Below are 57,671 nucleotides of genomic sequence, written 5' to 3' on the forward strand. Positions count from 1 at the left end.
ATCAGCAGGGTGGTGAATCATGGTCAACGAAGGAAGAGGAAGGCTTTTCAGAAGAAAAGACGGCAAATACTTGGTCTATTTACCAAAAGACTTAGCAGAGGACAGCATGTTCCCCTTTAAAGAAGCCGACTCCATATTTGTAAAAGTAAGTTTTAAACTTGGAGACAACAAGCTTATCGTGGAAAAATGGGCAGACCCCGAATGACAGCTGCCCTAAAGCAAAACTATAAGCGTTGTTTCACTTCTATTTTTAATTAAACCATTCTGAGTTGAAAACTTGTCCCTCAAAAGCTTACTCCAAGAAATCAAACAAGAACTCATGCAGGAAGAAGAAGCATGGGAAGAAGCCCGCGAAAACATGCGGAAAGCAACCAGCCTCTCCAAACAAACAATACTGCTCAGCCACCAAAAAAGGCTTCCCGAAGCCAAAAAACAACTCGAAAAAGCCCAAGAACTCCTCACAAACCTCAAAGCGCAGGCAGAGCGGCATCCAGCCATGATTTATGGAGGCATGTTTAGTGCGGCGATGCAGGAGTACTCAGAAGCCTGCATCTTTCTGGAATTACTTGAGAATGCAAGATACATAAAGCCCCAAGAAATTGGTGCGCCGCCGGTGGACTTTGTGTTGGGGTTAGCGGACGTTATTGGCGAGTTCAGGCGTCGAGCGTTGGATGCACTACGTGAAGGGGACGTAGCTAAAGGCGAGCAGTGCCTGCAGACCATGGACGAAATTTATGTTGAGCTGGAAGCCCTTGACGAGGCATACATGCTGGTTCCGGGGCTGAGAAGAAAAAATGATGTTGCTCGCAGAGTCATCGAATCCACCCGTGGCGACTTAACCCAAGAAGTTCGGCGCAAAGCCTTGGAGGATTACCTGCGGGGTTTCGAGGAGCGACAGGAGAAAAGGAGTCAACCCAGCAAGGGATGAGGCGATGGAAAGCAGCGTGGCTGTTGTTGAGTTTTCAATCCAAAAAGCCCGCAAAGCCCAAACGTTAATGGCGCAAAAAGTCATCACCCAAAACCGTTTGCCCAGAAAAATCCGTTTTGTGGCGGGTGTTGACGTTGCGTACGCGGCTGGTTTAGCCTTTGGTGCTGCTTCTGTTCTGGATTATGATTCGCTGGAGATTCTGGAAACCCAAACGGTTACTCAGCATGTCAAGTTTCCGTATATTCCCACGTTGCTTTCTTTCCGGGAACTTCCAGCCTGCATGTCGTGCATCAAGAAGCTGAAGCGTCAGCCCGACATCGTTTTGGTGGATGCCCAGGGGTTAGCACACCCTTACAAGTTGGGGTTAGCTAGTCACCTTGGCGTAGTGCTGGATATGCCGACGGCTGGTGTGGCAAAGGATAGATTAGTCGGCGAGGTCAGGCGAAGGGGCGAAGAGCAAGTTCTGGTTTTTGAAGGGGAAGTCATCGGCGCCGTCGTGCATACCCAGAAGGATGCTAAGCCAGTTTATGTAAGCGTTGGGCACAAGGTTTCGTTAACGACAGCTGTTGAAATCGTCAAACACTGCATCCGTTATGCCCGCGTACCCGAGCCGATTCTGGCAGCGCACAAGTTGGCGTCGGCGGAGCGGAAAGCCAAAATTGAAGCGGCGACAACTACAGGTGCAGGCGAACACCATGTTGAATGCGCAACTCAAAGAAATAGCCGACAAAATCCAAGACGGCAACCTGCGAAGCCAAGTGGCTGATTTTTTGGAGAACCCAACCTTCAGTTTAGACGGCAAAGTCTACGTGGGTCCTTCTTTTGATGCGTGTCCCGGCGGACTTTCCCATCACCACACATACACGGGAGGCTACATGGAGCATGTGGTGGCTACATGGAAAATAGCCGTTGCCCTCTGCGATGTGGTGGAGCAGGTTTACGGGGGCAAAGTAGACCGAGACCTTGTGACGGCGGGTGTTTTGCTGCACGACATTTTCAAGCCAGTCACGTACATGGTTGATGAGCAGGGCAACTTTGTATCGTCGCCGCTTGCGGACAGACTTGACCACATTTCGTTGGCGACGGCGGAGATGGTTCGCAGAGAGTTTTCCGCGGAGCTGATTCATATTGTTGCGTCGCATTACGGCAACTACGGTCCCATCAAGCCCCGTACGGTTGAGGCGTTGGTGGTGCATTTGGCTGACAACGTGGACTCGCAGCTAAACGGGCAGATTCTGGATGCGGCTTGGTACTTGACGCGGAAAGCCACCAGCGAAGGTGTGCCCAAGTTGAACGCGAAGGAGGCGTTTGAGGTGGTCCAAGCGAAGGCGTCGGAAGGCTGGAGCGGCGTGGAAGAGGTCGTGAAGAAAATCAAAGAGCAAAGGGCTGCACAGAAAACTTAATACTTCAATTGACCGTGAAAGGCAGTGGCGAAACGCATGGAACCAGAAAAGGCACCAGAAAAAACCCAACAAAAAGAAGCGTCCCCCGAGGCAGCAGAGGCAGTTCCTGAAATAACGTTTGACGATTTTTTGAAGCTGGATTTGCGAGTGGGCAAAATCCTTGAAGTTCTTCCTGTGGAGAAATCCAAAAAACTCATTCGGGTTATGGCGGACTTTGGCACCGAGAAACGGCAGGCAGTTGCGGGGCTCATGCAGTACTACAAGCCTGAAGAGTTGGTGGGCAAGAAATGCGTGTTCCTGCTGAACCTGAAGCGACGCATGATGGCAGGGTTTGAGTCGCAGTGCATGATTTTGGCGGCAGAAGACGAGGCGGGCGTGGTTTCGGTGTTGCAGCCGGACAGGGACGTGGCGGAAGGCAGCAAAATCGGATAAGCACACCTTTTACTTTCAGAGGCTGATACCTCTACCCCTCTATAGGTTCTGCATCGATATGCTATTAGCATCCAAATAGGCGCCAAATAGGCGTGTAGAAGTTTATGCGGACTATGTTAAACAAGTGTTAAGAGTTCTTCTTGCGGTTTTGTCTTTAGAGTGGGAGATTGGAAAGGTAAATTAGGAAAGCAGATTACGTTAACTTGCTTTATTTGAGGGTTATTAATGGCATCTAATGAAGAAGCGTTGATGTGGGTCGAGAAGTACCGACCAAAAAGTCTAGACGAAGTTGTCGACCTAAAGGACATCGTGGAAAGCTTAAAGGCGTTCATGAGAAACCCCAAAACCATGCCCCACCTGCTCTTCGCAGGTATCCCAGGCACAGGCAAAACCACCATGGCTCTTTGCATTGCGCGGGAACTGTTTGGGGAGAACTGGAAAACCTTCACTTTGGAGTTAAACGCCTCCGACGAGAGAGGCATTGATACCGTTAGGGAAAGAGTCAAAGACTTCTCCCGCTACAGCCGAGCCGCATTTGGAAACGTACCCTTCGCGCTGATTATTCTTGACGAAAGCGACCAAATGACTGGCCCTGCACAAACCGCGCTAAGAAGAATTATGGAAACGAGCTCACGCACATCAAGGTTCATACTTATCTGCAATTACTCGGGCAAAATAATTGAGCCTATCCAAAGCCGGTGTGCCGTGTTCCGCTTCTCTAAACTGGATCCCAAAGCCATGGCTGAACATCTAAAGTGGATTGCCAAAAAGGAAAACGTCACCATGGCGCCAGGAACCGCTGAACGCATTGTGGATTACGGTGAAGGTGACCTTAGGCACGCCATCAACGCCTTGCAGACCGCAGCGGTTTACAATGACGGCGTTATTGACGATAAAACGGTGCAGAACGTTGTTGGGGAGGTTAGCAGCGTTAAGGTGCAGGTGATGATTAACAAAGCCCTCAGCGGGAACTTTATTGACGCCCGAAAGAAGATGTATGAACTTATGGGCGAGTTTGGGTTTTCGGGTTCAGAAATTGTCCACCAAATGCAGCGGGAACTGTTCAAGATGTCGTTTGTTACGCCTGAACAGAAAGCCGAACTGTCAAACATCATCGGCGAATATGATTACCGCCTGACGCAGGGAGCCAACAGCGACATCCAACTCAGTGCGTTGCTTGCACAGTTTGTTAAAGTCGGCAACACGCAAGGGGAGACTCCGTGAGCGAAAACCTGCTCTGGGTAGAAAAATATCGCCCAACCAAAGTGGCTGACGTTGTTGGCAACGAAGAAGCCAAAGCCGCCTTCGTCGAATGGCTAAGGGCAAAGCGGCGCACAAAAAAGGCGGTGCTGCTTTATGGACCCCCCGGAGTAGGCAAAACCACACTGGTTAACGCTGCGGCCAAAGAGTTCGGCTTCATCGTTATCGAGATGAACGCCAGTGACACCCGCACCGAAAAAGCCGTCAAAGCCATAGCGGGACCCGCAACCTCCTTTGTCGCATTAGACACGTTTTCAAGGGAAACGAAAGGAAACATGCTTTTCATGGATGAGGTAGACGGCATCGCGGGTAACGAGGACCGCGGCGGAGTAAGCGCCATAATAAAAATTGTGGAGAAATCCCGTGTCCCCGTCATCATGGCTGCAAACGACCCCGACCTGCAGAAGCTACGCCCACTCAAAAAAGTGTGCAAGCTGGTCAGATTTCAACAGGTGCACATTCCCCTGATAATTGGGGCACTGCAAAAAATCTGCCAAAAAGAGCACATCGAAGCAGAGTTTGAAGCGCTGGAAAAAATCGCCCAAAACAGCCGCGGCGACATGCGTTCTGCCATCAACGACCTACAAAGCCTTGCCGAAAGAAGTGACAAGCTCACCCTCCAAGACACAATGGTGCTGAGTGCACGAAACAAAGATATCAGCATGGATGATTTGCTCAGAGAATACTTTTCCGTGAAATCCTTAGAGGAGGCATCTTCGTTGCTTTTCAGATCCAACGTCGAATACGACGACCTGCTCATGGCAGTAAGTGACAACCTGCCGCTAAGGTACCCCAACCCGTTGGAGCTTGCCAAGGCGTATGATTTTGTTTCACAAGCGGACATGTTCAGGGGCAGAATAGGCATCGAACACTGGAATCTGCTCAGGTACTTCTTTAATAGTTTAGCTCAAGCCGCAGCCGTTTCACCGAAAACCTACAAGCCGTTCACGTTGATTTCGCCGCCCATCAGAGTCATGACGCTGTTCTGGACTAAAGGCAAACGAACAATGCTTAACAGTATCTGCGCAAAAATCGGCGCCCAATGCCACGTTAGCAAATATGAAGCGAAAACGATTTTCGTACCCTACCTCAAGATTATGCTGCAGCAAAAGAAGGCAGATTCACTGATTGATTGGCTAAAGCTTACACCTGAAGAAGTGACTTTCTTAATTGGCTTAAAAACGGCGGGGGCAAATGAAAAGAGGGCTGGTTTAAACACGACGGTTGTTTTAAACAAGAATGGCTTTAAGCTTCCACACGTCGAAAAAGACAAATTCGTTTTGCTACTCCGATTGGGACTGGATTACAGCCGTGAAAAGGGTCTTTACAGCATAAGAAACTACAACAACATGGACAAACTACGCGACACGCTGCAGGACATTTTGAAGGCAGAAGTATCCTTTACCCAAACCTGAGTTGTTTGCGGTACAATTTTGTTGTGCCCTTGCAACTATGGAGTTGCGCAACGAAGGAGTTACGGGTTAGCTGTGTATGCCTCAAGTGTACATGACTGGAAATCCGTGCCAGAGACAACTTGAAAAGGTTTCTACATCATTTTGTGTTCAGATACAAACAGAAAAATTTAATGGCACAAAAACCCATAAAGTAACATATGTCCAGCGAGTTTGCTAATTACCTTGCTGACTACCTAAAAAAAAGGTCAATCAACTACAAAAGATACCTTTTAACTGCACTCGAAAACAAAGACCACTGCATTTCAATATTGGCTTCACGTGAAGGAGTCATTAACGAGTCCAAGGACATTCGAAACTTGGAACTTTTATGTGACGCAAAAATTTTCGGGGAAAGATTGCAGTTCTCAAGGTCAGGTCGAAATGAATACAAAATCTTCTGTCTGACACAGTTAGGCTTAAAACTAGCAGAGGACCTCAAAAAAGACCGCATAGTAACAGCTAAGCAGACATAACAGAAACAGAGACCAAAAAGTGCCAACTAAAGGGGTCTTCGCTTCTGCTCGTTTGGTCTAACGTTCATTGCCTGAGCTTTTCTGCAAAGTCCTGCCCTTTTTTCGTCAACCGAAAAACCCTACACCGGTTGTCTCCATTGCACACAAACGTTGTTTCTTCAGAAAATATTTCTGCGTCTTTTAAGAATTCGCAATTTTTAATGTCTTGATCGGAAGCAGATTCGTTAAGGGAATCGGGGCACAAAAACTGCTTTTCTTCGTTGTCGAATGCGTTGAGAACATATTTCTCAAGGAGAAGGGCACGTTCAGCAATGTATCTTGTTAGGTACTCGTCTAATCCTGACATTTATGACCCTTAATATTATTCATTATTTTGTAAGAATTTAAATTTGTTTATGAATTGTTCATAATTTTTTATGAAAGCTATAGGTCCTTTCACAAACAAATCATAATGATGAATAAAGAAGGTAATTTGCGGCTGTTTTCCAACAGCCACTAACATACGTCGCCAATTTTAAATGAAAAATTGGATAATTACGGGCAGAAAGACAAGCGTTGTCACTGACATGAGCTTGATGAATATGTTCTGCCCGGGCCCCGCGGCGTCTTTCATGGGGTCGCCAACAGTATCGCCTATGACTGCTGCTGCATGTGCTGCACTGCCTTTTCCTCCGAAGTGCCCACTTTCAACGTGTTTCTTTGCGTTGTCCCATGTGTTTCCTACGTTACCCATGAAGAGACCCAACATCAACCCAACGATGATAGCGCCAGCCACCATACCAATCATGGCTGATGGCCCCAACGTTATACCCACAATAATAGGCGCCAATATAGCGACTGCCCCCGGAATGATTAGCTGCTTAAGGGCGTTATCAGCGGTGATTTTGACACATTGGGCGTAGTCGGGTTTGGCGGTTCCCTCAATTATGCCTGGAATGTGGCGGAATTGTCTGCGGATTTCTTTGACCATTCTGTCCGCGCCGTTGCTTACGCCTAAAACGACAACTGCAGTGAAGAAAGGCGGCATTGCTGCGCCGATTAGAATTCCCGCGAAGGTTCTAGGGTTAAGCAGGCTCAATACAGCGTCTTGTCCACCCGCGAACGTGGCGGCGTATGAGGTGAAAGCGGGCAACTGTGTGATAGTGACAAAGAAGGCGATTGCCGTTAAAGCTGCTGAGCCGTCGGCGAAGCCTTTACAGATTGATTTCATTGTGTTTCCGACTGAATCCAGCTTGTCGGTGATGTCTCGTACTTCAGGGGCTAGTTTTGCCTGTTCAGCTATACCAGCTGCGTTGTCAGTAATTGGTCCATAAGCGTCAGCAGCCACTACGACGCCTATGATTGAGAGCATGCCCACGGCTGAAATTGCTACGCCGTATACTCCGCCAAGCAAAAAGGCGGTCATTTCGGCGATGGCGATGAATATTATGGGAATAACTACGCTGTAGTGGCCCATTGAGAAGCCTTTAAGGATTGTCAATGCGGGTCCTTGTTCACATGCGGCAGCAGTGATTTTTGTAGGTTTAAAGCTGCTTGAAGTGAAATAATTGGATGTTTGACCAATGATTACGCCAACAACTAAGCCGCTTAATAGTGAAATGAACACTCCTGAGGATAGAGTTTCATACCAGCCCCAACCAAGAACACCCATTAGCACAAAGAAAGTTGCCACGGCAGTAACGATTGTAGCTATGACGGAGGCGCGGGTTAAGGCTTTTTCTGGGGAACCTCTAACGGTGAAGGTTGTACATATTGATGAGATAATGCCGACTCCAGCGATGACTAAGGGAAGCAAGACCCACTCCATGTTTGGGATTCCCGGCGAAGACTGAAATTCTGGAAGCACTGCACCAAGAATCATTGTTGCAATAATTGCGCCAACATACGACTCGAACAAGTCAGCGCCCATTCCTGCAACATCCCCAACGTTGTCGCCGACGTTGTCTGCGATTACGCCGGGGTTTCTAGCGTCATCTTCAGGAATGTGTTCTTCGACTTTGCCTACAAGGTCGGCACCTATGTCGGCGGCTTTAGTGAATATGCCCCCGCCAACGCGGGCAAATAATGCGACAGTGCTGGCGCCGAAACTGAAACCTATAACTTCATTTACAACTGTTGGTGCAGTGACAGCATCTAAGCCGCCGAATAATGTAAAGACACCCATTACCCCTAAAAGGCCGATGCCCATAATGCCAAAACTAAGAACGGTTCCGCCTCTGAAGGCGATGTCTAAAGCTTTTGATAACCCTTTGGTTCTTGCAGCGTTCGCAGTTCTTGAGTTGGATCGAACTGCAATGTTTAAGCCTATGAAACCGGTTGAGGCTGAACAGACTGCACCAATCACGTAAGAGATTGCCATCAGGGGTGTCACAAAGAGGGCGATGCATATGGTGAGGACTACTACGATTACGGCTATAACTGTGTATTGTCGTTTTAGGTAAGTGGAGGCGCCTTCTCTGATGTATGCAGAGATTTCTTTCATTTTGTCGGTGCCTTCATCTTGCTTGAGAATTTTCCAAGAAGTAAAAATTACAAATAGTATTGAAAGAAGACCAGCTAGTGTTATAAACAAAGATAGACCAAAGGTGCCTACCATTATGTTCCCCCTTGCTTGCAATAGTTCTGCGTAGTGTCCGCTCGTCCAATATAAACTTATTTAATAAATGTCTACAGCATTCACGAAAAAACAAATAACTTTGAATAAAAACATCTCGGTTATGAAAAACTGTCGCGGATACAGCGTTTATAGACACAGAAACGCAATGTCCTTCGGACAGCAAGACAGAAAAAAAGACACCCGTTCAGCATCTTTGTTAATGAGTACGTCAAAGTTGTTTCTTCGCATATTTAATCTCCTAAGTAAGTACTGCTTTTTTACGTTTGTTCAGTTCTTATGGCTCTGGAATAGCAGAGAAGTGAACAAAGGAAGAAAAAGCACATAAAACGGTTTCGTACTTAACAAAAAATCAACCGTACGAACAACAACCCGCATAAAGGATACATACGGAAAACGGTATTCCGGACAGCGTAGTTTTGGCATAACATTATATAGTTGAATGTTTGTACAGAAATCCATTGAAAATAAGCGTTAAAATGTACAAACATACAAAAAAGTGATTATGATGAGCGAACGTGTACAAAAAAACAGCTCCTACTTAAATGGCAAATCAACCGTCGGAACAAACACCCGCCTCAAAGACACAAACACCCTAAGCGGAATGTGTCCAATATGCATCCGCGACTGCCCAGTTCTCTGCGAAATCAGCCTCTCCGCGTTTCGAGGACATGAAGCCCTCTACCCAGAACCTATTCAATTCGGTTCAAGCACCGCCGGCGCACTCAAAAACTTCGGCTTAGACTGGAGCCACTTCAGCATCCAAGCCGGCTTATTCGAAGCTCAAGGCATCAGAGAAAGCAGCGAAGACGCAATATTCCCCAAAGTCAACGTGGAAACTCAAGTTGGCGGCATGCCGCTTAAGCTTCCAGTCTTGACAGGCGCTTTCGGTTCGACCGAAGTTGCTCGAGTCAACTGGGAAGGCTTAGCGACAGGCGCAGCTTTGGCAGGCGTATCCATAACTATCGGCGAAAACGTCGTAGGCATGGACACTGAATCAAAGCTTGCAAGCGGCAAGGTGATGGCCTCCCCAGAACTAAAACGTAGAGTGGACCTGTTCCGCAAGTTCTGGGATGGAAAATATGGCGATGTCATCGTCCAGACAAACGTGGAAGACCAAGAATTAGGCATAGACGTTTATGCGTTGTCTCAGCTTGAAGTCAACATAATCGAGCGCAAATGGGGGCAGGGAGCAAAAGCTATAGGTGGCGAAGTACGCATCAAAGACCTACAGAAGGCCATCCTGCTCAAGAAACGCGGCTACATCGTCATTCCTGACCCTGAAGACCTTACAGTCCAAGAAGCCTTCAGAAACGGGGTATTCAACACCTTCGAACGACACAGCAGAGTAGGCATACCTAAAGAGAAAAACTTTATCGAAGACATCGAATGGCTACGCAAACTAGGCGCCAAAAAAGTGTTTTTGAAAACCGGCGCATATCGCCCCTCTGCAGTGGCTTACACGATGAAGTTTGCTTCAGAAGCTAAAATTGACGCATTAAGCTTCGACGGTGCAGGCGGAGGCACAGGCATGAGTCCAGTTCCCATGATGGACGAGATGAGCATACCTACCGTTTATCTACAAGCCATAGTTCTCAAATGCGCGCAGATACTTAAAAAGAAAGGGAAACATGTTCCCGACTTAGTTATGGCTGGAGGATTCATCGAAGAAACCAGCATCTTCAAGACAATAGCCCTAAGCAACTTTGGAGAGGGATCATTAGTGAAAGCTGTTCTGATGGGACGTTCGCCGATTACGGCTGCGATGAAATCCAGCTACTTTAAGCAGCTTGCAGCTGAAGGCAGACTACCTAAACAGTTCGCAGACCGCTTTGGCACCACACCAGACAAGTTCTTCATCACCACACCTGAACTAAAAGCAAAGTACGGGGCACGGTTTGGCGAAATCCCCTTGGAAGCCATAGGCGTCTACACATACTTAACGGACCGCGTGGGGGTTGGTTTGAAGCAGTTGATGGCGGGTAACCGCAAGTGGAAACTAAACTTGCTTGGCAGAGGCGACTTGATGAGCCTTTCCGAGTTAGCGACCAAGGTCACGGGTATCCCGTTGGCAAGTGAAGTTGAGAAGGATGCTGTCGAGGCAATCCTCGAATAAGCACTATCCACCTTCTTCTTTTTTCCAGCGTACTGTTAAGCGGCTTGTTTTAGTTTTTCAAGGTCTTTGAAAAGTGTTAAGTGGTCCTTTAAGTGCCCCACAACCAAAAAGTTCTTACGCACATGTTCCTTGCCGTTGGCACCCATCTGCTTGGCTTCAGCAGGATGCTTAAGAAGGTAGAGCGTTTTCTCCGCTGCCTGGTCCACCGTGTCAACCAAATAACCCGTTTTGCAGTCTAAAATTTGAAGCGGAATCCCACCAACTTTCCGACCAACAACGGGCACCTTTTTCCACAACGCTTCCGCCACAGTCAACCCAAAGCCTTCCCGTGTGGAAAGCTGCAGAGCAACCTGGGAGGCTCGTTGGAAAGCGTTTACTTCCAAATCGTTAACTCCTTTCAGGTCGGTGAGCAAGTGAACGTCGGGGTCTTCGCCGATGTGCCGAGCCGTCTTTTCCAGATACAGCCAGCCTTCAGGGTCGTCAGTTGCCATTCCTGCAATTAGGAGAAGCTGAACCTGCGGCATTTCCTTTTTCACCATGCGGTACACATCAACCGCCCCCAACGGGTCTTTCCATGGGTCAAAGCGGGCAACCTGAGTGATAATTGGCCTGTCAGGATGTACACCAAACTTCTCCAAAATACCTCTTACGGTGTCGTCAGAGAGGTCTTTGTTTTTTTCATTTAGAGGATTAATTGAAGGGGGGCTGACCTGAATTTCGGGAACGTTAAGGCTAGGCATAACGTATTCTTTAGCCGTGAAAATCGCGCCCTCATAACGCCTGATGTACTGTTCCAGAAACGCCCAGACAGATAAATTAGGGGTGGAAAGGTCAATGTGGCAGCGCCAAATCCATTCACTATTTTGCTTTTTCTGAAAATTGATCAAAGCAGCGGGCTGATTATCATGAACCACAACAAAGTCAGTGTCCAGAACAATAGACTCAGCGTTTGCCTTGTTGTAGTCAAGGTAAATTCTTTCTTCCTCTTCAGTTAAAGGCACATTCATGCCTTGCAGGGCGTTGTGGATTTTTTTGGTCACGTTAAAAAAGTCAAAAGCACCCTGAAGCACTTCCCAACGAACATCTAACCCGATGTCCTTCATAAGGGGAACCATGCTGTTTAGAATCTCTGCCACTCCGCCCCCGAAAGCTGTGGAGTTCACGTGAGTTACGGATTTCTGCTTCAAGGATTCAGCCAAGGCTTTTACCGAATTGATTTCTTCTTTGCCAACGATTTTGGTGTAATCATCCAGTTTTATGGGTTTTACAAGTTCTACACGCATAGTCTTGTGCCTTCAAACATCCAAAGAAGCCGACAAAGCTAATATTAAACAATCGACACTAATAAGTTTGTCACAGTTTTGCACGCTGACAACAGCACACCCTAACAGATATTTTAACGGTTACGTCAAATGAGGAACGCAGATGAAAATTGGAGCTAACTGCCAAAAAGAAAACTGCGAATTCACTGTCTGGGCACCCTACCACAACAAAGTCAGCTTAGTTGTAAATCAAGAGCAGCCAATACCAATGAACAAAGACCTAAAGGGCTACTGGAAGCTAACCCTCAAAGGCATCAGATCTAACACACAGTACCGCTACAAGATAGACCAAAAAGGCATGAAGCCTGACCCTGCCTCACATTTTCAGCCACAAGGCGTTTTTGGCGCCTCCGCTGTTGTTGACCACCACGCCTTCAATTGGAACGACAAAACTTGGAGTGCCCCAAACCTTGCCGACATGGTTCTTTATGAGCTGCATGTGGGAACCTTCACCAAAGAAGGCACCCTAAGCGCAATCGTACCGCGCATAAAGCAGCTTTCCGAGTTAGGCGTGAACGCGTTGGAGCTTATGCCCGTGACGCAGTTTTCAGGGGAACGCAACTGGGGCTATGACAGCGTCTTCCCCTTCGCCGTGCAAAACACCTATGGCGGTCCCTTGGAGCTCAAAAGGCTCGTTCAAGCCTGCCACGCAAGCGGGGTTGCAGTGGTTTTGGATGTTATTTATAATCATGTTGGTCCTGAAGGTAGCTGTCTGGCGGATTTTGGCCCCTACTTTCTTGAAAGCCGCATAACGCCGTGGGGGTCAAGCATAAATTTTGACGGAAAAGACTGCAGGGAGGTTCGTAACTACTTTTTGGAGAACGCCCTTTTCTGGTTTGAAAACTACCATGTCGACGCTTTGCGGTTGGATGCTGTTCACGCCATCATGGATGTCAGCCCCAAGCACATTCTAAAGGAAATGTCAGAAACAGTCGATGCCTACTTGAAACAGCGACATAAAAAAGGGTACCTTATTGCGGAAACAAACCAAAACGACCAAATACTCATCCAGCCCCGAAGCGCGGGGGGTTTTGGGTTAGATGCACAGTGGCTAGACGATTTCCATCACGCCCTGCACGCATTGGTCACAGGGGAAAAAGCAGGGTACTATGTGGATTTTGGCCACGTAAGCGACCTAGCGAAAGCCTTGCATAAAGGGCTTGCTTATTCGGGGCAGTTTAGCCCGTTCTTTGAAACCAAACAAAGCACCTCATCAAAGCAGGTTTTGCCTGAACGATTGGTGGTTTTCTCGCAAAACCATGACCAGATAGGAAACCGCGCCCGTGGGGAGCGCCTAGTCGGCTTGGCGGGGTGGGAGGCAGCAAAACTGGCTGCGGCACTGGTGATTTTGTCGCCTTACGTTCCGCTGCTGTTTATGGGGGAAGAGTACGGTGAGCAGGCACCGTTTTTGTATTTCACGAGTTTTTCTGACCAAACCTTGGCGGATAAGGTGCGAAAGGGCAGACGAAAAGAACACCAAGAAGAGGCGTCTTTTTCAGAAATCCCTGACCCGCAGAGCATCGACACGTTTATGCGTTCCAAGATTAATTGGGAACAACGCAGCAGAGGAGCAAGCCAAAAAATGCTGGAATACTACCAGAGGTTACTGCAGGTGCGAAAGCATCTTCACGGCAAAAGTTCAGAGCAAAATTTTCGTATGGAAGTGGCGGAAGGCGAAACAGAAGGAGTCCTGCTTATGTCGCGAGAGGGTGCTTGGGGGTTGGTTGCCAACTTCAATAGCCACGAAGTGAAGACGGCGTTGGGGTCTGCACAGAGGGGCTTTGTGAAGGTTTTGGATTCGGCGAATACTGCTTGGGTGGGGCAGGGTGCAGTGCAGCCCAAAAAACCAGTTTCCCGACAGGTTTTGGTGGCGCCTTTAAGTGTAGCAGTTTATGCTAACGCGGACTTGGTGAAGGTCTTTGAGTGAAAAATACATCTGCATTCATGGACATTTTTATCAGCCGCCACGTGAAAATCCTTGGCTGGAAGAGGTGGAAGCCCAAGAAGCCGCACACCCTTACCACGACTGGAACATGCGCATAGCCGCGGAGTGTTATGCACCTAACTCAGTTTCCCGCATCATGGATCCCCAAGGACGCATAATCGGGCTGGTAAACAACTACTCGCAAATCAGCTTCAACTTTGGTCCCACGCTACTGTACTGGATAGAGAAACATGACCCTGAATTGTACAAGTCGATTCTGGAAGCCGACAAAGAAAGCATGAAAAACTTTTCTGGACACGGCTCAGCCATCGCGCAGGTCTACAACCACATGATTATGCCCCTCTCCAACCGAAGAGACAAAGAAACCCAAGTGAAGTGGGGCATACAAGACTTTCAGGCACGGTTTAGGCGGTTTCCTGAGGGCATGTGGCTACCTGAAGCCGCAGTGGACAACGAGACGCTTGAGGTTTTAGCGGAAAACGGCATAAAATTCACCATTCTTGGTCCACTTCAAGCCAAAAACGTAAGGAAAATCGGCGAAGAAAAATGGACCAACGTGTCGGAGGGAAGAATAGACACAAAAAAGGCGTATTTATGCAGGTTAGCTTCGGGTAAAACCATAAACGTATTCTTCTATGACCGCACGGCATCAAACGAGGCAGCTTTTGGTTCCGCGCTTTCCAACGGCGAGTTTTTTGGGAACATGCTTTTGTCCCGGTTCAAGAGGGGAAACACAACAGGCTTAGAGAGTTTAGCCTCCGATGGAGAACTCTATGGGCACCACCACGCCCACGGCGACATGAGCTTAGCCTACTGCCTCTACTACATTTCTGCAAACAAACTGGCTCAAATCACGAATTTTTCGGAGTTTTTGGAAAAGTTCCCTCCAGAACACGAGGTTGAAATTATCGAGAACACGTCCTGGAGCTGCAGCCATGGGGTTGAGCGGTGGCGAAACGACTGCGGAGACAGCACAGGAACACACCCCACTTGGCATCAGGCATGGCGTAAACCGCTTCGTGAAGCTATGGATTGGCTTAGGGATTTGCTTGCACCCAGTTTTGAGGCAGAAGCAGGAAAATACCTCAAAGACCCCTGGGAGGCTCGGAACGAGTACATCCAAGTGATTTTGGATCGGTCACGGGAGAACGTTGACAAATTCCTCGCCGACCAAGCCAGCAGGGAACTCAGCGAGGAGGAGAAGCGGCGGGTTATGAAGCTGCTTGAGATGCAAAGACAAACCTTGCTTATGTACACCAGTTGCGGCTGGTTTTTTGAGGAAATTTCAGGCATAGAAACCACGCAGGTCATGATGTATGCGGCAAGAGCGATGCAGCTTGCCAAAGAAACGTTTGGAACAGAGCTTGAACCCGAATACGTTAACAGGCTAAAACAGGCGCCGAGCAACCGTCCTGAATATGGGGATGGCGCAAAAATTTACGAGTTATTTGTGAAGCCTGCCATGACGGATTTAACGAAGATAAGCGCATTAAACATCATCTCGAACCTTCTTTTAGGAAACTCTCAGTCGTCCAACTCGTCCATGGCGGCTTCCAGCCGCAGCTTTGAGGTCACTTTAGAGGAATTGGAGAAGCGAGAAAGCGGAAAGTTCCGTTTGGCGCTGGGTCGCCTACGGGTTTTTTCACGGATAACGTTAGATGAAGACGTTTTCGGTTGTGCCGCTGTTTGGTTAGGTGACCATAATGTTTCCTGCGGGTCATACTGCCGCATGCCGCCTGAAGCCTACAGCGCCATGAAAGTGGAAATTCGGGACAGCTTTGAGAAAGGGCAAATAAATGAAGCCATCCAGCTTATGCCCAAACATTTTGGCTCAAACACCTACAGCCTCAAAAACATGTTCAAAGACGACCAGAAACGCATCTTGGGCTTTGTAATTGAAGACGGCATCAAAAAGGCAGCGGGACTCTACGACATTGTATACCATGACAATTCGGCGTTGATGCGCTTCATGAAAGACATCAGGTTCCCCATTCCCCACGCCTTCAAAGCCGCCGCCAACGTCATCGTGAACAATGGAATCACCCAGGTGCTTTCGGAGAAAGAGTTTGATGTGGAGGCGCTTCAACGGTTAATTGACGACGCAAAACACATGGATGTAGACATCGATTTGGAGCTTTTTGCACTTAAAGCCAACGAGAGAATCGCAACAGAATTCACAGAGCTTGCGCAGGCACCCGAACAGATTGAGCTTGTTTTGAGGATTAGTCAAACGGTGAAGGCAGTTAAAGCGTTGCCTATTCATTTGAATTTGTGGTTTTCACAAAACATCGCTTTCAAGATTGCGCATGGCCATTACAGAGAACAAAAAGAAAAGAAAGACGACCCAAACGCTCAGGCGTGGGTTGCAGCGTTTAGGCAGCTTTGTGATTTGATTGGAATACGGTTGGAGTAACGTGAAAAGCCCGTTCGCCGCGCAACGCGTGCAGTTTAGCAGCAAGTTTGGCTTTGACCAACTCCAAGAGGTGCTGCCGTACCTGACTAAGCAGGGAACCTGCATCAGCAGACAAAGAAACCGAAAAGAAGCTAAGCAGAGTGGGACAGAATTGGCTATGGATGCGACAAAATTGTGGGCGCAGCGTCCAGTAGCACTACAAATTTATGGTGACGCGACATGACAACAACGGCGAAGCGGGCAAGCGGCGTTTTTCTGCATGTTACTTCGTTGCCTTCCGCTTTTGGCATCGGCGACCTTGGCCCTGAAAGCTACAAGTTCGCAGACCGGTTGGTTTCGCTTAAACAGCAGTTTTGGAGTGTGCTGCCGCTTAATCCCACCAGCCCCACCGAAGGCAACTCCCCCTACAAAACCGACTCAGCCTTCGCCGCAAACCCCCTGCTCATCAGCCCCGAAAAGCTATCCGAAGAAGGCTTAATCACCAAACCCCAAATGGAAAACGCACGCCTCAAGGCAACAAACAAAGTAGATTTTGTGGCTGCAGAAAAAACAAAAACGGCGCTCCTTAACCACGCTTTCCAAGCTTTTTGCAAATCGAAAAATAAGGCGCTGACAGGGGCGGCGGATTTTGAACAGTTCCAACTGGAGATGTCGGGTTGGCTAAATGACTATGCCCTCTACAAAGCGCTCGCCAGCAAAAGCGGCGAACCATGGTATCTGTGGCCTGGACCGTTGCGCAACCGTGAACCCCAAGCACTAGTCAGGCATGCCGAAAGCCTCAAGGAGCAGGTAGAGCAGGAGAAGTTTGTTCAGTACACTTTTTTTAGCCAGTGGCAGGCGCTAAAAGAGTACTGTAACAAGCGGGGGGTGAAGATTTTTGGGGATTTGGCGTTTTATGTGAGTTTGGAGAGTGCAGATGTTTGGGCGCACCCTGACCTGTTTAAGCTCAACAAGCAGCTCATGCCCCAGTTTATCGCGGGGGTTCCGCCTGACTACTTTAGCAAAACAGGGCAGTTGTGGGGCACGCCCATATACAAATGGCGACGGCTTGCTGAGACACAGTTTGAGTGGTGGATTAGCCGGTTAGAGCATAACCTGAAGTTTTGTGATGTGCTGCGGTTTGACCATTTCCGCGGGTTTGTGGCTTACTGGCAGGTTCCCGCCCACGCTAAAACCGCCAAGACAGGCCGCTGGATAAGGGCACCCACAAAAACCTTCTTTAACAAAGTCAAAGAGCACTTTCCAACGTTGCCATTTATCGCCGAAGATTTAGGCTACATAACCAAACCCGTCCACAAAGTCATAAGCTGGCTGGGGCTTCCAGGCATGAGGGTGCTGCTTTTTGCTTTCGGCGGCTCCGCAGCTAATCCGCATCGCCCTGAAAATCACGTTTCAAACGCGGTGGTTTACACTGGAACGCATGACACAAACACGGTGAGGGGCTGGTTTACTCAGGAAGCAGACGCCAAAGCAAAGCGGAAAGTCTTTGCTGAGGTGGGACGGGAGGTTTCAGAGACGCAGGTTAGCTTTGAATTTGTCAAAATGGCGCTATCATCTAAGGCGCGGCTAAGCATTGTGCCACTCCAAGACGTCTTAGGGTTGGGGTCAGAGGCACGCATGAATTTTCCAGCGCGGCAAAGCGGCAACTGGCTGTGGAGAGTCACCGCAGAGCAACTGGCAAGCGAGAAGCTAAACGAGTTTGGGCAAGCAGCAAAGCAAGCAAACCGCGGCTGACCCTGTCAAAGGGGTATTACAAGAGGTCGCCCGACGTATTTTTCCACGTTCACGGGGAGCCCATAGACGGCTTCGATGTTTTTGGGGGTGATGACGCTGTGGTCGCCCGCGGCGAAGATTTTGCCGTCTTTAAGCAGCAGAAACTTGTCTGAGTACCGCAGTGCAAGGTTGAGGTCATGCATTGTGAGAATAGCGGTTAAGTCGGTTCGTCTAACCACATCCACAAGTGTTGCCATGATGCGGTGCTGATTACAAAGGTCCAAGCTGCTTGTGGGTTCATCAAGAAGCAAAACTTTGGGTTCCTGCACTAATGCACGTGCTAACTGGACTTTTTGCAGTTCCCCGCCGCTCACTTCATCAATGTACTTAAGCGAGAGCGCATCTAAGCCAAGACAGTTCACTGCGTCTTTGGTGATTTCTATGTCTTTGCTTGAAACATCCCACGTGATGTGGGGTTTTCGTCCCAGCAGAACCGAATCAAAAACCGTGATTTTTGAAACGTCCGCCCGCTGAGGGACATACCCCACCCGCTTGGCGACTTCAACACGTTTCATTTTGTGGATTTCTTCGCCGTCCACCATAACGGTGCCTCGTCGAGCCTTCAGCAGCCCATTGAGGCATTTGAGCAGGGTGGATTTGCCCACGCCGTTGGGTCCCAGTATGGTGAGGATTTCGTGTGCATCCACCTCCATGTGGATATCTTTGAGCACGGAGGGGCCGCTTTTGTAGGAAAATTCTATGTCTCTTACGTTCAACTTCATTTTCTATACCCCCGAATGAGTATGTACATGAATAAGGGTCCACCCATGAAGGCTGTGATTACGCCCACAGGCAAAACCAGAGGGGAAATTATGGTTCTGGCTAACGTGTCAGAAACAACTAAAATTAAACCGCCGACTAACGCGGAGGCGGGCAGCACAAAGCGGTTATCAGAGCCTATTACGCGTCTAACCATGTGGGGCGCCAGTAAACCCACGAATCCGATGATGCCCATCAAAGAAACTATCAGAGCAGCAACGACGGAGGCAAGCACCATGCCCACGGTGATGTGTCGGTTGACGTTAACGCCCAGACTGTTGGCGGTGTCTACGCCGGCGTCGATGGCGTTGTAGTTCCAGCGGTTGTACAGGAAGTAAATGAGCACAGGGGTAGACGCGGCTACAACTAAGGTTAAGCTGTCCCAGGTTATGCGGCTTAAATCTCCAAACGTCCAGTAAATAATGGAGGCTATTTGTACGTCGCTGGCAAAATATTGCACCGCCGTTAGTCCCGCGGCGAAAATGGAGCCCAAAACCACCCCTGACAACACGATGGATTCAGGTGAAACCTTGGTTAACCGTGTCAACCCTAAAATGACGGCGGTGGAAATTAGGCAGAAGCAGAAGGCACACAATGTTACAGTGTATTGATTGCTTACGATAACGGCATCTTTGGAGTTGCTATAAAACGCTCCCGCGCCCAGAACAACTATGGCGAAGGCGGCTCCAAACGCCGAGGCTTGGCTAAGCCCAAGCGTGTAGGGTTCACAGAGCGGGTTTTTAAGCAGACACTGCATGACAGCACCGGCAAGGGCAAGCATAGCTCCCGCAATTACTGCTACTAACACGCGAGGTAAACGGATGCTCCATGCGATTCCGCTTTGGCTGGCGATTTGCTCCAAAACCTCAGACAGAGACAGATTCGCCGAACCTATGCTTAACGCTATGAGGGAAACTACGATTAAGACGATGGCGCAGACAGTTATGAAGAGGATTTTTCGCCCAACGTATTTTGAGTATCCTGAAGAACCAGGTTTCGTTGAGCCGTCAGCCTGTTTTTGGGTCATTATATGCTGCTTCCGTTAGGTGTAGGTTTACGTGCAAAGATTATCTCAGAAAAAGCATCCACCGAAACTATTTCCTGCACTTCGAGTCCCGCTTGCTTGAGCTTGTCAAGGTATGCTTCCCGTTCGACTATTGGACCAGCCGAGTGCGCCTTGCTACCCAGTTGTTTACCTTCAAACGCCAAAAGGTTCCAGTCCAAAGTTTTAAGGGCACCTTCGCGGTCCGAGTCTTTAAAGCGGCGAAGCACAACATCCCCGCCTGGCTTTACTGCGTTGACAATTTTTGGGATAAGGGTGGGGTCGCTGCAGCTTTGGTTAAACGACGAGAAGACAACATCGTAATCTTGACCTATGCTGTCGTGATAGAAGTCCCCAGGCAAAATGTGGACGTTTTGGACGTTGTATTCTTCAACGTATTTGCGGGTGACAGATACGACGCGGGGCAGGTCAAAAATGAAGGCTTCCAACTGGGGGTTGAGCGCTGTGAAGGCAATGGCGTAAAGACCGTGCCCGCCGCCAAGGTCTAAAAGGCGCCGCCAGGTTTGCCAGTTGACATGCGGTTTTACGGCGTTTATGGTGTCGGAAACTGAGCCTGCCTGCGCCCACTCCGCGATGCTAAACAGCCAGTTCTCACCAAAGAGTTCTGTTCTTTCCTGCATAATGGGCCCGTTTTTGAGTAGGATTGGCAGCTGGGTCCAGCGGTCGGCGCTTCTTTTCATGTTGTGAAGAGTATGGGTCAAGTAATGTTCGGAGGAGGGCGTAAGGTAGGTTTGAGCCAGTGGCGTGTTACCGTAGGCATCGCCAGATTTTGCCAGCACGCCCATCTCGACCAGTGCATCACAAAACATGACGGCCATGGCTTCATTGTAGTTGAGGGCGTGGGCTAATTCGTGTGCTGTTTTTGGAGTGACTGTATGTTCAAAGAGGTTTGAGTCCCAAGCGGTGGTGAGCAGATAAAACCGCTCTAAGCCCTGCAGCGCATTCTCCATTAAGGCTGCAAAGGCTTTTGAGCGGATAGATGGAGGGGTTAGTAGCGTTTTGGGGTCTTTCATGGCTGTTGTTTCTCCGCTTGTCTTTATTTGAGAGCTACTGGCCCGAACTCGCCGGTGAGTTGAACCATCTGGTCATATAGGGGTGCACCGCAAAGGAAGGTGTAGATTTCGTCGGCTTTCTGCGGGGGGTTTATGTCTGCAAACTGGTCAGGGTAAAGAACCGTACCTACATAGTAAGCGTCCGATAATGCTACGTCAAAGTTGAGGGCGTACCAGTTGTAGCCCATCAAGCCGTAGACACAGTTGTTTTTTATGGCATCTAGCTGCTCGTACACGTCAGCGTGGTCGTTTACGTCTTGTTGACACAGGCTTAACCCGTTATGGTCAACAAAGAGTACGTCGGGGTTTAACCCTGGAAGCGCTTCCATGTCTATGTTTACAACTTGGGTGCTGTTTTGAGCCATATCAGGGGTTATGACGTTTTTTGAGCTGGTCATGGTGAATGGCGAGTAGAAGGCGCTTGTTGAAGTGAAGCCGTGAAGTCCACGTGAGGAGAGTCCGCCAATGTACACGGTTGGTTTTTGTGAGTCGGGTATGTTAGAGGTCCGAGTTTGGAGGTCGCTCATCAATCCGCTGACGTAGTTTATGACTGCCGTGGCTCGGTCTTCCTTATGCAACACTTGCCCCATAAGGGTAAGGCTATCGTAAAAGGTTTGAACACTGTCGGGGGTATCGAGACCACCATAGACGATACCGACGACGGGTATTCCAAGTTGGCTCTGCAAGGAGTCAAGGTTTGAAGTGGCAGTGTCAGTGATGAAGACCACATCGGGGTTTTGGGCTGCGATTAGTTCTGGGTCGCCGCCAAACTGCGGACCAATAACTGGCAAATTCAAGTACTCAGGGTGCGCCATAGCGTAGGGGCGTCCATCAAGGGGGTTTTCTATTTGTTCAACTCCACAAACTAAGTCACTTGTATATAGGTAGGTGATTAGCCGTAGGGCGCCGTAATTTAATCCAACAATACGGGACACATCGTTAGGTACGGTTACAGTTCTTCCTGCCATGTCCGTCACCTGATGGGTCGGTTGCGGAGTCTCTGAGGGTGAAGGGAACGTTGAAGGAGCAGGAGATGCGGGTTGGTAGTAGGTTAGGGCGACACCCGCGGAAGCCACGATGATAACTATGCATACGATGGCGTAGATTGCGGCTTTATTCATTTGCGTCACCTGCTTTTTGAGTTGCTTGGGATTGCTCAAGCACAAAACTTGTAACTGCCTCGATGCTTGGAAGAGTTAAGTCAAGCGCCGTGCCCGTTAATCCGTTTTCCAGTATGGATTGGTTGTAGGGTAAAATTCCAATTACCCGTTCTTTTCCGACACTATTTACTAGTTTGTCGGCGAGGGCATCGGGTACTTTGTTGAGGATAAAGTAAACGGATTTAGCGGCTTCTTTTGCCATGTCAGTAATTTTTTGGGACAGCTTTATCGACTCGTAAGAGGGGTCCAGTACAGCTAAAACCAAGTCGACACTACCGGCAACGCCTCGGCCTAGGTGTTCCACGCCCGCTTCGGTGTCGATGATGGCTACGTCTTTGGGTCCAAGTTGGAGGTGGCTGAGGAATTCGCGGGATAAACCGCCCATGGGGCAGGCGCAGCCTTCTCCGAAATGTTTGACTTTTCCTATCTGAAGCAGGTATAGACCTTTGCCGTTTTGGGAAACGTAGTCTGGGGGTATGTCGTCGATGCGCCAAGTCTCAGTGAAGAGAGGCTCTTTTTCGCCCTCGGAACGTTTTGCCCACATTCGCTGGAAAACGGCTTTTTTGCCGCCGATTTGCTCCATGAGTTCGAGGGGGTCTTTTAAGCCAAGTTGGGCGCTTAGGCCATAGTTTGATTCATCGGTGTCTACGACTATAACGCGGTATCCTTTGGTTTGGAGGTTTTTTGATAGGAGAGAGGCGAGAGTGCTTTTGCCGCTGCCGCCTTTTCCACATATGAGGAGTTTCATGCCTGACCACCGCAAGTGTTACTTTTTTACAGAAAAGTAGCACTATTTAAAGTATTACTTTATAAAAAAACAGTAACACCATCAAAACCAGCAAAAATAGCAAAGAATAATGGCGCCGGGGAAGGGATTCGAACCCCTGCGAGCACGAAGCCCACTAGCTGGCTTGCCCTTTGTGCAGTTTTGGATCTCGAGGCTAGCGCGATAACCACTCCGCCACCCCGGCATAGCTGACAATTAGATGCGGCTTTGGGCTAAAAACGTTTCACTCCACCACAACCATTCACACACAACCCAAGCAAAGAAAGGCGCAAAAACAACTGCAAACACAAAGCCACCCCAGCAGCTGAATGAACAACATTACCACACGCAACTCAACCAACGCCACTCAGACAGAAATTTACCATACCCGAATCCCCTTCAAAAAAACCAAACCAAACCTGACGACATACCTTAAGTAGAGTCTATTAAGATAACAAAACGGATGGATGCATCTTGCAGAAAAAAATTCTAACCGCAATATTGACTTTCATGCTACTGGCAACAACAATAGGCATGGTCATCCCCCAAGCAGCTGCCTACAACCTTCGCAGACCAATCCGGCCTACCCCCACAACTGCCTACCCGTCAACCGTATCTTTCTCAGGATACACCTGGTACATCGAAAACACACAACAACCCTGCAATCCGGGACCAAACTACTGGTCAAACAACCCCGAAAACGTGTGGGTCGACGAAAACGGCTGGCTACACCTCAAAATCACCCAGCGAAACGGAAAATGGTACTGTGCGGAACTGACAACAATTCAAACATTAGGCTACGGCACCTACGCCTTTTACCTTGCAAGCAGAACCGACAATCTGGACAAAAACGTAGTTTTAGGCTTATTTGCCTACAAAGACGACACCCACGAAGTCGACATTGAATTCTCCAAATGGGGCATAACAAACTACCAAAACGGCTGGTTCACTGTACAGCCGCCACCCTATATAGATGGCAAAAACCAGAAAGCCTTCAACTTTGAACTAAGCGGGGACTACACCACACACTACTTCACTTGGAGCCAAAGGTCAATATATTTTGAAAGCTTCCATGGACACTACCCAGTAGGCACCCAACCACAAGGAAACGTTATAGAGTCATTCACCAGCTACCAACGCGTAAGTGCCCAAGGAGTCAAAGCCCACATTAACCTCTGGCTATACAAGGGACTCGCCCCCTCTGATGGCTTGCCCACTGAAGTAGTCATAAAAAGCTTTACCTACACACCCTAACCAACCACACCTTTTTTATCAAAAGGCTATGTGCGGACTTTGATGGCGTCCAAACCGCCTGACCGCTGAAGCTTCTGCCACTTCTTCTCCTTACCAATAAGTGCTTTAACCACTGAAATAATCGTCACAATGTCAATGAATTGCTTGTAGATGAACACAAAAAACGGCGAGTAAACCGCCAACCCACTCCCTTCATTATCGATGGACAGGGCAAGCAGCGAAACAAACAACTGGATCAGCAGAAACATAACCACCATGCGGGCAAACAGCAAAAAACCGCCCGTTAAGGCAAGCACTAGACCTGAACTGAGCGCGATGAAGCTGGCGAGCGGATTGAAAAGCGAAAACAGCATAATCGGAAACACAAAGCTGTGCAACGCGCCATAACGGGGGTTCCCAAAAATGTCCTTATGCTTAAGCAAAGTCTGGAAGGTTCCTGTGCCCCAGCGGATTCTTTGCCGGTAAAGAGCTTTCCAAGAGGAGGGCACTTCAGTGTATGCGTGAGCTGCGGAGCTTGAGCTTACGGCGCCCCGGGTTTTTAGCAGCTTGATGGTTATGTCAAAATCTTCCGTTAACGTGTCTGTGTCATAGCCACCCACGGCGGCAACACGTTCCTTTTTGAATGCTCCAAAGGCTCCAGGAATCACCATAACGGCTCCGAAAAGAGCAAAGGCGCGCCTTATGGTGTTTATTGCCATTATGTACTCTAGTTCCTGAATTTTTGTCAAGAGCGAATTGCTGTTAAGCACCTTGATGTTGCCCGCGACGGCTACGTTGTTGGGGTTGCTTGCCATGGCTTTGACAATCATGTTTACAGCGTCTCTAGTGACCATGCTGTCAGAGTCAATGGTGATGACAATTTCCCCTTTGGCAAAAAGAAGCCCATAGTTAAGGGCGGATGCTTTGCCTCCGTTGGGTTTTGTAATGACTCTAACGCCTTGTTTTTCGTAGCCTGAAGCCACAAACTTTGTTAGGTCAGTTGAGCCATCGTCGATTACGATGATTTCTTTGTTTTCGTATTTGAGGTTTACCAAGCTGTTTAAGGTGCGGGATATCACGGTCTGCTCGTTATAAGCTGGAACAAGAAGGGTCACCAGCGGTTTGGTGTTACTTTCAGCAAGGTTGTCTTCCATCCCTTTGAATTTGGCTGCAGGAATTATCGGGTAGGAAGTTATGAAAAACGCAATGCTAAAACCCACCGTGAGGGTTATCCTGAAAACCGCTTCAAACGATGACCCCAAATAGCCCAAAAGAAAAAGCAGAGTGGATATGCATGCGGGAATCACTGCTACAAGCATTAAGGGGGCAAACCGGCTGCCGGAGGTGCTTTCGAAGCGTTTTTTTCGGGAAAGCAAAATTACGTATATGTCGGCTGCTAAGGCGCAGGAAACAGCGATGTACATGTCTATTGTGCCAATTAGCAAAGAAACTATGGTTAAGGTGACAACCACCAAGGCACCATAGACAAAAGTAGACTTTGACATTTAATCAACCAACAATGCAACAGAACATCTGAAACGAGCTACGGAAAAGACAAGCAGAAAAGGGAAAAGAGGGAAGGAAAGCGTTTTCATTATTTGTCCTCTTTGTCCGCGTTGGCTTTTGGGATTTTCGAGTTCGCCAAGGCTTCTTCGATGTTTCTGCCTTCGCTAACTTTCATGTGGTATGCAGCGGCGTAATTGCGAGCATCAGGGGTTAAGCCGGGTATGACAAACATCAAAAAGTCGCAGTCGATGTCGCTGATTTTGCCGTAGATACGTGTTAGCTCTGGCACTTCAACAGGTTTGCTGGAGATTAAGACTTCAACTACTGTGTTGCCGTTGTCGTTTCTTGGCGAAACCCCATTTGAAGGTTCCACCCAGCCAACTCTGCCTAATATCAGGATGTCAAACAGATGCTGAGTCCCTGAACGTCCACTGACAAACGCGGGGGCAACAATCGAGTATCCAAGCGTTCGAAAGAACTTGATGCATGTTTCCAAAGGCTTAATCTGCTGGAGCTCTTGTAGCGGAAATTCAGAGTTCGCAGTGTATTTGTAGAGGAAAACTTCAGGTTCCTCATCCACTGCCGCCGTAGATCCACAACTACCGCACTTCGCGTTCAGTAAGGGTTCACTGTTTAGGGTGTTGCATCCAAGGCAAAGGTATGCAGGTGGCAAAGAGCGGTAATCGGAGCCAATTAGGTGAAGTTTAACCTTGCACTTAGGGCAGACTAAATCGCCGTTTTCGGTTTCAAAAGCACTTTGCCGCTCCACTGCTCCACACGCGAAATGCTCCAGAAGATTTTCCCGTTTTAACCTCAAAGAATGGCACTCAGGGCAAGTTTTTCTTATCCGGATATTGGAGGAGCCACATGCCTTACAGGACAAGATTTTGTCGGTGAGTTCAGCGTTTAGATAGCCTCGACGGACAAGCGAGTCCAGAGCTTGTCTTGCCCGTTTGGTATCCCAATCCAACTGTGGAATGCCCTCGTATATGTAGCCTTCAGGTTTGTTTACGTTGACCAAAGGAACAATTTGCGTGACTTTTCCGTAAAGGAAAAGCTCCATTATCGTTTGTTCGTCACGCCGCAGACCTTGTTCATCATGTTCAGAGACATTGGAGGTTTTGTTCACGGTAAGGGTTGCTGCTTGGAAAGTTGTGCCTGCTTTCGAATTGAATTTGGTCTGACTTTCATTTGTGTTGGCAGGTTTAGATTTTTCAGTTGCCAAGTTAGATGTAGGGGTTTGTGAACTGCTATTAGTTCGGGTTGCAAATATTTTAGCTGCCAACCCAAAGCCTGAGGCGTAACCTAATTCAAACAGTCCGATTAGGCTAACGGTTGCCACTACCAGGGCGTTGTATTTTATTGCAGGATAGGATTGGGATTCAAGGAAAGATATGTAATCGTCTAAAAGATATACGGAAGAGAAACTACTCCGCAAAGGTCCAACCAAAAGAAAAACTATGCCAGCAACTGCAGCAAAAATTATAATGGGAAGGTATTCTCTGCCGCGTAGTTTTGGAGAAACAAAGTTGAATTGAACTCCAAGAACCATACCTGTGGAAAGAGCAATCAACGGCGCAGCCGCAGAAACTATTGTTGAAATTTTAATCACCTATTTCTTGTTTAAGCAGATTTTTCTTGAAGTTAAAAGCAAGCCACCGCGAACAGAAGAACACTGAGGGTTTACCCTGTTCGAGGGATACATGTGGTGGGCGGCTTTGTTTTGACCCAAAATCTGAAGCCATGCTGCTTCAATGTTCGAATTGAGTTTGTCGAAGGTGTCAACTGAAGCCATGCTTTAAACCTCCCTTACTGGACATACTGTTTTAGAGATATGCATTGTTGAGAAACCCACTTCACTAAATTTCCAAATTCAATCTAAAAACAACAAACCCGTAGCCCAAACAGCCAATGGGCTGTGTTAAGGGCAGTTTTCAACAAAAAAGAAAGAGAATGCTTACTTTTTGCGTTTAAACGACTAGGTCAGCCAAGTCAACGCTTTGGTTGTAAATTTGCTTCATGAAAGATGCGGTCGCCAGTGTCTGGGGCATAAAATCTAACGGCTGGTCCTTTGCCACTTGTTCAATGGCAACGGTTAACGTTTGGATTTTCTCGCGTGCCCGTCGCACACTCTCCGCTAAAACGATGTCTTTGTTCATGAAGGATTTCAAAGCTTGCTCATGAGTTTCGTAGCAGACTGTTTGTAAATCTGAAAGCAAAATTCGTAACTCGTCAGAGGGCTTAACCCCGTTGAGCTCCAAAGTTTTTGCGGCAATCTGTACACATGCATCACCCATAGCTTCAACAAGACTAGCAGCTAAACGATAATCCAAGCATTCGATTGTGGTTAACCCCAACTTCTCTCCCAACTGCGGATTTTGAATAATCGTACGCAAAATGCGAACCAAAAGGAAATAGAGGCGGTTACTTTCGTCGTCGCGGACTGTTACACTTTTGGCAAGCTGTAGGTCGCCATCAATAAAGGAGTTAGTGGCGTCTCGATGCATCCCCGCAACAATCGAGTAGTTACGGCGAAGAATTTTTTCAGGAGGAAAACCTGAAGGTTCAAGCAAACACTGCAGGACAATCTGCGAATAGTTTTCTTCCACAATCTCTAAGCCAATCACTGAACCAACAGTTGCTTTAACCACTTTTCGGGTTTCCAAATCTATTCGTTCTTTGGCTTCAATTCGAATAATATCGGAGCCCAAAAGGTAATGTCCAATGATTTCGCGTCCCAGATACGGACCTACATTTAAAGAGGAAATTCTTGGTGGCGGTTCATCGTTATATTTTGGATCAATGAAGAGTTTTCCATCAATTGTTTCACTTAAGGCCAGCATAACCCCTTTTTTAAGTCCGTGTTGTTCAGACCACTTTCGTGGCAGGCAGACAAAGAATGTGCCTGTGGGGGTTCGTTGAACTTTACGTAAATCAGCCAATAAGTACACTTCCAGCCCATACTTAATTGGGTTTGACTTAGCAAAGAGAAAGTCTTCAATATAAACTTAGACAGTTATATTATAACAAACCTTCCAAAATATAATTAGAAAACGCGAAAAAGAACAGAGATTCATTAAAAGGAAAACAACAGTTAGCGGTTTTATTCTTTCAATTACACCAAAAAGAGGTTACACTAAACATCCTTCACAGTAAATAGACTAATAGAGGAGAAGAAACACAAACCATAACAGTCCAGTAGTCCAGTAGATGAACACACCAGTGCAGCCTGTCAAGTAGCTGTTTCTGAAAGGGAATGAGGAAACGTTATTCATGATAGAAAAGGAAAGGCTTCAAAAAGCGGTAGAAATCACAATCGCAGCAGGGTACCAAATTGACCGTGAAGCCTTTGATTACTTAGCAACAATTTGCACTGGTGATGACCCAGCTCAAGTGATGACAAAAGCATTACATAAGATTGAGTGCTGCGAAGAAAAACCCATGTTCATCTGCCGAAGCTTTCTGGAATCAGTTCTTCAAGAACCGCAGCCAAAACCCGAAGAAGAAAAGCAAGCCATCAACCAACCAGTTGAACCAGAACATCAAGAACCACTGGAAATGGAGGAGGCTAAGCAGTATCCTGCGGTTAGCAGCCCTTTTCGGGCTTACGCAAAGGATGTAGAGTCCCAGGTTAAGGTTTTGGAGGACCCAACACCAGACATTAGCTCCAATGGAACCATGGAGGAATTTCTGGACTACTTTAAAGACCGATTCAAACGAATTGAAAAACTTCTTAGGCAACGCATGGACCTTAAAGCTGCCACGCCGATTTTGGAAGCAAAAAAGTCGCAGGCTAAAACCAAACTGAAAATTATTGGTATGGTTACTGAGAAGCGGGAAGCAAAACAGCAGCTATTGATTACCTTGGAGGATTTGGATTCCAGCGCTACCATTCTTGTGCCCACCAAAGCGTCGGAGGAAGTTCAAAGAAAAGCCCAATTACTTCTACAAGACCAAATCATATGTGCCGCTGTAGTGAAAACTAGGGGGCACTTGTTTTTGTGTGAGGATATTATTTTTCCAGAGGTTGGACAAAAACCTACTCGTAGAGCCTCAGAACCTGTTTATGCGGTTTTAACTTCAGATATTCATGTAGGAAGCAACAAGTTCAACAAGGAATCATTTAAACGCTTTATACATTGGATAAATGGGAAATACGGAAACGACGCCATGCGTGAAATCGCCAGCCACGTTAAGTACTGCTTGGTTGCAGGTGACTTGGTTGACGGCGTTGGTGTGTATCCTGGTCAAGCCAAGGAGCTAACCGTTAGAGACGCCCATAACCAGTATCGGTATGCTGCTAAGCTGCTCTCGCGAATACCAGAACACATCGAAATTGTTGTTTCACCTGGAAACCATGATGCCCCACGCAAAGCCCTTCCTCAACCAGCAATAACAGAAGATTACTTACCTACTCTTCAGGGTTCCCGAAGAATTTACTCGCTGGGCAATCCCTGTACCGTGAGCATCCATGGCGTTGAAGTTTTGATGTATCATGGTCGAAGCTTAGATGACATCATCGGTTCAGTTCCAGGAACTGACCATGAACATCCAGAGAAAGCCATGAAACTATTCATACAAGGACGGCATTTAGCACCCATCTATGGTGCCAAGACAACGCTATCCCCTGAAAAACGTGACTTCCTTGTTATTGACCGAGTCCCAGATATTTTTCATGCAGGACACATCCACGTTATGGGCGTATGCAATCATAGAGGCGTCTTAGTGGTGAATTCGGGTGGATGGCAAGACCAAACCGAGTACATGGCAAAGTTAGGCTTGGTTCCAACACCGGGAAAAGTGCCCGTTGTGAACTTGCAAACGATGGAAGTCAAGGTGCTATCTTTCCTTTAAAAAGAACTACAAAGCTAGTTTTTGGAATGATTATTTTTGGTTGATAGCTTGGTTTGGTAGTTGAGCAGGCGGCTTAGTCGGCTGTCGGTTCCAAAGACGTCTTGAATGATAGAACGGGAAATTTCAAGGCGGATTTTTTTAGTGCGTCCATAACGACCCATACTCACAACCTTGGAGTTTAGCAAACCTATAGCGTCAAGTTCGTTGATAAGGGTGCCGAGTCGGCGCTGGGTCAGGAGGCTTACGCCTAATTCACCGCAGAGTTCATTATACACGTCATAGATTTCTCCCGTAGTAGCGCTGCAGCCGCTGGTTTTCCCAAGATGATAAACGCTAAGAATAACCAGTTTAGAGTGGAGTGTTGAGTTTTTAAGTGCTTCGATGACTTTGTTGTGTTCGATGTTTTTTTCAGCTTCTCTCACATGCTCTTCAGTTACTTTAATTGAGCCTTGGCGTTCAGCCACTTCGCCTGCAACACGCAACAGGTCCAAGGCTCTTCGGGCATCACCATGTTCAGCTGCCGCTAAAGCAGAACATATGCTGAGTGCAGGTTCAGAGAGAGCGCCTTCAAAAAATCCGAGTTTTGACCGTTCAAGAAGGATGTTTCGTAGTTCGCTGGCGTCATAGGGTCGGAAAACCATTTCTTCTTCGCTAAGAGAACTAAACACGCGTGGGTCCAGAAATTCTTTGAGTCGCAGGTCGTTTGATATTCCAATAAGGGCAAGTTTGCTTCTGTTAAGAGCCTCGTTAATTCGGGTTAATTCATAAAGGATGCTATCGCCGCGGTTTTTGATAAGGGCGTCAATTTCGTCCAGAATAATGAGAAATATTGTGCGTTTAGCATCTAAACCATTTCGGAATCGGTCAAACACTTCTCCCACAGATAACCCCGTGAATGGAATAGATAGGCCTAAACTTTGGCTTAAGCCTGCAAAGATTCGATATTCTGAGCCAGTCATTCGGCAGTTTACGTAGCAAAACCTGACGGGTGCACCATACTCTTTGGCTTTTGACTCTAAATGGCTTAGGACGAATTTGGTGACTGCAGTTTTTCCAGTTCCAGTTTTTCCGTAAATGAAGATGTTTGAGCATCGTGAACCTTTCAGCACGGGTGCTACGGCTTGACCTAGTACGCGTATTTGTTGTTCACGGTGTGGAAGACGGTCTGGTAAATAGTCATGTCTTAGGACTTCACGGTCTTTGAAGAGCTTTGCTTCGTTAACGAATTTTTCGAAGACATCATCTAATATGTTTGGGTTGCCCATGCTTGATCCTCATTTGCTTCAGAGGTTACACCGTTATTTCGGGTGGAACAGATAAAGGCTACAGTTTAAAAAAATAGTTGGGAAGCTAAACATTCCTAAAACTTGATGATAATTCTTTGAGATTACAGGTAGGAAAGACAGGCACACCCCAAAATTTCTACTGGAGACTTTAATACTCTTGTGAGAGTATGTAAGATATAGTAGTAGAATAATAATACTCTGTGTGGTATTATTCAAGGAAGTATATTAATAATTATTGTTAAAGATTTTAGATTAGTAAACTATAAAATTTTTTTATACACCCAACAATCGGCTATTTACTAAGAGTTGTTGGAGCGGAAATGAAGGGGTGTCTCTCTGAACCCAAAAAGTAACATATTTTTGCTCTTTTTTCTGGCTGTATTTTCCCCTCGAAGCCTTGTTCAAAAAATCAGTTTCATTTTTTTCTTCTAACTTTCCTCTGTGGTCTTCACAACCTCTTTACACTTCACAAATCTGTGAATACACTGTGAAAACCCAAATATAACTACTCGTATTTCTCCTCCTTACCGCTAAAACGGATTGATTTATGGCTTTTTACAGTAAACCACACCCCCCTTGACTTCTACTGGAAAATGCGAACTAACCCTTTCCTGTAATTTTTTAGAAGATTGGAATTCTTGTGAACCTTGTTATCCCAAAATATCTGTAAATTCACGTTATTTTCGTTATTAGACGTGTTTTTTGGCTTTTTACATTTTTTGTTTTCACCGTAACAGCTATTAGGTGTGAAACGTAGAGTTGTGAACGCCGTTAAGGTGTACTCTACAGATGCCAGCTCGTAAAATGCGGGTAGAGCTATTCGACAGCGAAGGCAACCGATACACAGTTGCCTTTGAAGGCCAAATAACTAGAGATAAGGCTTTACGGCTTTTGGATCTGGTAGAGTTGCTTGGAGGCATGCCGGGAGAAACTCCAACTTCCAGTGGAGCTACAGCTCAAGCGGCTGGTAGCCTGTCACGGTTTGAGAAAGTTCGTGCCGTGGTTCAGAAGAGTTTTCCGCTTGTATGGTTTTCCTCAAAAGATATTCAATCGGTCTTTGAGCAGGAGCTAAAAGAACCCATTAGTTTAAGCACTGTTTCCACTTACCTTTCACGCATGGCAACCAAGGGCTTTTTAGTTAGAACGGGAAGCGCCAGCAATTTGAAGTATAAAGTATCAACAGCTACTCCTCATGCTGTCATAAAACAGAAATTGAAGTAACCAACCATTGGTTGCTCTTGTAACCAATTTGTTTCTATGTGGCTGACGGCTCTGGTTTTTGCAGCATTGTTTCCATTTCTTTTTTAACGCTGTACTTAAATGGTAATTTGCCTGTTTCTCTTTCTAAGTATCCTTCTTCGTAGAGCTTCTTCATGAGCCTTGAGGTGTGTTCCCTGCTCAATTGCACTTTCTCTTTGATTTCTGGAGCCGTCTTTGGTCCTTGAGCAGACAAAAACTCCAGCACTTGAACTTCCGTTTCTGTCAAGGAAGCCATGGCTTTATCCCGCTTTATGGGAACCACAGGCATCACAGGAATTTCAGTTTCAGATTTCACTTCAGGAACCGCTGACAGTTTTTCAAGTTGCTCTTCAATGACCACAAGTTTATTTTTTAACTCTTCTTGTAGCGACTCAAGGTCTGTGAGTTTATTTTGGATTTTAGTTGTGTCAACATTGGCTACTTTCTCCAAAGTTTTCACATTCACATCTGAGACTGCACCCAGAGTGCTGCTTATGCTGTCAATTTGAGTATTTAACTGATTGACCTGAATTTCAAGAGGAATTACCATATTTTCGATGTATTCTGCTTTTCTTAGTCCTGCTTCAGCTGTAGATGCATTAATCTCTACTTTGTAGGCTACGTTCTGTATTTTCTCTGCCTCCCGTTTGAGTTCCCGGTTAAAACTTAGCACCACATCCTCCACGGTGTCTTTGGCTTTTTCATATTCTTGCTTTGCTTTCTGCAGTCGCCTGTAGTATTCAATGGCGGCATAACTTGTAGTAGCGAGTAAAACTGTTAAGAGAACTCCTACCAAAGCAACTGTTATATCTACCAAAGTTTTCCCTCTGTGATTTGCTCGTGATTTAGGCGTGATTTACACGTGACTTGTGCTGTTGCATCACACATCACAGTTCTCCATGGAAAATTTAAGGTTTATGGTTTGTTTCCTTGATGTAATCTATGATGTCACATATCACATTAACGCGTGATGTCTATTATCACAAACAACGTGTCCCTCTGATGTGTATAAAAATGCTGAAATTTGGCTTATTTTCTGTTTTGACCTGTAGTTTATACTTGTTTTGTTTGGTGTCTTTTTTACTGTGAGATGTTTGTTGTCACGTGTGATTTAGAGAGAATTGGGGCTGTTTTTGAGCTCTTTTTTGTGATTTGTGACGTCACATATTGCCTTCTGAGGGTGTGGAAAGGCGTTTTAGGCTTGATTCTATTTCCTCTCTGATGATTTCAATGACCTTTAGATGCTCCTGTAACCCATCCATATCATTCGGGAGGTTCTCATGTGCCTCCATATACTCCTTCAATTTATTTGCTATTTCGAGATATGGGTCAAGAGTTGTGGTCTCAAATACTCCTAAATAGCCTAACAGCAACACTGTGTATATTGACTTTATGACGTTTTCTTTAGACTGATTTAATGTCCTATTAAAGGAACCGCGGCTTAATTTAGCCTTTGTTAGCCGTAATTTGGCTTTTTCGTCGTACTTTAACGGTTTGCCCGCCATACTTTCGGCTAAAATGTCAATAAGGAGCGTTTCGAGTTGTGTTCGTGTTAATTGGCTGTTTTTGGAGAGTATTTTGACAACGGGGTCGTTTAATGCCCCGTTTAGCCACAATTGTACGTTGTCTTTAAGCTTCAATCTTATGTTCTCCGCGTTATGCTGAATGGATACAGTTTTGTATACTTACGCACATTTTAAAAGGTGTCTGCACTATTTTACACCCAAATCAACTGTCTAACTTCTATAAACTTCCTTTATTTTAAATAAAATGACAAATTTGGGATAAAAATCTAATAATAGGTATAATTTGAGGTTTATATTTAAATAAAGGCGTTTTTCAGGCGTATTTTTTTCTGTTATTTGGTTAAGTCTAGTCTAAAATGAACTTTTTCTTTAAACATAAACTCTTTCAATTACTTCAAATAGGCGCTTTTACATCAATTATTCTTGCCTAAAGAACGACCAAAAGGGCATGCATACGTTTAATCTATCATGCTTATCCTCCTTAAAGCAAGTTAAAAATATCAATTTTTACGCGTGTTGTGACTCGTGACGTCACCAATCACATCAAATCACGCCCGAATCACGGCAAAGTCACGGACAAATCACGAGTGATTGTCACAGAATCTGATGATATCACGAACCTGTGATGCATCTGTGATGTTGCTTACCAAGGCATTTGCGCCGCTAAATACAACGGAAGCTTCAAAAGGTTGATTTTAAAAATGGGTGTTTAGAGGTTTTCAGAGCTCTTTTTCATTGAATCGAAAAGCTCTGGACGCAAATCCCTCAAAGTTGGAATGAACGTTTCGGCAGGTCTAAGGTCATCGTAGTTGAGCTCGCAGACGACAAAGTCATCTTCGTCAAACTTTGCCTTCGCAATAACGTCGCCTGTTGGTCCAACAAGTCTGCTTCCGCCCCAGAATTGTAAGCCATCTTCCACACCCACCAGATTTACGTAAGCCAAAAACGCCGTGTTCTCCAGCGCCCTAGCCGCGGTCAGAATCTCAAAGTAGGTTCTGCGCACTGCCGGCGAAGCGGAAATGCAAACAATCAGCTGCGCCCCTTGCAGCCGTGTTAGTCGGGCAACTTCAGGGAAAAAGATGTCATAACAGATAAACAGCCCAATTTTTCCAATCGCCGTGTCAAACACTGCCGATTGATACCCAGGTCTGAAATACCTTTTCTCCTCAAAAACACTATGAGTTGGCAAGTACATCTTTCGGTATTTACCGATGAACCCCTCTGGACCCACAAAAACCGACGTGTTAAATATTGTCGCTCTGGTTTTCTCGCTAAGCTCAGGCATGCCAAAAATTATGTGCATTTGCGTTTTCTTAGCAAGCTGCTCAATCCGCTGGGTGGACGGTCCAGGGATGGTTTCCGCTAACTCGTAAAGTTGGTCTCTAATCACGTAACCTGTTAAGGAGAGCTCGGGAAAAATCACCAAATCTGCACCTTGTGCTTTGGCTTTTTGGGTGAGGGCTTCAATTTTGGCAAGATTATCTGTTTTGTTTTCCCGTTTACTGCTCATCTGCGCTAAAGCAAGTTTAATTTGGTCTTTCATATTGTCACCGTTAGTATGTGCTGTAGGGAAGCCGAAAATCAGTTCCCACCGTTCGATATTCGAGTTTCGGAGTCAACGGCAGCCGCCGCTTATGCTCCGCCCTCAACCACCGGCTCTTCACGCCTTCAACTTCGCTCTCTTGAATGCCTAGTTGATTGGCGATTTCGGCTATGGGCATGAAACGTTCCAGCCCAAAAAGAATCAGGTCAAGCACTTCATAGCGGATTCCAAGTTCCTCTTCTGCCTGCTGATTAACCCACAGGGCCGGCGTAGACGGCTTCTGGGTAAGCTCGGTGGAGATGCCTATGTGGGCGGCGAGTTGTCGGACCTGCGTTTTGTATAGGTCCATTATTGGGGAGAAGTCTGCGGCTACGTCCCCCCACTTGGTAAAGTAGCCCATCATGGTTTCGGATTTGTCGCTGCTTCCACAAATCAGACGGTTGAGTTTGTTAGCGTGATAGTAAAGGAAAATCATGCGGGTGCGGGCTTTGATGTTGCCCCTGCAAAGCCTGTCTTGGGGGTCAAAGGCGGGCATGGATTTGTATGTGCCCTCCACCGCGGCTGTGATGTCACAGACTTGGGTTTGTATCCCAAACTGCGCCGCCACCACCTTGGCGTCTTGAATGTCTTTTTGGTTGAACGTTTCTTTCTCCGGAAGCATAAGCCCCAAAACTTTCTCGCCTCCAATAGCTAACGCTGAAAGGGCTGCCACGGTGTTGCTGTCGATGCCTCCTGACATGCCTAAAACGATGCCTTTAGCTCCCGAGTTATCCACGTAGGTTCGGATAAACCGCGTGATTCTGGTTTGCACATCGTCAAGGTTTAGTTGCAGAACTGAAGGTTTAAGCTTCAAGCTTCTTCACTTGTCCGTTAACTTTAAGGATGTAGGCAAGTATTTAAGGGCAAGCGTAGATACTAAAGCACAGCATTCATCAAAGGGGATAGTTAAGTGGGCCGAAGAAGGAAAAAAGTTATCCACATTCCAAAGAAACGTTTACCCAAATTCTTCTCCTGCCCAAGATGCGGAAAAGAAACGGTCAGAGTAGAAATCATACGTGAAGAAGACCGCGCTATCGCAGGCTGCAGTAGCTGTGGGCTTCAAGAAGAGTTCCCAATAAAGCAAGCCCAAGGCGAAGTGGACATCTACTGCATGTTCACTGACAAAATCTACGGCGCTTCTAGACGGTCAGTACCCCTCAAAGATGCCAACTAGGATCGGTTATTTGCATGCTTGGACGTGTAGAGAAATACTTAATGGAAAAAATCAAAGCCGACGGCTCAATTCACATGACTCTCCTTGACCCAGAAAAGCTTTCTCCTCAACAAGCGGCTCAAATTGCTCAAAGCTCTAAAGAAAGTGGAACCGCAGCCATAATGATTGGTGGCTCAACATTTGTCTCCCAAATCCACTTAGACCAAGTTTTAGAATCTATTCACGAAGCAGTGGATTTGCCCACTATTTTGTTTCCTAACAACATAACTGGCATCAGTCGACACGCCGACGCCATGTGGTTCATGTCCCTGCTTAACTCGGTGGATCCCTACTTCATTGTGGGCGCGCAAATCCTTGCTTCGCCTTTGGTTAAGAAGTTTGGGTTGGAACCCATATCCATGGGGTACATCATCGTCGGTGAAGGTGGAACCGCAGGCATAGTCGGCAAAGCCATCCCCATACCCTACAACAAACCCGAACTTGCTGCTGCTCACGCACTGGCGGCACAGTATTTTGGCATGCGCTTCATATACCTCGAAGGTGGTTCAGGCGCAAAAAACCCTGTGCCTCCTGAAATGATTCACGCTGTAAAAAAAGTAACTGACGCCACACTCATTGTTGGCGGCGGCATAAAAACTAAAGAAGCAGCCTTGACGGCGGTTTCTGCAGGCGCCGACATAATTGTGACGGGTAACCTCGTGGAGTCAGAGGGGTCTGAGCAGAAAGTTGCTGAAATAATTAGCGGAATTAAAGTGGTCAAGCCGTAACCGCATTTGCTGTTTTCTATGCTTCCTTTTTTTGGCGAGGGTGTTTTCGCATTTTTCGGTGAGAAACCAAAAATAGCCGTGTCGTTAACAGTGAGTTAAGGGGCATCCTCTTTGAGCAGTAGTGCAATGAGTAAAGAGTACCGCAGTTACATAGACTCGATGGCTAGCGAACTGAACCGGATGTACACCTTAAGTGAGACCGCCCGTCAAAAAGGTTTAGACCCCGCCCTAAAAGTTGAAAGCATAATTGCCCAAGACATTGCTGACCTCGTGGAAGGCTTGGTGGGGCCAAAAGGGGTGGCAGCAAGCATCCGCGAGCTCAACTCCAAGATGGGACGCGAAGAAATCGCTTTCAAAATTTGCGAACAAATTGTGAGCGGAAAGTTCGGAAAAATGGAGCCTGAACCCGCTGCAGAGCAGGCTATCCGAACGGCGCTGGCAATTTTTACGGAAGGCTTAACCGCCGCCCCCATTCAGGGGGTTGCTCAAGTTAAAATCAAACTGAACAGTGACCGTAGCCGCTATTTGGCAATTTACTTTGCTGGGCCAATCCGGTCTGCGGGAGGCACCGACCAAGCCCTAACGCTTGTGGTAGGGGACTATGTTCGTCGCCTGTTGGAGTTGGACCGCTACAAACCCACCCCTGAAGAGGTGGCTCGTTTCATCGAGGAACTGCGTACCTATGAACGTTCCGTGGGGCGATTCCAGTATCACATCCCCGACAGCGAACTCAGAAAAGCCTTCGACTATTTACCCATCGAGGTTACGGGCACCGAATCTGACCCCGTAGAAGTCTCCTCCTACCGCAATCTGCCCCGAATAGAAACCAACCGCGTCCGAGGCGGCGCCTTGCGAGTTATTAACGACGGCATAGTCGGACGGGCCCTCAAAGTCTTGGTTATTGTGGAGAAGTTGGGTTTTCAGGGTTGGGATTGGCTGCGGGAATTCAAAAAGAAATCTGAGAAGAAGTCAGCTGGCTTTATGGATGATGTCATCGCTGGGCGACCCATCTTTGCTTTTCCGTCCCGCAGAGGAGGCTTCCGACTCCGCTACGGCAGGTCCCGCAACACGGGGCTATCGGCAGTGGGCATTCACCCCGCAACCATGCTGGTTGTTGAGAACTTTTTAGCGGCAGGTACCCAGGTGCGTTTAGAGCTTCCAGGAAAAGGCGGCGTTACGGTGCCTGTGGACTCCCTTGAACCGCCCGTTGTGCAGCTAAAAGACGACTCCGTGGTTCGAGTTACGCTTGACAACTTTAAAGATGTGAAGGGAAAGGTTGCAAAAATCCTGTTTCTGGGGGATATGCTGATTAGTTTTGGTGACTTCCTCTACTGCAACAAGACCCTTCTGCCCAGCGGCTACGTTGAGGAATGGTGGGTCAAAGACCTCAAAACAGCCCTAAAAACCCACTTTAACAACAGCTTAGAGCAAGCAGCCCAAGCCGCCAAAGTTCCCTCAAGTAGGCTTAAGCAGTTGCTAATTGACCCCTTTGACCAAACCTTATCCCTCAAAGAAGCTACAGCCCTCTCACAAAACCTGCATTTGCCCTTGCATCCAAAATTCACGTTTTTCTGGTCCAATCTCACCTCAATTGAAGACATAACCTTGCTCAAGGACTGGCTCTCAAAAGCAGAAGTCTCAGCCGAAGCAGGTATAGCCCGCGAAATTGTGGGCGACTTTGATCCTGAAGTCGTGCGGATACTGCGGAAGGTTTTTGCGCCTCATCAAATTTTGGAGGGAAAGATACAACTTGAGGGTGATGACGCCTCCTCATTGGCTTTCTCACTTGGCTATGAATCTAGGCATGCACTGGGGGCGGTTGCTGCTGAGTCAGTTGTTAAGGCTATTTCCGTGCTTTCGGGCGTGGAAGTGCGCGACAAGGGACCCTCGTTTGTGGGCGCACGTATGGGGCGTCCTGAAAAGGCTAAGCGCCGCGAGATGAAGCCGTTGGTGCATGTGCTTTTCCCGGTTAGCTTGGCAGGTGGCTCTCACCGTGACCTTGTGGAGGCTGGACGCAAAGGTCCCGCGTTTGTCCAGGTCGTGAAGCGTAAATGCCCTGAATGCAAAACTTATACACGTCTCGTAAAGTGCCCTCAATGCGGCTGCGAAACCATCTACGAAAAGAGTTGTCCTCGGTGTGGGCAGGCTTTGAAGGGAAACGCCTGTCCCGCCTGCAAAGCGGAGGCGGTGCCTTACCAGCGGCAATCCCTTAACTTCAAGGTGCTGGTGGATGAGGCAACAAAGGCGCTGGGGGTTTCGCCGCCCAAGATTCTACGGGGCGTTAAAGGCTTAACCAACGAAGACAAAACCCCTGAAATTATTGAGAAGGGGCTTTTGAGAGCCAAGTATGACCTCTCCGTTTACAAGGATGGCACTATTCGGTTTGACGCCACCAACGCGCCGCTGACCCACATCAAACCTGGCGAGGTGGGGGTTTCAGTTGAAAAGCTGCGGCAATTAGGCTACACGCATGACATCTATGGTGTGTCGTTAACTGACCCTGAACAGGTGCTGGAGCTTAAAGTGCAAGATGTCGTCATCCCGCGAAACGCAGGAACCTACTTTATCCAGATTGCTGGCTTCATCGATGAGCTCCTCACCAAAGTGTATGGCCTCCCAAGTTACTACAACATCAAAACGCCCGAAGATGTGGTTGGGCAACTGCTTTTTGGACTGGCGCCACACACCTGCGTAGGCATCCTTGGACGCGTGGTTGGCTTTACGGACTTGAAGCTGATTTATGCGCATCCGCTGTGGCATTCGGCTAAACGCCGCGACTGCGACGGCGACGAAGACGCCATCATGCTTGCCATGGATACGCTTCTCAACTTCTCCAACCGCTACCTCCCCTCACAGATTGGCGGCATCATGGACGCCCCAATCCTTGTTATTCCCTTTGTGAACACCAAAGAGGTTCAGCGACAAGCCCACGACTTCGATGTGGATGCGGTTTACCCCAAGGAATTCTATGACAAGAGCCTGCAGAAGACTGAAGCCCGCCAAATTAGCCCCATCATGGACGTCATTAGCCACCGGTTGGGCACGGAGGCGCAGTTTGAAGGCTACAACTTCACCATACCCGTCTCTAACATAAGCATGGGCAACAACGAAAGCAGCTATAAAAAGTTCAAATCCATGGTGGAGAAACTGCACTTGCAACTGGAGCTGGGCTCAAAAATCGACGCTGTGGATGTCCGAACCGTAGCGTTGAAGGTTTTAAATAAGCACTTCATGCGCGACATTTCAGGAAACCTGCGCGCCTTTTCCACGCAGGCTTTTCGCTGCAAAGCTTGTAACAAGAAATACCGTCGTCCCCCCCTGAACGGCAAATGCATGTGTGGCGGAACCTTGACTATGACTGTGTACCGCGGCGGCATTGAGAAATACTTAGACCCAGCCCAAGAACTGGTGGACAAGTACGATTTGCCAAAATACTACAGCCAAAGGCTCACCCTTATCCGCGAGGAAATTCACGACATGTTTGACAACAAAAAACCAATCCAAACCAGCCTTTTCGACTTCGGATAGCTAAAGCTTTTCAACCCAGCCGCCAATTTAGATTGGGTGCTGCAACATCAAAACCCTCTACCACCCCAACGCCTACCTGAACAGAGTTAAAAACGTGAAAAATGGGCTTCGAGCCCGAAGCAAACTTCTTGTGACGCTTGATACACAACCCGCCAGTGCATCAACCCTGTCAAAGGTCATCAAGATGTCCTACAACACTGTCATTCATCATCTGCGCCTTTTGGAAGCTGAGGGCACTGTGCAGCGGAAAGGAAAAAGACCCAGTTTTTGGCTCGTGACGGGGCGAGGGCAGAAGCGTCTTTTGGCTTAGAAAGTGCATTGGCAGGGGGTGTGGTGGCATTTGGGGCACAGGTGCGGGTACTTGTTGAGTGCTGCCTTCTCCAAATCAATACCCAGCAGGTTGGCAAGTGAGGATAACCATGCGATGACATCAGCGAACTCTTTTTCGGTGGCTTCTTTGTCAGTTACCGCCATTGCTTCACCCAGTTCAACCACTTCATCCATTAGCCACTCGTAGGTTCCTTTGACGCCGCGTTCACTGTCCCGATGAAAGTATAGGGTTTTCATCATTTCTTGAAATTCTGAGATATGCATTTTGTACGCCTCACTTAGTGTTGGGTGTTGTTGACTTTAAATCTGTTGAACCAAACGTTCAGAAACTGTGTTTGGTTGATGCTTTTGTATACCGCTTCGCTGCTTTTTTCTCCTGTTTTTTGTTAGAATTGGGTTTTACGGCTTATTTTTGGGCTATTTTGTTGATTGCCCTCCTATTTGGTGTCTTTAGCCATCTCCATGTATCCCCCTTAAGGGGCTTTGATGGTGGTGCAGCTTCCTTAACATAGCAAGATTTGCTTTAGACTTAGGTATGCGTAAAGTTAAATAATGAATTGTCGCATTGCATCAGCTGAGGAAACAAAATGAGTCGAAAACGCAAAGAAAGCCAAGGTCCAATGCCTGCTGCAAGTGCAGGGTTGCTGAGATTCTTTGAGGAAGAAACCGAAGGCATCAAAATCAGACCTGAACTGCTCATGGTCCTGTCTGTGGGTTTGATTGTGGTTTCTGTTCTGGCTAACGTCTTCTAATCTTCAGTTCTTTATCCTTTCTCGCGCCTAGACGGTGAGGGTGCGTGAAGCACTTCAATTCTTTGGATTGAGTGTAAGTTAAGCATAATTTCGCTGCGTTCTTCTCGGCTTGCCACTTGGGGGATGGGCTGTGCCATCGTGGACCGTAACACAATTGCCTCTGCATCTTCAAGCCAAATCCCCGCGGGGTCATTGGAGACCGCCAGTAAGGTGCCTTCAAACCCATAAGAGGGGTCAAGGATGACTCTGATTTTTTTGCCCACGTTTCTTTCGAGCATGTGAAGTATTGACAGGGGCAAGTTTTGCTCTGGCATAGCGTTCGCAAACTGGATAATATGCGAGGCTGCAGATAAAACAGTTGCTCCGACAAAACAGGACCTTTTCATGTAATTTGCTGCTGTCACACACGTTTTTTTGTCCTTGACTTTGAGTGTTCTGTGTGAATTTTGCTTCCTTACCAACTGCAAGTTGGCTGAAAACTGTTTTTCGCGGCAACAAAACAGCCAAGCTTCGCTAGGCTTTAATAGGCATCGGCGTTCTCATTATGAATTCACTTGAGGCGACAAAATTGGCGACAGAAGACACCCTAAATCAGTCCATAAACAAAGCACAACGGCACTACCGCTCCCTCTTCTCCCTACCCTCATTCAAAACAACTCTGCTTCTACTTGCCGCTCTCTGCCTAACCGCCGGTGCCACCTCCACAGTATTCTTTCCAACCGCGCAAGGCTTAACCAACGGCCTCCTGCTGGGCACAGCACTTCTGGTAGCCACCCTTGTCGTGGACATTTTCTTAAGCAACATGGTTCTCAAAGACCCCGTTTTCAACCTCCGTCGAACCCTCTTTGTTTCCCTATTCAGCTGGGCACTCTGGCTGCTTCTGATGATAGTCGGGGCAGTGTTCGGGTTTGTCTGGTGGCTAAAACTTTGCTTTTTAGGCTTTGCTGTTCTGTTAACCCTGCGCACAGTGGTGTTTCTTGCGGTCCTGTCCGCAGGAGCAGGAAAACGCTTACTGGCTATTTTGCTTCAACCCTTTGCCTGCCTCCTAACCTTCATCCTCTACTGGAACTACATCAACGTGAATTTGGAAGCTCTTCTCCCCTTCATCGTCGCCATGCCCATCATTGCCTGTGTCAGCGCCTATGTGTTTGTTTTCTTAATTGACCGAATTGGGCAAAAAGAGTACGGCGCAGGTTCCATGTCGCTGTTTCAGGCTTTTATGCTCAACTGGGTTGCCTCCCTCAACGCCCCCTTAGAGAGCTACTTGGAGAAGCGAGGCGAAGATGTCAACGTTCAAGTTTCCCTACTCAAATTTGACTCCTCAAAACCCAAAGCAGCCATAATTGTCCCCCTTGTCCATCCGGGTCCGTTCAAAAATATAGGCAGCAGCGTTTTGCCCTCCCTGCTAAAACAGCAATACACCGATGCCTACCAATGTGACACTTGCGTCCCGCTTGGCTTGCTTGGGCATGAGTTAGACGTTGCCTCCCAAGCCCAAAACCACAAAATCATCACGGGAATCATCCAAAACGCAAACTTTGAAGCCAAAATTGACAAAGCAACCCCCTACGTGACTGTTTCAGAAAACGGTGTAACCGCTTCCTGCCAGCTTTTTGGCAAAACAGTTTTTCTCAACTTCACTCTTGCCCCCAAAACCACCGAAGACCTGCCCCAAGAACTGGGCAGCCTTGTCCAGCAAGACGCACAAAAACTGGGCTTGGACGCTCTGATCATTAATGCGCATAACTGCTTAACCGAAACCACCGAAATCGACGCCTCCATTGAGGCTCTAAGAGAAACCGCCAACAAATGCCTAAACCAAGCAGCCGCCCAAAAAGCCGCCCCTTTCCAAGTTGGCTCCCACACCGTTTACCCCTCGGAATTCACCCTCAAAGACGGCATGGGCGCAGGAGGCATAACCGCAGTTGTTGTGAAAGTGGGCGAGCAAAAAACCGCCTACGTGGTAATTGACGGCAATAACATGGTGCCTGGGGTGCGGGAAAAAATTCTCTCCTCTTTGGGTGCGGCTGGGTTTGAGGCAAGTGAAGTTTTCACAACCGACACGCATTCGGTCAGCGCGGTTGTGGTTGGACGCCGCGGTTACCATCCCGTTGGAGAAGCCATGAACCACCAAATCCTAATCCAGCACATTACCGAAGCCGCCACTGCAGCAGCAGGCAACATGGAAAACTGCAAGGCAGGCTACCAACGTATAACTATCCCAAAAGTCCGCGTAATAGGCGGCGACTGCCTAGCGCTCCTGTCTGAGCTTGTGGATAAAGCCATGCAAAAAGCCAAACAAATCGTCGTTCCCGTCTTTGGCTTGGAAGGTTTACTTTTGCTTCTGCTGCTCTTCTTGCGGTAGCTACCGTTTTGTTGTGCGTTTGGGCTTGCGTTTCAGTCCTGTTCCGCAGACGGGGCATTCGGAGCTTTGAAAGTTCGCGGGGTAGGTTCGGCGGCAAGCGGGGCAGTACCGTATCCAGTTAAGCACCCGTTTAATTCCAAATGTTGCCAAAGACACAAACCCCACGCCCAGCTTGGCTGCTACGTTTTGGATGGAGTAGTCGTCAGTGACAATCTGCGGGCAGTCACCTCGAGCTTTAACCTCCAAAGCCAACGCCAAAACATGCATGTCCGTTTCAGAAAGGAAAAATGAGTCCCCAACCGAGGTGGCGCATGTCTTCACTTCATCCAAAAACTGCGGTGAAGGCTCAAAAATCTTTACGCGCCCATTTTCGATGGCGGTGTTGAACCTGAGCATGGTCATGGCGTTCTTTTTGACCTCACGCTCCACAAGTGGGGGTGCAACCTGCTCTTCGCGCACCGTGAAGGGGTCAAACCCTGCAACAAACGCCGATGTATCCAAAACCATCACGCGTTTGCCCAAGGCGTTGGTTTCTATTGTTCATCCCTTTCCCTAACACAGCCCTTAAACTGCAGCCTGCTCTCCAGTCGACTGTAAAAATCCGACTTAAACCTGATAAACGAAGACACATCCCGTGAACTCGTGACGGTAACAGAAGCTTGCCCCTCAGGCAACAAACGACGGTAAGCGCCATCCACTAAAACCAACATCTCCTTGGGACGCACAGGTTCAATTCGGATTTTGGCGTCTGCATGAAAAACCATCGAGCGAAAAGTGGTCAATGAACAAATGGGTGTCAAAACAATGGCGTCCACATCCGAATCCAAGACAGGTCCGCCCGCCGAAAGTGTGTACCCCGTGGAACCCGTCCGCGTAGAAACAATTACGCCATCAGCTTCTAACTGGGCAATGGGCAAGTCATCCTTGAAAATCTGTAAATACAAAATCTTGGAGGGCTCCCCACTGGAAACTACCACATCATTAAGCGCGTCAGGCGTCGGTTCTCCGTTGGCAACTGTGGAGAGTTTGGCACATTTCTCAATTTTGAAATCGCCACCCAAGATTCGGTCTACTGCCGCGCAGGCTTCGCTAGGGTTAACTTCAGTGAGAAAACCTCGGACACCCATGTTTACAGCTAAAACGGGTGGCTCAGGCTTGGGCAGCTTGAGGCAAGTTCGCAGAACAGTTCCGTCGCCGCCTATGGTGATTACAAAGTCGGTTTTCATTTCTTTAAGTGGAACCAGCTTGCCTTCGGCTTTCATTTTTCCCCGTAGCGTCTCCTCCAAGTAGACTTCGACGCCTTTTTGAGAAAGATGCTCCGAGAGCTCCTTTGCCAGCGTCAACGCTTGCTTTTTATCGTATCGGGCGACTAATCCGACGCTTTTGAACAAGCTTTTCCACCGTGCTGATATTAGCGATACCTTAATCTATATATGGGTGTTGTTCAAATTTGCTGTTAGTTAACAGACATTTGGTGAGACCATGACTAAGCCAATGGACGTTGGAGAATTACGCGTTGGCGGCTACATGATGATTGACAACGAACCCTGCCGCATAGTGGACATAACCAAGTCCAAACCCGGAAAACACGGCGCCGCCAAAGCAAGAATAGTAGCCATAGGCGTATTTGACGATCAAAAACGACAATTCGTAAAACCCGTCGACGCCAACGCAGAAGTTCCCATAATTGATAAACGAACCGGACAAATCTTCGCAGTTAACCCCACAGGCGTCCAGATTATGGACCTTGAAACTTTCGAGTACATAGATGCTCCGTTTCCCGACGAAGAAGACCTGAAAAGCAAAATCGTCGCGGGCGTAGAAGTTGAGTACTGGCGGATTCTGGGCAAAGTGAAGATTACCCGAACCAAATAGCCCCATTTCATTTTTTTGCTTTGATACCTTCCACACTTCCACCTTAAAGTTAGCTCCATACTTTTCGGTTGAGCCTTCTAACAGGGAAGCATGGCAGAAATGTGAATACGCATTGTTTATGGTGATTTTAGCGGTCACCTCTTTATCTTGATGTATAGTTGGTCAAAGCTTTTCCGTCAACCTAATTATCCGCCTAATACAGTACATTAGCTGAAGCCAATGATGCATGAAGAGCCGTCGGATATCGTGAAGAAAAACTCTAATGGGGAAACTGAGGCTTCAAACCATCCATCAACAGCCAAAAGGTAGAGGGCATAGGGTAGGTAAAAACATAGCCTACCTACATGGCATCTCAACTGGGGGAACCCGCTGAAACTGCATTTGCCCTGCAATAGGCTTTTAAGACCGCTTTAGGCTTTAAGGTTGGAGACACCAGCAAATGGCTCTAGACCGCTTAGGCTCCTCACTTACGGACGCAATTAAAAAGATTTTCAAGTCCTCCGTGGTAGATGAAGCTGCGGTTAAGGAACTTGTCCGAGACATCCAACGGGCGCTTTTGCAAGCTGACGTTAACGTGCAGCTAGTTTTGGGCATCTCCAAACGCATTGAAGAACGCGCCCTCAAAGAAAAAATGCCCCCAGGCATCAGCCGACGCGAACACGTCATAAAAGTGGTCTACGAAGAACTCACCGCGTTTGTGGGTCAAAAAAACGTGCCCCTCAAAATGGAACCCGGCAAAAAATTTGTCCTCATGCTGGTGGGCATTCAAGGTTCAGGCAAAACCACCCATGCAGCTAAACTTGCGCGGCTTCTGCAGAAAAAGGGGCTGAAACCCGCTCTGATTTGCGCCGACACCTTCAGACCAGGCGCGTATGCGCAGCTGCAGCAGTTAGCCGCCCGAATTAACGTTCCCATTTACGGTGACCCCAAAGCAAAAGACCCCGTTAAAGTGGTTGCTCAGGGGCTCAAACAGTTCCCCGACAAAGACATCGTCATCGTGGACACATCAGGTCGCCACAAGGAAGAAAAAGACCTCATTAAAGAAATGAAAGACCTTGAGCGCCACATCAAACCCAACGAAGTCATGATGGTTATCGACGGCACAATTGGGCAGCAGGCTTTGGTTCAAGCTCAGACGTTTCATGAAGCTACCCCCATCGGCTCTATTCTTGTAACTAAACTGGACGGTTCCGCACGCGGTGGAGGTGCGCTTTCCGCAGTAGCAGCAACAGGAGCACCCATAAAATTCATCGGAACCGGCGAGAAAGTCGAAGACATTGAACAGTTTGTTCCCTCCCGCTTTGTTGGACGCCTTTTGGGTATGGGTGATTTGGAGACGCTGCTGGAGCGGGTCAAAGAAGCTGAAATTAAAGTTCCCCAAAAGAAAACCAAACAGATGCTTAGCGGCAAATTCACCTTAACGGACATGTATGAACAGTTCGAAGCCGTAAAAAGCATGGGGCCCTTCAAAAAGGTGCTTCAGATGCTGCCTGGTATGTCCAGTAAGGTGCCCGACGACATGCTTAACTTGGCGGAAGGGCGGCTTGAGAAATGGCGGGTTATTATCCAGTCGATGACTCCTGAGGAAAAGGAGAACCCAAAAATAATCAACTACAGCCGCGCCCGACGTGTAGCCCACGGTTCGGGAACCAGCGAAAAAGAGGTCAAAGAGCTGCTTAAGCAGTATGTTATGATGCGGCGAATGCTAAAGATGATGAAACGCAAAAAAGGGCGGCTTCCCTTCATGCAGGGCATGGGTGGGCAAGGGTTCCCAACGGACTTCAAGTAGGCTTGGTTATGAATGTTTTAGAGAAAGCTCTGCAGATGCTTGAGAAGCACCCTTTATGTGACCACTGCTTGGGCAGGCAGTTTGCACTTTTGGGCTATGGTTTAGAGAATCGCCGACGAGGAGCCGCCTTGAAGCTGAGTCTAACATTGCAGGCTGCTGAGCAAGCTTTGGAAAAAAACCCTCAAGGCATAAAAAACCTTCACGTCTTGGCTTCCAACGGTTTCTCACAGGCAGCCCAAGACATGCTAACTCACCTCAAAAAAAGTCAGCCTAAAACGGATGCTTCACCCTGTTTTCTGTGTGAAGACACCTTCCAGACCGTTGACTCCCTCATCTCAAAGGTTTTGGAGAAAACCCACGAGTATGAGTACACAACGTTTCTGATGGGCGTGGAGTTACCAACTGCGGTGATGGAACGCGAAGACGAATTTAAAGCAGTCTTTAACGTGACCCATGGGGAAAGCATAAAACATGAATTTGGACGCGTGCTGGGCAAACAGGTGGAAGCTGAAACCGGCAAAACCCCCGAATACGGCGCCCCTGACATCATGATTATCGCCAACCCTTTCACCCAAAGCATTAAGCTGCAGGTCAACCCCCTCTTTGTAGCAGGCAGATACCGCAAACTGGTCCGCGACATTCCCCAATCCCGATGGTTCTGTTCCAACTGCCGCGGCAGAGGCTGCAGTGAATGCGGCGGAACAGGATTGATGTATCCTGAGTCGGTTGAAGCGCTGGTTTCCGAGCCGTTTTTGGAGGCGGCGCAGGGCGAGAAAACAGCTTTTCATGCGTCAGGACGCGAGGACATCGACGCCCGCATGTTAGGCACGGGGCGCCCCTTTGTGGTGGAAGTTTCTAAACCCAAAAAACGCTGCTTGGACCTAAAAGGCATTCAAGAAGTCATTAACACGGCAGCAAAGGATAAGGTGGAGGTTTCCCGTTTACGCTTCACCGACCGCGACAAAGTCCGCAAACTAAAGAAAGCTGAGAACGCCCAAAAAGAGTACCGCGCCCTTATCGTGTTTGAGAATGAGGTTTCTGACGCCGACATGTTGTTGGTGGAGGAAAAACTTAACGGGGTCACGGTTAAGCAGCAGACGCCTTTGAGGGTTATGCATCGACGTGCGGATTTGACGCGGGAAAGGTACATATATAAGCTTAAAGTTAAGAAGTTGTCACCCAAAGAGGCTTTAATGGAAGTAAGATGCCAAGGAGGCCTCTACGTCAAAGAATTGGTGTCAGGCGATGAAGGGCGAACCTTACCCAGCGTTGCGGCTTTACTCAAAAACCCAGCGAAGATTATCAAGCTTGACGTTTTGAAAGTTATCATGGAAGACCAATAGGTGAAAATTGAATGAAACCCTCAAAAGGATATTGCGCCGCAAGCCGCGGTGTCATGACCAAGTCGTTCCGAGACAAAGGCAAGCCAAAACTGACAAAGTTCCTACATGAATACACAATGGGAGACAGCGTCATAATCAAAATTGACTCTAGCCAGCAGAAGGCACTGCCCCACAGACGCTTCCACGGCAAAATTGGCAAAGTCGTCGACAAACGTGGACGAGGCTACATCGTGAAGGTTGCTCAAGGCAACGCCACCCGCGAACTCATCGTCCGAACAGAACATCTAGAACCCTACAAAGGCACGTAAGAAGGTTAACGTATGAGTAAAAGAGAAACAAGCGAAAGTAGGCTCACTTTGCCCCAAGTTAAACAGGTACTGGAATCTCTGGGCGAAGAAAACTTGGATCAGTTCCAACGCCGTACGTTAGATTACGTTTCAAAATTCGCCAAAGTTGACCCTGCTGACGCTGAAGTTCTCTTAGAAAAACTAGTTAAAGACTTCGAGCTTGACGAGGCTGACGCGGTCCAGATAATTAACTGCATGCCCGAAAGCGTAGATGAGCTGCGCATATTTTTGGCTGGCGGACGCAAAATTATTGAAACCCAAAAACTTTCCGCTATCGTGAACCTCTTGAACGAAACCAGACTCCTAAAATAGGGCAAATCATACAAGTCTTTTTAAGCAGTAAGAGGGAATAGTGTAAAGTGACTACTATGGAGAAGCAATACGAGGAGTATGCTTACGTACTGGACTTCCTACAACACGGCAAGCCTGGCTTTCGCCCCACTGGTCGCGCCGGTTACCGAGCAGGTGCGCTGATTCAATGCGTCGGCGAAGAATTCTTCACCCTGCTAGAAGCCCTAGTGAAAGAAGGCTTAACCCTGCGGCCTTCTGACCGCGTTTACGTGGGCAAAGACAGCCGCGACGAAGTCACCTACATAATTGGGCGCATCGGCTATGAAGAACTCACAGCCTCCGCAAAGTCCGAGCTAAACTCTACTGTAGGCAAAATTGTCCAAAACCGCGAAGAATGGTTCGTCAAATTCTTCAACACCGCCCGTGCTATAACTCCTCGTATGCATGCCTTAGAGTTGATTCCGGGCATCGGCAAAAAATACATGTGGCAAGTTATCAACGAACGTGAACGCAAGCCCTTCCAAAACTACGATGACATAACCAAACGCACCGAACTGCCCAACCCCGTCAAACTGATCACCAAACGAGTGATGGAGGAGCTTGAAGGCGAAAGCAAATACCGCCTTTTCACCCGCTTCCACTAGGTTGACTAACCCAAAAAATGAACCTTGAAAAAATGAAGGTTTTGCTGCAGGAACTTGACGTAGTTCCCAACAAGGTTCTTGGGCAGAACTTTCTGGTTGACGCTTCGGTTTATCCAAAACTAATCACACACGCCAAACTAAATGCGGAAGACACTGTGCTGGATGCGGGGGCTGGGTTTGGGTTTTTGACGGTGTTTCTTGCCAAAAACTGCAAACATGTTATAGCTGTAGAGAAAGACCCGCAAGTAGCCAAAGGACTGCGCGCGCAGCTCAAGGATGTATCCAATGTCACCTTAATCAACGGCGACGTCCTGAAAACTCCGTTGCCTCTATTCAACAAAACAGTGTCTGCTCCGCCCTATTACTTAAGCTCGCATCTAGTCGCTTGGCTTATCGACCGCGGCTTTGAATGTGCAGTGCTTATTGTGCAAAAAGAATTCGCAGAACGCCTCGTGGCGCCAGTTGGCAGCGAAAACTATGGTTGGCTATCCGTAGTTGCCCAGCAAACTGTGACCGCTGAAGTTCTAGATGAAGTTCCGCGTTGGATGTTTTTTCCCCCGCCCGAAGTAGACTCCGTAATTCTTAAGTTAACGCCTTGGGAAACGCCACCGTTCTTGGTGAAGGATGTGGCGTTGTTTAGGCGGCTGACCAAGTGGCTGTTTACGCAGCGCAACAAGAAAGTGGATAATGCTTTGGTGCCTTTCATCAGGGCAGAGTTCAAGGTGGATAAAACCGAAGCAGCAAAAATGGCATCAACATTTCCGCTTCACAACCGACGCGCCCGAGAACTAACACCCAGCGATTTCGGAGCCTTAGCCGATGCCCTCAGCCAATAAGAAAGCCTTCTTCGAAGACCTAGTTTTTGAGGTTTCCGGCGACGTTTATGAGCCCGCAGAAGACTCTTTTTTGTTTGCTGAAAACCTCCAACTCAAGCCCAACGCGAGAGTTCTGGATGTGGGCACAGGCAGCGGCATCCTTGGCATACTTGCCGCAGCAAAAGGTGCCCGCGACGTGGTAGCCATCGACATAAACCCACACGCCATTAACTGTGCAAAACAGAACGCCCACAAAAACGGCGTCAGCAACAAGATGCGTTTTGTGCAAGGTGACCTGTTTACCCCCTTAACAGAAACCGCACCCTTTGACCTAATCCTCTTCAACGCGCCCTACTTACCCTCAGAGGAAGGCGAAGACGCAACTTGGCTTGGACGAGCTTGGGCTGGAGGAGCAACGGGGCGGGAAGTTATAGACCGCTTTATTGCCCAAGCTCCCCATCATTTGCGGCGTAGTGGCGTACTTTTTTTGATGCAGTCCAACTTGGCAACCATTCAAGAAACCATCGAAAAGTTTGCGGCTCAAAAGATGCATGCTGCTTCAGTGGCCCATTTGGACTTACCTTTCTTTGAAACCCTGCATTTGCTTAAAGCCATTTTCTAAGAAGGTTGCTTCTAAAAACTGTGAAATCTTTTTTTTCTGTTGACAAGTTTTAATAATCTAATGTGTGATACTCAGCTTAGTGACTGGTATGAAGCGCAAACTTATGGAAATTCTTGCTTGCCCAATCGACAAGCATCACCCACTGGAACTTTACGTTTTCGAAGAAAAAGACGAAATCGTTGAAGGCTTAATTGTCTGCCCCCAATGCCTACGCTGGTATCCTATCCGCGACGAAATCCCCGAAATGTTGCCTGACGAGCTGAGAAGAGAAACCGAGGACCTGCCCTTTCTGAAAAAATACAAAGACAAAGCACCCAAAAACGTGGTGACCGAAGGAAAACCCTTCAGTCTCAAAGCCTAACACAGGCAGCTAAATTTTTATTGCCTTGTTTTTGGCTGAAGACTGCAACGCCGCCATCGCAATCCGCAGCGCCTTAACGCCATCCGTGCCTGTGACCAACGGCTTTTTCTTTTCCAAGATGCACTCTGCAAAGTGCTGCAGTTCCCTTTTTAGGGGTTCTTGGAATGGAATTCTGGGCTGCAAGTTTTCTTTGGCGTTTTCAACCCACAGCTCCTGTGTGATATAATCCAACCGCATTATCGCATCTGTTCCCGTTACGTTCAGCGTCCTAGTCTTGTAGGGTGTTAGCCAGTTGGATTCTATAAATGCGCTTTGCCCCCCTTCAAAGGTGAGCATTATCTGGGCGTAATCCTCAAACTGCCTATGACGCATGTTCCCGGTTTTCGCGTAAACACTAATGGGGTCCTGATTGGATACGAACCGCATAATGTCTATGTCATGAATTGCTGTATCTTTGACTACGCCCACATCGCCGATTCGTTCAGGCCACTGGGAAACCCGCTTTGCCGATGCTGAAACCAAATCCCCAATCCGTTTGCTCTCCACTGCTTCCCGAATCTGCTGCAGCCCCGGAATAAACCGCATCAAAAACCCAACCGTTAAATGTAGCCCGTTTTCCTGTGCAGTTTGTAGCAGCTTCTCGGCTTGATTTGTATCGGTCGCCATGGGTTTCTCCACCAGCACATGTTTTCCTGCGTGCAGGCATTTTTGTGCTTCCTTTGCAAGCATGGTGGACCATGTGCATACGTTTACGGCTTGGATTTCTGGGTTCTTAAGCATTTGAGCGCTGTCAGTGTAAGCTTGCACCCCGAATTGGTCTGCTATGGCTTTGGCTCTTGCAGCATCAACATCACAAACCGCAACTAGATTGGTGGCTGCAAGCTCTTTGTAAACACGTGCGTGATTTCTGCCCCAAAATCCCGTTCCTATTACTGCGACGCCGAGTTTGTTCATTTTTTTTGCTCTCCTCTGCCTAACCCTCGATATGTGAAACCTGTATTCATTACTTTAGTGGGCTCTATAACTCCCACTAAATCCACAAACGCTGATGGTTCTTTCATTAAGGCATGAAGCTTCTTAAGGCTTAATCTCTTAAACTGTTCTATTTCGGAAAGAATAACCAAGCAGTTTGCGCCCTCAACCGTTTCATTCAATGTTCTTTTTAGTGTACCCTCCGCTTTGGGGTCAACCGTGCCTTGTGGGTTGTATCGGCTGATTTTTGCTCCTTTAGCAACCAGCAACTCAGCAAATGCTTCTGCGGCAGTTCCTGTTTCCGCTGCCCCCAGCAAGGCGATATTTGCTCGACGCATTGTCTTTCCTCCAACACGAAGCGCATCCTGCGTCAAGTTAAAGGCATGTTTTACCATGTCCTCATTTAGTTGCCTTGCCATTTTAGGCAACCGAAGCTGCATGTTCACGTTATCCGCGTTCTCAAGAAGCACATAAACTTCTTCCCGGTTTGCCTCTTCAGCAATGCTTGCTCTACAACTGTTTGGGCACGAAAAAGAGTCAAAGAGCTCTGCGGTCTCCACGAAATCTAAGTCCGTCTTTTCACAAAACACCGCTAACTCATTGTTCAACGCCATGTTAATGTCCCGTTTAGCCGCTGCAAACAAAACCGCAGCTTCCGCCTTTTTAATGTTAAAAGTTTTTTCAACACCCTTTTCCGTGATAGTTTCAAAAATTAAAGCCGCAGAATTCAAGCTGTACTTGTCGTTTGCAGCTACTACGGCTTGTTGGACGCTACTTCTCTTTTCACAGTTCCAAAAGTAACTGAAAGTGGGGTTATATGCAACGCCAAGGTCCCCTGATTTGAACCCTGACGTATCTTCCAAACTTTCTTTAACCACGCCTTCAACGAATCCAACACCGCCAACGCCCCCATAGACAACTAAACTTCCCCTCTGGAGGTTTTTTCCCACTTTCTTGCATATGCCAACAACACTCGCGTTGTCGACCCTTTTTTTAGAATCAACTTTGGCATCAACCGTTATGATGGTCACGTCGCTTTCCGAAACAGCCGCATCAAAATCGCCCGTAACGTTTAACACCCCTTTTTTGAGTAGACTCTTCAGCTTAACTTCCGCTTGGCGGTCACCAAAAGGCAAACTGCCCGTGGACAGGCGTTTTACTGCACTTTGGTCAACATCTGTGCAGGACACTTTGAACCCTGCTTCCGCAAACGCCAAAGCATAAAAAACTCCTTTTTGTCCACAACCCACAACATTAAGTCTGATTTTTCCACGTTTTTCGGGAGTATCCACTTCTTCTTCTTTTAAATGCAGCACTGAAGGCAACCTGTTCGCCTTTCTTAGACTACACTATACTGTCTTAAATGGTTTCAAGTATCTTCCTGAGTTTCTGAGTGTATTCCTGAACCAATTGCACTGCGCGTTGCTGGGTTTTTGCCTCCGCATACATACGGTAAGCAGGTTCAGTTCCGCTGGGACGCACTAAGATAGCGCTTTTGTCGTTAAACCAGATTTTAACGCCGTCCAAGGTGTTGATGTTCATGCCCTGCACCTGCGTCAGCAACTGCTCATGAACTTTCTGTTTTTTATTTTCGGGGCATTCGATTTTGCCTTTTTCTATAAAGTACTGTGGCTGCTCCTCCACAAGAGTTGAGAGTTTTTGACCTGTTTTCGCCATTATGTCCAGCAAGAGCGCGGTCGTCATGGCGCCGTCACGCACGGATTGATGCGGACCATAAAATACTCCGCCGTTTTCTTCGCCGCCTAATTTTGAGTTGATTTCTTTCATTTTCTGCGAAACAGTGACGCTTCCAACTTTGGTCCAAACTAGTTCACCTTTGTATTGGTCGGCGATGTCTTTGATGAGCGTTGACGAACTTACTGGGGTGACTATCTGTGCGTTGGGGTTCTCCAAAAGGAACTGTTTTTCAACCACCGCAAAGGATTTGTCGCCCATGTGGATTTGCCCTTTGTCATCCACAAAAATTGACCTGTCCGCGTCCCCATCAAAGGCAACTCCCAAATCTGCGCCTAAAGCTTTCACCATGTCTGAAAGGTCTGTGAGGTTCTCTGGTCTGGGTTCAGGCATTCTTCCTGGGAAAGTGCCGTCGATGTTTGCGTTGAGGCTGGTTATTTTGCATCCTAATTCCCGCATGAGAACTGGTGCAGTCAAGCTGCCGACGCTGTTTGCGCCGTCAACGATCACGTGGAAATGTTTCTCAGCGATTTTAGCGACGTCCACATGTTTCTTTATGGCTTCAACATACTCGCTGTTTATATCCGCCAAGTCATGAACGGTGCCCAGATTTTTCCAGTCGGCAAACTGGTTCTTTTCTTCAAAGTAGCTACGTTCAATTTCAGCTTCTTGTTCATGGCTGATTTCTATACCGTCGCTCCAGATGACTTTGATGCCGTTATATTGAGGGGGATTATGTGAAGCGGTGATTAAGACTCCGCCGTCCATTTTGTGATTTTTAACTGCAAACTGAAGTGCAGGTGTTGGAGCCATACCCGCGAAGTACACATTGCAGCCGGTTGCCGTTAAACCAGAAATAACTGCCTTGGCAAACATTGGTCCACTTGTTCTTGCGTCAAACCCTAAAAGTAAATTCTTTTTGCCAAAAAATGTGCCAATTGCGCAGCCGACTTTCACTGCAATCTCTGGTGTTAATTCCGTGTTTACTACTCCTCGAATTCCGTTTGTTCCAAAAAGTTTTTGGCTCATAACCTTTATCTCCGCTTTGATTATCAGACCTGTGTTTCTAATATGTTTTCAGATTTGTTTGTCTATTGTTTTTATTTGTTGTTTCTGATTGGGATTAAGCTAATTCTTTGGCTGGGCACACATTAACTTTTTCAGACATGACTACGCCATCTTTGACTTTTGCGTGGTCTCCAATTATGGTACCTTCGACGATGTTGACTTTGTTGCCTACCCGTGCTGCTTCCCCAATAAGAGCCCCCGTTATAACCGCATCATCACCTATCACGGCATCTTCGAAAATCACAGAGTCACGTATCTGCACATTTCTGCCCACAGTTACGTTATTGCCTAAAATAGCGCAGGGACCAATCACAGAATTTTCGCCTACTGAGACACCTTTGCCCAAAGCCACTGGTTCCCTACAAACATATTTTGCTTTCGCCTTCCCACGTTGTTTGTCTGCGCATGTCTCAAGCATCATCTTGTTTGTCTGCAAATATTCTTCAGGTTTACCTATGTCAATCCACAGGCCCTCAACTTTGTGCCCAAAAAGCGCTTTCTCTTCTGCCAATTTGGGAAAAACTTCCCGCTCCATAGAAACCGCTCTGCCAGATGGAATATACTCAAAGATTTTTGGGCTTAAAACGTAAACCCCCGCGTTGATAAGCTTGGAGGGTTCTGCTCCTTTGGGTGGCTTTTCCACGAAACGTTCAATCCTATCTCCATCGGCAAGTTTTGCTGCGCCGTATCTGCTTGGGTCTTGTACCTCATGAAGCGCGATGGTTGCTACTGCTTTGCCTTCTGTGTGGCTTTGAACCATTTCTCGGTAGTTTA

General features: G+C 47.6%; 56 protein-coding genes and 1 tRNA gene (1 of these 57 cut by a window edge). 31 read left to right on the forward strand and 26 right to left on the reverse strand.

The window, feature by feature from the left end; all coding sequences use genetic code 11:
• Positions 1–19 precede the first annotated feature (19 nt).
• The 8 genes from ACBZ72_11580 (at position 20) to ACBZ72_11615 (ending at position 5,950) form a co-directional block, all read left to right on the forward strand.
• On the forward strand, positions 20–205 hold the full coding sequence (locus tag ACBZ72_11580; protein ID XES76800.1) for a hypothetical protein: 186 nt from the start codon (positions 20–22) through the stop codon (positions 203–205).
• A gap of 72 nt (positions 206–277) precedes the next feature.
• Positions 278–928: a hypothetical protein gene (locus ACBZ72_11585; protein XES76801.1), complete on the forward strand. Its 651-nt coding sequence runs from the start codon at positions 278–280 to the stop codon at positions 926–928.
• Between the two features lie 4 nt (positions 929–932).
• On the forward strand, positions 933–1,694 hold the full coding sequence (locus ACBZ72_11590) for an endonuclease V (protein XES76802.1): 762 nt from the start codon (positions 933–935) through the stop codon (positions 1,692–1,694).
• Positions 1,624–2,331, forward strand: a complete 708-nt coding sequence (locus ACBZ72_11595) for an HD domain-containing protein (GenBank protein ID XES76803.1) — start codon at positions 1,624–1,626, stop codon at positions 2,329–2,331. The genes ACBZ72_11590 and ACBZ72_11595 overlap by 71 nt, the downstream gene beginning before the upstream one ends.
• Before the next feature lie 36 nt (positions 2,332–2,367).
• Complete coding sequence (metG, locus tag ACBZ72_11600; GenBank protein ID XES76804.1) at positions 2,368–2,763, forward strand: methionine--tRNA ligase subunit beta; 396 nt, start codon at positions 2,368–2,370, stop codon at positions 2,761–2,763.
• A gap of 225 nt (positions 2,764–2,988) precedes the next feature.
• On the forward strand, positions 2,989–3,987 hold the full coding sequence (locus ACBZ72_11605; GenBank protein XES76805.1) for a replication factor C small subunit: 999 nt from the start codon (positions 2,989–2,991) through the stop codon (positions 3,985–3,987).
• Entirely contained in the window at positions 3,984–5,438 is a 1,455-nt protein-coding gene (locus ACBZ72_11610) for a replication factor C large subunit (GenBank protein ID XES76806.1), read from the forward strand. The genes ACBZ72_11605 and ACBZ72_11610 overlap by 4 nt, the downstream gene beginning before the upstream one ends.
• Positions 5,439–5,635: 197 nt before the next feature.
• Positions 5,636–5,950, forward strand: coding sequence for a hypothetical protein (locus ACBZ72_11615; protein ID XES76807.1), 315 nt, complete (start codon positions 5,636–5,638; stop codon positions 5,948–5,950).
• Positions 5,951–6,014: 64 nt separating this feature from the next.
• Here ACBZ72_11615 and ACBZ72_11620 read toward each other — a convergent pair whose 3' ends face one another.
• Both ACBZ72_11620 and ACBZ72_11625 read right to left on the reverse strand, forming a co-directional pair.
• Positions 6,015–6,296 carry a hypothetical protein gene (locus tag ACBZ72_11620; GenBank protein XES76808.1) on the reverse strand — a complete coding sequence of 94 codons (282 nt, stop codon included), beginning with the start codon at positions 6,294–6,296 and terminating at the stop codon, positions 6,015–6,017.
• Positions 6,297–6,464: 168 nt separating this feature from the next.
• Positions 6,465–8,546: a sodium-translocating pyrophosphatase gene (locus ACBZ72_11625; protein ID XES76809.1), complete on the reverse strand. Its 2,082-nt coding sequence runs from the start codon at positions 8,544–8,546 to the stop codon at positions 6,465–6,467.
• 526 nt (positions 8,547–9,072) lie between these two features.
• Between ACBZ72_11625 and ACBZ72_11630 the strand changes: the two genes are divergently transcribed.
• Positions 9,073–10,680 (forward strand): glutamate synthase-related protein, encoded by a 1,608-nt coding sequence (locus ACBZ72_11630; GenBank protein ID XES76810.1) that lies wholly within the window; start codon positions 9,073–9,075, stop codon positions 10,678–10,680.
• A gap of 35 nt (positions 10,681–10,715) precedes the next feature.
• On the opposite strand, the gene ACBZ72_11635 is transcribed toward ACBZ72_11630, so the two are convergent.
• Positions 10,716–11,963 (reverse strand): glycosyltransferase, encoded by a 1,248-nt coding sequence (locus ACBZ72_11635; protein XES76811.1) that lies wholly within the window; start codon positions 11,961–11,963, stop codon positions 10,716–10,718.
• A gap of 142 nt (positions 11,964–12,105) precedes the next feature.
• On the opposite strand from ACBZ72_11635, the gene treZ reads away from it, so the two are divergent.
• From treZ to malQ, 4 genes are read left to right on the forward strand one after another with little or no spacing between them, the layout of a single operon-like run.
• Positions 12,106–13,929 carry a malto-oligosyltrehalose trehalohydrolase gene (treZ, locus tag ACBZ72_11640; protein ID XES76812.1) on the forward strand — a complete coding sequence of 608 codons (1,824 nt, stop codon included), beginning with the start codon at positions 12,106–12,108 and terminating at the stop codon, positions 13,927–13,929.
• A complete protein-coding gene (locus ACBZ72_11645; GenBank protein XES76813.1) occupies positions 13,922–16,360 on the forward strand; it encodes a DUF3536 domain-containing protein in 2,439 nt (812 codons plus the stop codon). The genes treZ and ACBZ72_11645 overlap by 8 nt, the downstream gene beginning before the upstream one ends.
• Position 16,361: 1 nt before the next feature.
• Positions 16,362–16,583, forward strand: coding sequence for a hypothetical protein (locus ACBZ72_11650; protein ID XES76814.1), 222 nt, complete (start codon positions 16,362–16,364; stop codon positions 16,581–16,583).
• A complete protein-coding gene (gene malQ, locus ACBZ72_11655; protein XES76815.1) occupies positions 16,580–18,094 on the forward strand; it encodes a 4-alpha-glucanotransferase in 1,515 nt (504 codons plus the stop codon). Before ACBZ72_11650 ends, malQ begins: the two co-directional genes overlap by 4 nt.
• A 5-nt stretch (positions 18,095–18,099) precedes the next feature.
• Here the strand turns inward: malQ and ACBZ72_11660 are convergent, their stop codons facing one another.
• The 6 genes from ACBZ72_11660 to ACBZ72_11685 all read right to left on the reverse strand — a co-directional run bounded on the left by ACBZ72_11660 (position 18,100) and on the right by ACBZ72_11685 (position 23,138).
• Entirely contained in the window at positions 18,100–18,855 is a 756-nt protein-coding gene (locus ACBZ72_11660) for an ABC transporter ATP-binding protein (GenBank protein XES76816.1), read from the reverse strand.
• On the reverse strand, positions 18,852–19,919 hold the full coding sequence (locus ACBZ72_11665) for a FecCD family ABC transporter permease (protein ID XES76817.1): 1,068 nt from the start codon (positions 19,917–19,919) through the stop codon (positions 18,852–18,854). Before ACBZ72_11665 ends, ACBZ72_11660 begins: the two co-directional genes overlap by 4 nt.
• Entirely contained in the window at positions 19,919–20,968 is a 1,050-nt protein-coding gene (locus tag ACBZ72_11670) for a methyltransferase (GenBank protein XES76818.1), read from the reverse strand. The genes ACBZ72_11665 and ACBZ72_11670 overlap by 1 nt, the downstream gene beginning before the upstream one ends.
• Positions 20,969–20,991: 23 nt before the next feature.
• A complete protein-coding gene (locus ACBZ72_11675) occupies positions 20,992–22,128 on the reverse strand; it encodes an iron ABC transporter substrate-binding protein (protein XES76819.1) in 1,137 nt (378 codons plus the stop codon).
• Positions 22,121–22,915: a P-loop NTPase gene (locus ACBZ72_11680; protein XES76820.1), complete on the reverse strand. Its 795-nt coding sequence runs from the start codon at positions 22,913–22,915 to the stop codon at positions 22,121–22,123. Before ACBZ72_11680 ends, ACBZ72_11675 begins: the two co-directional genes overlap by 8 nt.
• A gap of 110 nt (positions 22,916–23,025) precedes the next feature.
• Positions 23,026–23,138, reverse strand: a tRNA-Ser gene (locus ACBZ72_11685).
• A 269-nt stretch (positions 23,139–23,407) separates the two neighbouring features.
• On the opposite strand from ACBZ72_11685, the gene ACBZ72_11690 reads away from it, so the two are divergent.
• On the forward strand, positions 23,408–24,187 hold the full coding sequence (locus ACBZ72_11690; GenBank protein XES76821.1) for a glycoside hydrolase family 16 protein: 780 nt from the start codon (positions 23,408–23,410) through the stop codon (positions 24,185–24,187).
• A gap of 26 nt (positions 24,188–24,213) precedes the next feature.
• On the opposite strand, the gene ACBZ72_11695 is transcribed toward ACBZ72_11690, so the two are convergent.
• From ACBZ72_11695 to ACBZ72_11710, 4 genes are all read right to left on the reverse strand, one after another.
• On the reverse strand, positions 24,214–25,671 hold the full coding sequence (locus ACBZ72_11695) for a glycosyltransferase (GenBank protein ID XES76822.1): 1,458 nt from the start codon (positions 25,669–25,671) through the stop codon (positions 24,214–24,216).
• A gap of 89 nt (positions 25,672–25,760) precedes the next feature.
• Positions 25,761–27,284: a hypothetical protein gene (locus ACBZ72_11700; GenBank protein XES76823.1), complete on the reverse strand. Its 1,524-nt coding sequence runs from the start codon at positions 27,282–27,284 to the stop codon at positions 25,761–25,763.
• Positions 27,285–27,467, reverse strand: a complete 183-nt coding sequence (locus tag ACBZ72_11705) for a hypothetical protein (GenBank protein ID XES76824.1) — start codon at positions 27,465–27,467, stop codon at positions 27,285–27,287.
• Positions 27,468–27,642: 175 nt separating this feature from the next.
• Positions 27,643–28,614, reverse strand: a complete 972-nt coding sequence (locus ACBZ72_11710; GenBank protein XES76825.1) for a PhoU domain-containing protein — start codon at positions 28,612–28,614, stop codon at positions 27,643–27,645.
• 331 nt (positions 28,615–28,945) lie between these two features.
• Here ACBZ72_11710 and ACBZ72_11715 point away from each other — a divergent pair, with 331 nt between their 5' ends.
• Positions 28,946–30,526, forward strand: a complete 1,581-nt coding sequence (locus tag ACBZ72_11715) for a DNA-directed DNA polymerase II small subunit (protein XES76826.1) — start codon at positions 28,946–28,948, stop codon at positions 30,524–30,526.
• A gap of 14 nt (positions 30,527–30,540) precedes the next feature.
• Here the strand turns inward: ACBZ72_11715 and ACBZ72_11720 are convergent, their stop codons facing one another.
• Complete coding sequence (locus ACBZ72_11720; protein ID XES76827.1) at positions 30,541–31,791, reverse strand: Cdc6/Cdc18 family protein; 1,251 nt, start codon at positions 31,789–31,791, stop codon at positions 30,541–30,543.
• An 810-nt stretch (positions 31,792–32,601) separates the two neighbouring features.
• Here ACBZ72_11720 and ACBZ72_11725 point away from each other — a divergent pair.
• Positions 32,602–33,033, forward strand: coding sequence for a hypothetical protein (locus tag ACBZ72_11725; GenBank protein ID XES76828.1), 432 nt, complete (start codon positions 32,602–32,604; stop codon positions 33,031–33,033).
• Between the two features lie 34 nt (positions 33,034–33,067).
• Here the strand turns inward: ACBZ72_11725 and ACBZ72_11730 are convergent, their stop codons facing one another.
• The 4 genes from ACBZ72_11730 to ACBZ72_11745 all read right to left on the reverse strand — a co-directional run bounded on the left by ACBZ72_11730 (position 33,068) and on the right by ACBZ72_11745 (position 36,973).
• Positions 33,068–33,868, reverse strand: coding sequence for a MarR family transcriptional regulator (locus tag ACBZ72_11730; protein ID XES76829.1), 801 nt, complete (start codon positions 33,866–33,868; stop codon positions 33,068–33,070).
• A 343-nt stretch (positions 33,869–34,211) separates the two neighbouring features.
• Positions 34,212–34,691, reverse strand: a complete 480-nt coding sequence (locus ACBZ72_11735; GenBank protein XES76830.1) for a hypothetical protein — start codon at positions 34,689–34,691, stop codon at positions 34,212–34,214.
• A 595-nt stretch (positions 34,692–35,286) separates the two neighbouring features.
• Positions 35,287–36,120: a carbon-nitrogen hydrolase family protein gene (locus ACBZ72_11740; GenBank protein XES76831.1), complete on the reverse strand. Its 834-nt coding sequence runs from the start codon at positions 36,118–36,120 to the stop codon at positions 35,287–35,289.
• A 10-nt stretch (positions 36,121–36,130) separates the two neighbouring features.
• Complete coding sequence (locus ACBZ72_11745) at positions 36,131–36,973, reverse strand: NAD+ synthase (protein ID XES76832.1); 843 nt, start codon at positions 36,971–36,973, stop codon at positions 36,131–36,133.
• Positions 36,974–37,069: 96 nt separating this feature from the next.
• On the opposite strand from ACBZ72_11745, the gene ACBZ72_11750 reads away from it, so the two are divergent.
• The 4 genes from ACBZ72_11750 (at position 37,070) to ACBZ72_11765 (ending at position 41,938) form a co-directional block, all read left to right on the forward strand.
• On the forward strand, positions 37,070–37,333 hold the full coding sequence (locus ACBZ72_11750; GenBank protein ID XES76833.1) for a hypothetical protein: 264 nt from the start codon (positions 37,070–37,072) through the stop codon (positions 37,331–37,333).
• 14 nt (positions 37,334–37,347) lie between these two features.
• Entirely contained in the window at positions 37,348–38,100 is a 753-nt protein-coding gene (locus ACBZ72_11755) for a geranylgeranylglyceryl/heptaprenylglyceryl phosphate synthase (GenBank protein ID XES76834.1), read from the forward strand.
• Positions 38,101–38,211: 111 nt separating this feature from the next.
• Positions 38,212–41,628, forward strand: coding sequence for a DNA polymerase II large subunit (locus tag ACBZ72_11760; GenBank protein XES76835.1), 3,417 nt, complete (start codon positions 38,212–38,214; stop codon positions 41,626–41,628).
• 94 nt (positions 41,629–41,722) lie between these two features.
• On the forward strand, positions 41,723–41,938 hold the full coding sequence (locus ACBZ72_11765) for an ArsR family transcriptional regulator (protein XES76836.1): 216 nt from the start codon (positions 41,723–41,725) through the stop codon (positions 41,936–41,938).
• On the opposite strand, the gene ACBZ72_11770 is transcribed toward ACBZ72_11765, so the two are convergent.
• Positions 41,935–42,222 (reverse strand): MazG nucleotide pyrophosphohydrolase domain-containing protein, encoded by a 288-nt coding sequence (locus ACBZ72_11770; GenBank protein ID XES76837.1) that lies wholly within the window; start codon positions 42,220–42,222, stop codon positions 41,935–41,937. The genes ACBZ72_11765 and ACBZ72_11770 overlap by 4 nt on opposite strands.
• A gap of 323 nt (positions 42,223–42,545) precedes the next feature.
• Here ACBZ72_11770 and ACBZ72_11775 point away from each other — a divergent pair, with 323 nt between their 5' ends.
• Positions 42,546–42,710, forward strand: a complete 165-nt coding sequence (locus ACBZ72_11775) for a preprotein translocase subunit Sec61beta (protein ID XES76838.1) — start codon at positions 42,546–42,548, stop codon at positions 42,708–42,710.
• Between the two features lie 11 nt (positions 42,711–42,721).
• Here the strand turns inward: ACBZ72_11775 and ACBZ72_11780 are convergent, their stop codons facing one another.
• A complete protein-coding gene (locus tag ACBZ72_11780; GenBank protein XES76839.1) occupies positions 42,722–43,024 on the reverse strand; it encodes a hypothetical protein in 303 nt (100 codons plus the stop codon).
• 230 nt (positions 43,025–43,254) lie between these two features.
• On the opposite strand from ACBZ72_11780, the gene ACBZ72_11785 reads away from it, so the two are divergent.
• Entirely contained in the window at positions 43,255–45,075 is a 1,821-nt protein-coding gene (locus ACBZ72_11785) for a DUF2070 family protein (protein XES76840.1), read from the forward strand.
• On the opposite strand, the gene ACBZ72_11790 is transcribed toward ACBZ72_11785, so the two are convergent.
• On the reverse strand, positions 45,076–45,597 hold the full coding sequence (locus ACBZ72_11790; GenBank protein XES76841.1) for an NOB1 family endonuclease: 522 nt from the start codon (positions 45,595–45,597) through the stop codon (positions 45,076–45,078). It abuts the gene before it with no gap.
• A gap of 11 nt (positions 45,598–45,608) precedes the next feature.
• A complete protein-coding gene (locus ACBZ72_11795; GenBank protein ID XES76842.1) occupies positions 45,609–46,466 on the reverse strand; it encodes an NAD(+)/NADH kinase in 858 nt (285 codons plus the stop codon).
• A 91-nt stretch (positions 46,467–46,557) separates the two neighbouring features.
• Between ACBZ72_11795 and ACBZ72_11800 the strand changes: the two genes are divergently transcribed.
• From ACBZ72_11800 to ACBZ72_11840, 9 genes are all read left to right on the forward strand, one after another.
• On the forward strand, positions 46,558–46,950 hold the full coding sequence (locus ACBZ72_11800; protein XES76843.1) for a translation initiation factor IF-5A: 393 nt from the start codon (positions 46,558–46,560) through the stop codon (positions 46,948–46,950).
• Between the two features lie 439 nt (positions 46,951–47,389).
• Positions 47,390–48,739 carry a signal recognition particle protein Srp54 gene (locus ACBZ72_11805; protein ID XES76844.1) on the forward strand — a complete coding sequence of 450 codons (1,350 nt, stop codon included), beginning with the start codon at positions 47,390–47,392 and terminating at the stop codon, positions 48,737–48,739.
• A gap of 8 nt (positions 48,740–48,747) precedes the next feature.
• Positions 48,748–50,082 (forward strand): tRNA pseudouridine(54/55) synthase Pus10, encoded by a 1,335-nt coding sequence (locus ACBZ72_11810; protein XES76845.1) that lies wholly within the window; start codon positions 48,748–48,750, stop codon positions 50,080–50,082.
• A gap of 11 nt (positions 50,083–50,093) precedes the next feature.
• The gene (locus tag ACBZ72_11815) at positions 50,094–50,390 is read left to right on the forward strand and encodes a 50S ribosomal protein L21e (protein ID XES76846.1); all 297 of its coding nucleotides are present in this window, start codon (positions 50,094–50,096) and stop codon (positions 50,388–50,390) included.
• A 12-nt stretch (positions 50,391–50,402) separates the two neighbouring features.
• Positions 50,403–50,741 carry an RNA polymerase Rpb4 gene (locus ACBZ72_11820; protein XES76847.1) on the forward strand — a complete coding sequence of 113 codons (339 nt, stop codon included), beginning with the start codon at positions 50,403–50,405 and terminating at the stop codon, positions 50,739–50,741.
• 56 nt (positions 50,742–50,797) lie between these two features.
• Positions 50,798–51,364 (forward strand): DUF655 domain-containing protein, encoded by a 567-nt coding sequence (locus ACBZ72_11825; GenBank protein ID XES76848.1) that lies wholly within the window; start codon positions 50,798–50,800, stop codon positions 51,362–51,364.
• 17 nt (positions 51,365–51,381) lie between these two features.
• Positions 51,382–52,200 (forward strand): 16S rRNA (adenine(1518)-N(6)/adenine(1519)-N(6))-dimethyltransferase RsmA, encoded by an 819-nt coding sequence (rsmA, locus tag ACBZ72_11830; protein ID XES76849.1) that lies wholly within the window; start codon positions 51,382–51,384, stop codon positions 52,198–52,200.
• A complete protein-coding gene (locus tag ACBZ72_11835) occupies positions 52,184–52,801 on the forward strand; it encodes a HemK2/MTQ2 family protein methyltransferase (GenBank protein XES76850.1) in 618 nt (205 codons plus the stop codon). Before rsmA ends, ACBZ72_11835 begins: the two co-directional genes overlap by 17 nt.
• Positions 52,802–52,889: 88 nt before the next feature.
• On the forward strand, positions 52,890–53,162 hold the full coding sequence (locus ACBZ72_11840) for a Trm112 family protein (GenBank protein XES76851.1): 273 nt from the start codon (positions 52,890–52,892) through the stop codon (positions 53,160–53,162).
• 9 nt (positions 53,163–53,171) lie between these two features.
• On the opposite strand, the gene ACBZ72_11845 is transcribed toward ACBZ72_11840, so the two are convergent.
• The 4 genes from ACBZ72_11845 to ACBZ72_11860 all read right to left on the reverse strand — a co-directional run.
• Complete coding sequence (locus ACBZ72_11845) at positions 53,172–54,116, reverse strand: Gfo/Idh/MocA family protein (GenBank protein ID XES76852.1); 945 nt, start codon at positions 54,114–54,116, stop codon at positions 53,172–53,174.
• Positions 54,113–55,450, reverse strand: coding sequence for a UDP binding domain-containing protein (locus ACBZ72_11850; GenBank protein XES78687.1), 1,338 nt, complete (start codon positions 55,448–55,450; stop codon positions 54,113–54,115). The genes ACBZ72_11845 and ACBZ72_11850 overlap by 4 nt, the downstream gene beginning before the upstream one ends.
• Before the next feature lie 43 nt (positions 55,451–55,493).
• Positions 55,494–56,858, reverse strand: a complete 1,365-nt coding sequence (gene glmM, locus ACBZ72_11855; GenBank protein XES76853.1) for a phosphoglucosamine mutase — start codon at positions 56,856–56,858, stop codon at positions 55,494–55,496.
• A 94-nt stretch (positions 56,859–56,952) separates the two neighbouring features.
• A protein-coding gene (locus tag ACBZ72_11860; GenBank protein ID XES76854.1) for a sugar phosphate nucleotidyltransferase crosses the window boundary here: on the reverse strand, positions 56,953–57,671 show its 3' portion. The gene runs 340 nt beyond the window's last position; 719 of the gene's 1,059 nt are visible here — the last part of the coding sequence; its start codon lies off the right edge, out of view — the gene reads right to left on this strand; the stop codon is at positions 56,953–56,955.

This window comes from Candidatus Bathyarchaeia archaeon, assembly GCA_041447175.1.
Taxonomy (GTDB): Archaea; Thermoproteota; Bathyarchaeia; order Bathyarchaeales; family Bathycorpusculaceae; genus JADGNF01.

Excerpts from the sequence above, each read along its gene's own strand:
- ACBZ72_11580 (XES76800.1), top strand. The coding sequence starts at position 20 with ATGGTCAACGAAGGAAGAGGAAGGCTTTTCAGAAGAAAAGACGGCAAA.
- ACBZ72_11590 (XES76802.1), top strand. The coding sequence starts at position 933 with ATGGAAAGCAGCGTGGCTGTTGTTGAGTTTTCAATCCAAAAAGCCCGC.
- ACBZ72_11595 (XES76803.1), top strand. The coding sequence starts at position 1,624 with ATGTTGAATGCGCAACTCAAAGAAATAGCCGACAAAATCCAAGACGGC.
- metG (XES76804.1), top strand. The coding sequence starts at position 2,368 with ATGGAACCAGAAAAGGCACCAGAAAAAACCCAACAAAAAGAAGCGTCC.
- ACBZ72_11605 (XES76805.1), top strand. The coding sequence starts at position 2,989 with ATGGCATCTAATGAAGAAGCGTTGATGTGGGTCGAGAAGTACCGACCA.
- ACBZ72_11615 (XES76807.1), top strand. The coding sequence starts at position 5,636 with ATGTCCAGCGAGTTTGCTAATTACCTTGCTGACTACCTAAAAAAAAGG.
- ACBZ72_11620 (XES76808.1), bottom strand. The coding sequence starts at position 6,296 with ATGTCAGGATTAGACGAGTACCTAACAAGATACATTGCTGAACGTGCC.
- ACBZ72_11625 (XES76809.1), bottom strand. The coding sequence starts at position 8,546 with ATGGTAGGCACCTTTGGTCTATCTTTGTTTATAACACTAGCTGGTCTT.
- ACBZ72_11630 (XES76810.1), top strand. The coding sequence starts at position 9,073 with ATGAGCGAACGTGTACAAAAAAACAGCTCCTACTTAAATGGCAAATCA.
- ACBZ72_11635 (XES76811.1), bottom strand. The coding sequence starts at position 11,963 with ATGCGTGTAGAACTTGTAAAACCCATAAAACTGGATGATTACACCAAA.
- treZ (XES76812.1), top strand. The coding sequence starts at position 12,106 with ATGAAAATTGGAGCTAACTGCCAAAAAGAAAACTGCGAATTCACTGTC.
- malQ (XES76815.1), top strand. The coding sequence starts at position 16,580 with ATGACAACAACGGCGAAGCGGGCAAGCGGCGTTTTTCTGCATGTTACT.
- ACBZ72_11660 (XES76816.1), bottom strand. The coding sequence starts at position 18,855 with ATGAAGTTGAACGTAAGAGACATAGAATTTTCCTACAAAAGCGGCCCC.
- ACBZ72_11665 (XES76817.1), bottom strand. The coding sequence starts at position 19,919 with ATGACCCAAAAACAGGCTGACGGCTCAACGAAACCTGGTTCTTCAGGA.
- ACBZ72_11670 (XES76818.1), bottom strand. The coding sequence starts at position 20,968 with ATGAAAGACCCCAAAACGCTACTAACCCCTCCATCTATCCGCTCAAAA.
- ACBZ72_11675 (XES76819.1), bottom strand. The coding sequence starts at position 22,128 with ATGAATAAAGCCGCAATCTACGCCATCGTATGCATAGTTATCATCGTG.
- ACBZ72_11680 (XES76820.1), bottom strand. The coding sequence starts at position 22,915 with ATGAAACTCCTCATATGTGGAAAAGGCGGCAGCGGCAAAAGCACTCTC.
- ACBZ72_11695 (XES76822.1), bottom strand. The coding sequence starts at position 25,671 with ATGTCAAAGTCTACTTTTGTCTATGGTGCCTTGGTGGTTGTCACCTTA.
- ACBZ72_11705 (XES76824.1), bottom strand. The coding sequence starts at position 27,467 with ATGGCTTCAGTTGACACCTTCGACAAACTCAATTCGAACATTGAAGCA.
- ACBZ72_11715 (XES76826.1), top strand. The coding sequence starts at position 28,946 with ATGATAGAAAAGGAAAGGCTTCAAAAAGCGGTAGAAATCACAATCGCA.
- ACBZ72_11720 (XES76827.1), bottom strand. The coding sequence starts at position 31,791 with ATGGGCAACCCAAACATATTAGATGATGTCTTCGAAAAATTCGTTAAC.
- ACBZ72_11725 (XES76828.1), top strand. The coding sequence starts at position 32,602 with ATGCCAGCTCGTAAAATGCGGGTAGAGCTATTCGACAGCGAAGGCAAC.
- ACBZ72_11740 (XES76831.1), bottom strand. The coding sequence starts at position 36,120 with ATGAAAGACCAAATTAAACTTGCTTTAGCGCAGATGAGCAGTAAACGG.
- ACBZ72_11755 (XES76834.1), top strand. The coding sequence starts at position 37,348 with ATGCTTGGACGTGTAGAGAAATACTTAATGGAAAAAATCAAAGCCGAC.
- ACBZ72_11770 (XES76837.1), bottom strand. The coding sequence starts at position 42,222 with ATGCATATCTCAGAATTTCAAGAAATGATGAAAACCCTATACTTTCAT.
- ACBZ72_11775 (XES76838.1), top strand. The coding sequence starts at position 42,546 with ATGAGTCGAAAACGCAAAGAAAGCCAAGGTCCAATGCCTGCTGCAAGT.
- ACBZ72_11780 (XES76839.1), bottom strand. The coding sequence starts at position 43,024 with ATGCCAGAGCAAAACTTGCCCCTGTCAATACTTCACATGCTCGAAAGA.
- ACBZ72_11785 (XES76840.1), top strand. The coding sequence starts at position 43,255 with ATGAATTCACTTGAGGCGACAAAATTGGCGACAGAAGACACCCTAAAT.
- ACBZ72_11800 (XES76843.1), top strand. The coding sequence starts at position 46,558 with ATGACTAAGCCAATGGACGTTGGAGAATTACGCGTTGGCGGCTACATG.
- ACBZ72_11805 (XES76844.1), top strand. The coding sequence starts at position 47,390 with ATGGCTCTAGACCGCTTAGGCTCCTCACTTACGGACGCAATTAAAAAG.
- ACBZ72_11810 (XES76845.1), top strand. The coding sequence starts at position 48,748 with ATGAATGTTTTAGAGAAAGCTCTGCAGATGCTTGAGAAGCACCCTTTA.
- ACBZ72_11815 (XES76846.1), top strand. The coding sequence starts at position 50,094 with ATGAAACCCTCAAAAGGATATTGCGCCGCAAGCCGCGGTGTCATGACC.
- ACBZ72_11820 (XES76847.1), top strand. The coding sequence starts at position 50,403 with ATGAGTAAAAGAGAAACAAGCGAAAGTAGGCTCACTTTGCCCCAAGTT.
- ACBZ72_11825 (XES76848.1), top strand. The coding sequence starts at position 50,798 with ATGGAGAAGCAATACGAGGAGTATGCTTACGTACTGGACTTCCTACAA.
- rsmA (XES76849.1), top strand. The coding sequence starts at position 51,382 with ATGAACCTTGAAAAAATGAAGGTTTTGCTGCAGGAACTTGACGTAGTT.
- ACBZ72_11835 (XES76850.1), top strand. The coding sequence starts at position 52,184 with ATGCCCTCAGCCAATAAGAAAGCCTTCTTCGAAGACCTAGTTTTTGAG.
- ACBZ72_11840 (XES76851.1), top strand. The coding sequence starts at position 52,890 with ATGAAGCGCAAACTTATGGAAATTCTTGCTTGCCCAATCGACAAGCAT.
- ACBZ72_11845 (XES76852.1), bottom strand. The coding sequence starts at position 54,116 with ATGAACAAACTCGGCGTCGCAGTAATAGGAACGGGATTTTGGGGCAGA.
- glmM (XES76853.1), bottom strand. The coding sequence starts at position 56,858 with ATGAGCCAAAAACTTTTTGGAACAAACGGAATTCGAGGAGTAGTAAAC.